This window comes from Janthinobacterium sp. 344 (genome assembly GCF_900112025.1).
Classification (GTDB): domain Bacteria; phylum Pseudomonadota; class Gammaproteobacteria; order Burkholderiales; family Burkholderiaceae_D; genus Janthinobacterium.
In genome coordinates this window covers 170,313-226,537 of record NZ_FOKL01000003.1, presented here as the reverse complement: position 1 = coordinate 226,537, position 56,225 = coordinate 170,313, and the positions used below count along the sequence as shown (strand labels likewise).

Genomic DNA, 56,225 nt, shown 5'->3' with positions numbered 1-56,225 from the left:
GCTAGAGCGAAATTGCTGCCAGCGCGAGGGCGGGAGGGGAGCTTGCGTCATAAATATCCTCTTGGTTGTATCGTGTTTTTGAAACTTTCCTGGCGCGGCGGGACGCACGGGTCCCGGCCCCGCCTGTCGCCAGGGGGCATTGCCTGTCAAATGTGCTGTGCGGCTACTTCAGGGTGATGCGCGGGTCGATCCAGGAATACACGAGATCGGTCAGCATGTTGACGGCGAGAATGGCCAGCGAGACGAACAGGGCGATGCCCATGATCAGCGGATAGTCGCGGCTCTCGATGGCGTCGAGGAACAGCATGCCCATGCCGGGCCAGGAAAACACCGTCTCGACAAACACGGCGCCGCCGATCAGGCCGCCAAAGCTGGCGCCGATGACGGTGACGATGGGCACCAAGGTATTGGGCAGCGCATGGCGCAGCATCACGCGGTTCGGGCCGACGCCCTTGGCGATGGCCGTGCGGATGTAATCCTGGTTCAGGGTGTCGAGCAGGCCGGCCCGCGTGTAGCGCATGGTGATGGCGATGAACTGCACCGACAGCACGGCGGCGGGCAGGGCCAGGTGGTATGCAATATCGCCCATGCTCTCGTTGCCCGGCGTACTGTAGCCGCCGCTGGGAAACCAGCCCAGTTGCAGCGAAAACACATACATGCCGACGATGCCGACTAAAAAGGCGGGGCTGCTGATGGCGACATAGGCGAACAGCGACAGCACGTGGTCCAGCTTGCCATTCGCGCGGCGCGCCGAGACCACGCCCAGCACGATGCCCAGCACCGAGCCGAGCGCCAGCCCGGACAGGGCCAGCAGCAGGGTGGGCGCCACCCGGCTGGCGATTTCATCGATCACGCGGGCGCCGTCCTTGTAGCGGTAGCCCAGGTCGCCGCTGGCTGTCTGCTTGAGCCACAGCACGAAGCGCACGGGCACGGAACGGTCCAGGCCCAGGCTATGGCGCAGTTGTTCCTTCTGCACGTCCGTCAAGGCCTGGCTGGGCGGCACGAAGGCGTCGACGGGGTCGCCCGGCGCCATGTTGACCAGCACGAAGACGGTGGCCAGAATGGCCAGCAGGGTGGGGATGTTGACCAGCAGGCGATTCACGAGGTACTTGAACATGTTTCTTCCAGGCGGCATGGCCCCCTGCCTTCTCAGCTATGCAAAAACCGGCGGGCCGTGGCCCGCCAACGGGATGACGTGTGACGGTGAGGGTGGGCTGGCGCCTAGCGCAGCTGCCACTGCTCCGGCTTGTCCTGGTAGCGTCCGCCTGCGGGAGCCGGGGTCCAGATCATGTTCTCGACATTCTTGCCGAAGCCGCCGAAGCGGTTGGCGCTCCACAGGGGTATCCAGGGCAGTTGCGCATTCGTGATGCCGCAGGCGTCGCGGTACAGGGCCGTGCGCTTGGCATCGTCCGTTTCCAGCTGGCCCGCGTCGAGCAGGGCGTCGAGCTGCGGCAGCTTGACGCGCATGCGGTTCACGCCCTTCGGCGGCGCATACGACGAGTGCAGCATCGGCGTCAGGGCGCTGGGGTCGGGGCCCACGCCGCCGCCGGCAAAGACCATGCTGAAGCGGTTGGCATCGACCAGCTGGCCGTAAGTGGGGCTGTCGACGAAGCGCGGCTTGAGGTTGACGCCCACCTGCGCCAGCATCGACTGCAGGCTGGCGATGACGTCCTTCGACACCTGGTCGTTGTAATAGGTCAGCAATTCGACGGGCTGGCCCTTGCTCAGCTGTTCCCAGTTGGCGGCCGCCAGCAGGGTCTTCGCCTTGGCGACATTGGTTTCATACTTGTCCAGCTTGGCGGGCTGGAATTTCGGCAGGGTCAGCGCGCAGTTGGCGAGGGTGGCGCTGTTGTTGTAGATGCTCTTGACGATGGCGGGACGGTCGATCGCGTACAGGATGGCCTGGCGCACGCGCACGTCCTGGAAGCGCGGGTCCGTGTGGTTCACGCCCAGGTAGTTGAGCACGTGCGACGGGCCGGAGATCACATTGAAGGCCTTGCTGGCCTGGTTTTCCTTGACCTGGTCCATCGTCAGGTAGGTGAACTGGATTTCATTCGAGGCCAGGGCCAGGGCGGCCGCGCTGGCATCCTTGAAGTAGCGGTTGATCAGTTTGTCCAGTTTCGGCTTGCCGCGGTAATAGTCCGGGTTGGCGACCAGTTCCACGTACTGGTCGGGCAGGTATTTGCTCCATTTGAACGGCCCCGTGCCCACGGGCGTCTTCCACCAGGGCGCGTTGCGCAATTCCGTGACGGGCACGCTCATCAGCAGATGCCGGGGCACGATCATGATGCTGGTGAAGGCGTCGGGCAGGGTCACGTCGGGGCGCGCCAGTTCGATGACGACGGTGTGCGCGTCCGGCGTCTTGACGGCGCTGACGTCGGCCAGGCGCGGCGCAAACACGCTGGCCAGCTCGGGGCTGCGGATCAGTTCCAGGGTGAACTTGACGTCGGCCGCCGTGAACGGCTTGCCGTCGTGCCATTTGACGTCCTTGCGCAGCTTCAAGGTGAGCGTCTTGCCATCCTTGGCATAGGTCCAGCCCTCGGCCAGGTCGCCCGAGATCTTTTGCAGGCTGACGTCGTACAGGGTGAGAGTCGAGAAATACTTGTTGTAGAAACTGAAGCCTGCGGCCGCCGTCAGCGGATTGAATTTCTGCGCATTGCCGGACGGACCCACGTCGAAGGCGCCGACGAAGACCTGGTCGGCCGCCTGGACGGCGCCCGACAGGCAGGTGAAGGCGGCGAAGGCCGCGGGGAGCAGAAACTTGACGCAGGGACGGGACGCAAACATGGATTTCTAACCTCTATGTGATGAACAAAAAAAGGTGACGCCGCGTGTTGCAGACTAGGCGGTGTCTTTCGGATAACGCTTGAAGATGGAATCGAAATGCTCGGTGTATGCCCGCATCAGGCCGGCCTCATCCTTGTTTTCCAGCATTTCCACGATGGCGATATGGTCGCGCGCCGTCGCTTCCATGGCCCATGGGTCGAGCTGGGCGGCGGTGGAGGCCTTGTGCATGTTATTGAAGACGTTCCAGAACAGGTCGATCAAGGCCAGCAGGAAACGGTTGTTCAGGCACGAGTACATTTCCGCATGGAAGGCGCGGTCTTCGGCGGGGAAGGTTTCCTGCCGCAGCGCCTTTTCCAGCATGCTGTCGGCCAGCTCGCGCAGCACGGCGATGTTCTTCGGCGTGATGTTCTTCACCACCGAGGGAATCGCGCCGATTTCCAGGTAGGTGCGCACGTACAGCAAGTCCGTGATCTGGTCGTCGTTGGCGACCATGGAATAGGGCAGGTTGTCGAGGATGGAATCGAAGGAAAACGCCTTGACGAAGATGCCCTCGCCATGGCGCGATTCGATCACGCCCAGCGATTCGAGCGCCTTGACGGCTTCGCGCAGGCTGGGGCGGCTCATGTTGAGCTCCTCGGCCATGCGCGCCTCGGGCGGCAGGGCGTCGTTCGCCTTCAGGTTGTTCTGCTCGATGAATTCCTTGATTTTCACTTGCGCGTGGCGGTAAGCCGGTATCTTTGTGACCATTGTTTTCTCACTAATTAAGCAGGGTACGACACGGTATCACGGCCGGGGCCGTTCGATAACGTTATTGCCAAGGTTTCCAGGATGGCAGCACCGGCATCCGTATCGCCGCCCACCAGCAGCAGGCTGTTGCCCACCTGGAAGGACAGGCCATGCGCGCGCGGCGCCGGCAGCAGGCCCAGGCCGCGCCACTGGCGGCCGTCAAAGCCGTATAGTTCGCGGCGCCAGGTCTTGGCCAGGCCCGCATGGGCGTGCCATTGTTCTTGCGCATAATTGGCGCTGGCGCCGATGAAATGCGTGCCGCCGGCGATCACGGGAATGCCGCCGCACCGGCCGCCAAACGCGGCCGCCACGCCTTCCTGCGGCACGCCGGCTGCGGTGTCCGGCAAGGCGTGCCGGTCCCAGCCGCTGCCATCGCGGCGCGCATGCCAGGCCAGCGGCGTGCGCAGGCCCGGCTTGATTTCGCCGCTGGCAAGGATGGCCGCGCCGTTGGCGTCGATGGCGACGGCGCCGCAGGTGCCGGCAAACGGCAGCGCGCCTTCATCGTGCAGGGTGCCCTGGCGCGGGTCGAAGCGCCACTGGTGGCGGTTCCATTCGAACGCGGCGACGGGGCGGGCCATGTAGGCGCGCAGCAACTGTGGCCGTTCGGCCTCGCTGGCGGCCGCATGGGCCTGGCAAAAGTCGTCGAACTGGGCGCGGTGGTAGCCGCCGAACAGCACGATGCTGCCGTCCGCTTGCGCCAGGGCCGAGGCGCCGAGCAGCCCCAGCGGCAATGGCAGGTCCAGCTGCCGCCAGCTGTTGGCCACGCTGTCGTAGCGCCAGACGGCGCCGGACTGGCAGGCCCCGTGGCCGGCGGGCGTGATGGCGCCGCCAAAGAGAAAGAGGTATGGGCCGCTGGCGGCGCAAGCCGCGCCAGCGGGCGCCGTGCCGGGAAAGTCCGCCATGCGCTGCCAGCCGGCGGCACGGTGCGCCGTATCGAGGCGGTACCAGGCCGTTCCGGCGCTGCCCAGGCCCGCATACAGCTGGCCGCCGAGCGCGGCGCCGGCCGCCTCGCGCAGGGGCACGGGGAAGGCGGGCCAGCTGGTGTCGAACTGCGCGGTCATCGTTGTGGCGTCTGGCGGTAGCATCGTGAATGTTCTCGGCTGGGCTGTTGCGGTTCCGAATGACTGAACCGATGAAGCAAGTATTGCAGAGTAAGATATCAGATGTCAAACAACTTGTTTGGCTAAATGAAAAAAGTGGCGAAAAAGTTGCAGCGAGGTGAAAACGGCGCGGGTGGCAGCGGGGAAAAGGTGCAGGAACAGCGCGAGGCAAGGCGGATGGCGGAGCGGAAAAACGCCGGCCAGGGCGCGGGGCGCCTGGCCGGAGCGGCACGTCTTAGCGGTAGAACGCTTCGACCTTGCCTTTCAATTTGATTTGCAAGGGACGGCCGCGGCGGTCCAGCGACTTGGTGGAAGCGACCTTGATCCAGCGTTCGCTGATGCAATATTCTTCCACGTCAAGGCGTTCCTTGTCGTTGAAGCGGATGCCGACGTCGTTTTCGAACACGGCTGCAACGTGGTAAGGGCTGCTCGGGTCGATCGACAGGCGATCGGGCAATGGGGGTAAGGTGGTGGTATCGTTCATGGGCGGTATTATCGCCCAGAATGCCGATCCGATCAACGGGACAGTGGCCGCCTGGCGGGCGGGCCGCGAAACGGCCCCTTCGGCAGGGGCGCCGCGTCGTGCGCAGGCGCGCCATGCGCCGTGCCAGCGGGGTCGGCCAGCTGGAGTACGTTGCCGTGCTGCCAGGCATCGGCGCCAGGAAGAATGGCGGGCGCGCGGATGTCTGCCCGCTGGCGGCGCTTGTCGGCGGAATCGATGTGAAACCGGCGGTCGCGCGCCGCGAGCATGGCGGCATCGGCCTGGCCGTCGGCCGTAAAACCCATCATCAGCTGCGGCACGCCCAGGGGCAAGGTCTTGTGCAGGTCCGTATGCCAGGTATGCCAAGTCTTGCCATAGGTGGCGATGAGTTGTTGCATCAGCGCCTTTTCCGCCACGGCGGGGAGGCCGGGCGCGATCAGCTGGCCCGATGTGACTTCATGCACGTGACTGTGCCACAGGGCCTTTTCCGCCGCCGGCAAGCCTTGGTACAGCCTGGCGCTGACGATGTATTCCACCCCCATCAGCTTGGCATCCTGGACATTGCCGTCGTAGATCACGCACTGGATCAGTTCCTCATTGAGGATGGCGCAATAGTGGTGCGCTTCCATCTGGCCACGCATGTTGCCATTGTAGAAATGAAAGCCATCCAGATAGGCGTTCAGCGCCCCGATGGGCGGCCTGGCTTGCCATGCCTGCGCGCCCGCTTCCAGCGCGCGCGTGGACGTCCCGGCCGGTGTGCCGGGAGCGTCCACGTTCGATGCCGTGTTGTTGGCGCCGCAGGCGGCAAGAAGCAAACACGGCAGGATGGCCAGCATGGTCATGGCGGCCATGTCGCTGTCACGGGCGTGGCGGGCTGGCGCTGTCAGGATTTGTCGTCGTTCTTGTGGCTTTGGCGACCCGCTTCCACGTGCTGCTCATGCGTGCCGCCGCGCGAACCGGAGCCGGCGCCCGATTGTTCGCTGCCGCCGCGGCCCTGACCCGATTGCTGGCCGGACTGCTGCGAACCCGATTGGCCCGATTGTTGCGAGCCAGACTGCTTGTCGGCGTCATTCTTGTGGCTTTGGCGGCCCGCTTCCACATGCTGCTCATGCGTGCCGCCCTGCGTGCCGCCCGACGATTGGCGGCTGCCCGACTGCTTGTCCGACTGCTGGCTGCCCGATTGCTGCGACTGCTTTTTGTCCGACTGGCTGCCGCTTCGGTCGTTGCTGTTCGAAGTCATGGTCATTTCCCCTATGGTTGATGAATGATCATCCGCATGCCGTATGGCGTGGCGGATGCTCCTGCTGTCATCCGGCGCCGTGTTGCGCCGTTGAGGTCATTCTCGCTGCGTGCGGCCGGCCTAGCCATAGGGACACCACTTGCCTCCGTGTAGGAAAACTCCGTGGTGATTGACAACCATTTCTCAATGACATTGCAGATGGTTTACAGATAGCGCGTCTCGCGCGGCGGCGCCTCCCACGCGTCGTGCAAGCCATCGACAAAGACGAGGGGCACCTGCGCCAGTTCGGCGATGGAGGCATCGTCGAGGCAATTGACGCTGATGCCGACAAACGGGCCGCTGCGCGGGGAGTCGCCGCGGCCGAACGGGCGCACGCCGCAGTGGCGGCAAAAATAATGGGTTTCGCGGCGCGCGCCGAAGCGGTACTGGCTCAAGTCCGCCTCGCCGGCCAGCAGGCGGAACGCGCCGGGCGGCACCTGGCTGGCCCAGCAGCGCACCTTCAGGCAGAACGAGCAGTTGCAGCGCACGCTGGGCGCGGCCAGGTCGATGTCGGCAGCGAAGCGCACGGCGCCGCAGTGGCAGCTGCCCTGGTAGGTTTTTTTCATGGCGCCACTTTACAGCGTGGCCGTATTGTCATGCAACTGCTGGAATTGCGACAGCTGCTGTTGCATCAGCCGCGCATACTGGCCGCCCGCGCGCAGCAGCTCGGCATGCGTGCCTTGCTGGCCGATCCTGCCATCCTCCATGACGATGATGCGGTCCGCCTTGACGATGGTGGAAAAACGGTGGGCGATGATGATGGTGGTGCGCCCTTGCATCAGGGTATCGAGGGCTTGCTGCACCAGCTGTTCGCTGGCGGCGTCCAGCGCGCTGGTGGCTTCGTCGAGGATCAGGATCTTCGGCGCGCGCAGGATGGCGCGGGCGATGGCGATGCGCTGCTTCTGCCCGCCCGACAATTGCACGCCCCGTTCGCCCACCAGGGTCTCGTAGCCGTCCGGAAAGGCCGTGATGAAATCGTGCGCATGCGCCAGGCGCGCCGCCGCCTGCATTTCCGCGCGCGTCACGGCGCGGTCCGGCACGGCAAAGGCGATATTGTCCGCGATGCTGCAGGAAAACAGGGCCGGTTCCTGCTCCACCACGGCCATCTGCCGGCGCAATTGCGCCACGCCGAAGGTGCGCGCGTCGATGCCGTCGAACAGCAGGCTGCCCGCGCCGGGCTGATAATGGCCCAGCACCAGGCTGGCGATGGTGGATTTTCCCGCGCCGGACGCGCCCACGAGGGCGATTTTCTCGCCCGCGCGGATGGCCAGGCTGACGCCGTCGAGCGCCGTCGCCTGCGTCCGTTCAGGGTAGGAAAAGCGCACCTCGCGCAGCGCGATATGGCCGGCCAGCGGCGGCTGCGGCGCCGCCGCGGGCACGGGGCGGTGGCTGCGCAGGATGTCGAAGATGCGGTCGGTCGAGCCCATGGTGCGCATCCAGGTGTTCCAGAACTCGCTGATGGAACCGGCCGTGTCCGTCACCATGCTGGCATAGATGACGAAAGCCGTCAGCTCGCCAACCGTCAGGCTGCCCTGGCCGATCAGGTGGGCGCCGAAGCACAGGGTGGTCAGCAGGGCAACGAAGGCCAGCATGCCCTGCGCGCCCTGGAACACGGCCAGCAGCCGCGTGCCGGCCAGCGACACGCCCAGCAGCTGCTGCATGGCTTGCGCGTAGCGGGCCATGGCGCCGCCCTGCTGGTTGAACGCCTGCACCAGGCGCGCATGGGCGAAATACTCCTGCGCCACCTTGCCGCTGGCGGCCAGGCTGGTGGAAATGGCGCGCGCGCGCTGGCGGTAATTACTGCCGGTTAATTTGCCGAAGTACAGGCTGATGGGAATGAACAGGGCCAGGGGCAGGCTCAGCATGGGCGACAGGTGCAGCAGCATGGCGATGCCGCCGATAAACACGGCGACCGAGCGCAAGGCATTGGCCGCGCCGATGGTCAGGCTTTCATGCAGGGCCGAGACGTCCGACGTCAGGCGGCTATTGAGCTCGCCGCCATGGTGCTTGTCGAAGAAGGCGATGGGCTGGTTGATCACCACGTCGAACAGGCGCCGTCGCACGCCCATCACGATCATGTGGCCGCCCGACTGCAGCAGATAGAAGCGGGCCGCCGACGCCAGCGCGTACAGCAGGCTGAAGGCCAGCATGGCGGCGACCATGCCGGGCGTGACGCCGCGCTGCGTGAGGACGGCCACGTTGTCGACGAAATACGCGATGCCCTGCGGGAAAGCCAGCTGTGCGGCCACCGTCAGGCCCATGCACAGCAAGCCGGCGGCGATGCGCCAGCGCACGGGGTACAGCAGGCGAAGGCGCTCCAGGTGGGGGGCGAAGCTGTTCATGCGGCACGCTCCTCGGCGCGATCGCCATGCAATTGTTCGACCAGGGCCAGCCAGTCCGCATCACCGATCAGGCCGGCCGCTTCCACGCTGCCCAGGTGGTTGACGAAGACGTAGGAGGGCGAACTCATCGTGGGATTGAGTTGCCGGTAGTCGCGCAGGGCAAGGCGCGCCGTCGCCGCCCGCAAGGTGTTGCCGGGCAAGAAGGCGCGCAGGCGGCGGGCCGGTTCTTCGCTGAGCAGCCACAGCGCCAGTCCCGCGCCGCTTGCCAGCGGCAGCAACTGTTCGATGCCGGCCAGCTTTTCCTGGCACTTGGGGCAGCGGCTGGCCAGGAACAGCAGCACGGCAGGCTGGCCCGGGGCGCCCGGCTGGCAGCGCGCGCCTCCCAGCAGGGGGCGGGCCTGGACGGCGGGCAAGGATGCGCCCGGCTCCAGCGCCAGCGCCGGCACGCGCTCGCGGCGGCTGGCGCGCAGCACGGCCAGGCTCAGCCACACGTTGCCCGCGATGGCAAACGCCAGCGCCGCCAGCACCAGTTGTAAAGTCGTGGAATCCATCAGTGCGCCTTTGCCAAGGTGGCGATGTCGTGCAGGGAAATGGCGGCCACGCAGACGATGGAGGCCAGGCCGGCGGCCAGCCAGGCCGTCGACGCAGGCAAGGCCGCATCCGGCGCCAGCGCAAAATAGGCGCCGTTGATGGCGACCACCAGCACGTTGCGCAGCAGGTCGTAGTGCGACACGGGCCGCGCCGCTTCGCCAAAGCAGCTGCAGCGCACCACGTTTTGCGTGAAGTAGCGGTAGGCCAGCACGGCCGTGAGCGTGCCCAGCAGCAGGAGCGCCAGCAGCATGGGCAGGCGCGCGCCAGCGCCTGGCAGCGGCCCGGCCAGCAGCCAGGCGGCCAGCAGCAGTTCGGCCGCCACCAGGGCCGGCGCGGCCAGGGCGGCGGTGGCTGGCGGCAGGCCGAACGAGGTGGCCAGGTTGCCGCGAAATGCGCCGTAGCTGCGCAGCTTGCCCACGCCGGCCGCCAGCAGCAGCAAGGCGATGACATAGCGCGCCACCTGGGACAGCAGCGCGGCCAGCGACGGGGCGAGGAACGGGGCGAGCAAGGGCGTCAGCATGGCGGCTGCCCAGCCGTCGACCACAGGGGCGCGAAGCCGCCCGGGCGCTGGCACCGCAGCTGCACGCCATCGCGCGAGGCGAGCAGGGCGTCGTTCCACGGTTGATCGGGCGCGCTGCGCAACGCGCCGCCTATGCTTGCCTGCAACTGCGTCGAGATGAGCCATCCCAGGCGCTCGGCCTGCGCATCGCGCGCCATGGTCAGGCCCAGGCCGGCCAGCTCTTCGCGCGTCAGCGCATAGTTGTGCGAGTGGTAGCCGTTGACCAGCTGCTCGACGATGGCGCGCCGCGCCTCTTGCGTGGCGTCGGGCAATTGCCAGGCCAATAATTCCTCGCCGATCTGCGCCAGTTCCAGGGTGGTGCGGTAAAAGGCCGTCAGCGAGGGCGGGAAGATGCTGCCGCACAGCAGCGCGAGCGACTGCTGGCGCGCCTCGCTGGCATCGACGCCGAACCACTGCCGGGCCATGTCGCCGAAGCGCTTGATGTCCAGGCTGGACAGCGCGCCGCCTTCGGCGCCGTCGAGCTGCGGGTCGATGGGCGAAAACAGGGCCAGGTCGCCGGCGATGATCTCGTCCGCGCCCAGGGTCAGCAGGGTGGCGGCCGACTCGCAATGGAAGGGCACGATAAAGCTCAGGTGGCGCGCATGCTGGCGCAGCACCAGGGCGATGCGGCGCGCCGCGTTGACGATGCCGCCGCGTCCGTGCAGCACCACGTCGAGGCGGGGCACGCGCCCGATCCCCTGGCACAGTTCATACAGGGCGGGCAGCAATTCCATGTCCAGGTGCGATGCGGCCAGGACGATGGCGCGGCTGTCGCGCGCCAGCTCCAGCGCGCGCAGGTGGACGGGGAGCTGGCTCAGGTCCGGCTGTGGCATAGCGCTCCTTCGATCAGGGTATCGGCCACGCTTTCCAGCAGGGGCAGGGCGGGAACCAGTTGCTGGACATACAGGAACTGGCCTACCGGATTGTTTTCCAGGAAAACATACTCGCCGTCTGGCGTGACGATCAGGTCCAGCGCGCCGTATTCCAGGCCATAGCTGTGGACGAAATCGAGGCAGCGCTGGCGTATGTCGTCGGGCAAGGTGCAGGCCTCGTAGCGGATGGGGGCCGACATGTCGCGCGAATCGACGGCCGTGCGGGCATCGTCCTGCGAATACAGGCGCGCGGCAAACAGGCGCTTGCCGATGACGGTGATGCGCAGCTCGTATTGCTTGGCGATGTATTCCTGGAACTGGCAACTCAGTTCGCTGACGGCATCGAGGCTGTCCAGCATGGCATCGTCGACGATGGTGGTGCCGATGCCGCGGCTGACCCGTTCGGCGCCCTCCACGGCTTCGGCGGCCAGGCTGGGCGTGGACATGGCCTTGAAAATGATGGGACCGTCAACGGCGGCGCGCAGGGCACGCACATCGTCGGCCACGTTGGTGATCACGCTGGCGGGCACGCGGAAGCCCATGCGTGCGGCGCGCGCCAGCTGCTCGCCTTTCCACTGCGCGCCGCGCAGGGCCAGCGGATGGCTGAGCCAGTAGCAATCGAGCGCGTACAGCACGCTGAAGATGGCTTGCCGGGTTTCCAGCTTGGCGTAGGCGCGTTCCTGCGCCGTCAGGTCGGCGCTGGCATAGGCGTACTCGGCAGGCTTGCGCAGCCACACGGCGCCCACTTGCCGCAGGTCCAGCCAGTCGCCGTCGGGCAGCAGGCGCACGCGCGCGCCAGCCTGGCCATGTTGCACCGTCTGGCTCAGCTGGTAATCGCGGGGAAAGGCGTCGAGGTTGATGCGGAAGGGCGCATGGCCCCGTTGCGCCAGGATGGCAGTGACCAGGTCGGCATGCAAGTCGCCGCTATGGCTGATAATCAAAATCTTTTTGTGCATTCAGGACCCTGCAGCGAAAGAAAAGAAAAAAGCCCTGCCAGGGCAAGGCTTTCAGCGGGCGCCAATATCAGCAGAAATCGCCGCCGTCACTCGCACCGATACGCGAATAGCGGTATTGCTCCTCGCTGTCGACAGCCGTGCAGCCGGCCACGGCGACACCGTCGCGCACCTTCCAGGGCGCCGGCATGGCAGGCTTGTCCTGTTCCTTTTGCTCCGCCAGTTTGAATGCGAACAATTTTGTCTGATTCTGATTCTGTTTCTGCATGGTTTCTGTCTTCCTGTGATGGTTGGCATCCCGCCTATTCCTGAAGCGCGCACGGCTAACGCCGTGCCGCGCTTGGCGTCAGTGCATAGACGGGAGGGTGGGAAACCCCGCGCCGGGCGGGGGTGGCGACGCGGCGATGATCAGCAGTACTGGCCCCCGTCGATGGGCTTGAGGCGGGGGGAGTCGCGGTATTGATCGTGGACGCCGACCAGCGTGCAGCCAGCCACGGCAACACCGTCCCGCACTTTCCAGGCGGTGGCAGCCGCCGCTGGTTTTTGAGCCTGTTTTTCGGCCAGTTTGAATGCGAATAACTTGGTTTGGTTTTGCATCGTACTCTCCTCTTGTGATGGTGAAGTAGCGCTTGTTTTGAATGCCAGTGGATTTGGCTGGCAAATGTTAATTTTTAAAAAACGCCGCGTCAATCAGTAAATCAGGAAGTTTTTAAAATAAGGTTTCGCTGATAATAATTGCGCGCGCAGGGAGAAACTGCGCCGTAATTGGCGCAAGCATGCTGGCATCGGGAATTAAATGAGATTCCCGCTATCAATTGAATGGAAGCTGGTAAGGCGGTCAGCAGAACTGGCCGGTATCGCGGGAATTGACGGTGGAACTGTAGCGGTACTGGAAGCGTTCGACCTCGCTGCAACCGGCGAGGGCGACGCCGTCGCGTGCTTTCCATTCGGCGGGTGGCGCAGGCGGGGTTGAAACCTGTTTCTCAGCGAGCTTGAAAGCGAACAATTTTGGTTGGTTTTGCATGTGTACTATCCTCTTGTGATGGTTAAGTACTGCTTGCGCTGTATGCCATGGTGTATGGCCAGTCGATATTAGCGCTGGAATAAATAGGCGTCAACTTGAATATGAAACGTGCGCGGGGATATATTTTTGAAGAAACTCACCAAATATCACGCGTGGCTTTCATGTTATTGGCATTTGATAAATTAAAATTGCATGATTTAAATATCTGGCCGGCGGTATATTATTGCGCTGCACTATTGCGGTGCATGCGGCGCGATTATTCGGGCAAATGAATGGCAGGAAAGCGTGGCGACGCACTATAATGGCGCCCGGTGAAACATTGGAAGGCGATGCATGGAAAAGGCAGTGAGCGACGCCCGGCGGCGGCAGGCACATGCGCTGGCCACGGCGTTCGTGGAGACGCTGGACCGGCGCGATCCTGTTGCGCTGCAGCGCGACCGGGCCATGTCGCCCGCGCTGGCTGAGGAACTGGTCGAAATGCTCGACAGTTATGTGGCGGCGGGCCAGGCCCTGTCGCTGGCGCCGCTGGCGACGGCTTTCGCGCCCGGCAAGGGCGCAAGGCCGCCCGTCGATGTGTACGCCACGCAGGGCGGCACGCTGGGCCTCGAATGCCTGCTGCTGGCCGACGGCCGGCCGGCCGAGGCGATCCTGCACCTGGAAATGTCCGGCCCCGACGACGCGCCGCGGCTGCAGTACAACTATATGGGGTCCTGAGAAAACGATGAACGATTTGGTGAGCGAAAAACAGCAGCGCATCTGCGACAAGTACAACTTGCCGTCGCAGCCGCCGGAAGCCATGGTGGCCGTGGCCATCGGCAGCCTGGCGCAGTCCCCCATCTACGGCACGCGCATCGAACTGCCGGAAAACGGCACCATCAGCTGGTTCATCCATTGCGGCGAACATAGCGGCGCACTGGATTTCTATCAGGCCCTGCATGCCGCGCATTTGCAGGACATGCTGCCGCAAGTGCTCGACTACCTGGCCCTGCCCAGCGGCGCCAGGTTCATTCTCGACCGTGAAGGCTACGAGGATGTGTGGCTGGCAGAATAGTTTTCTAACCGGCAAGGTTGTCGTTGACCTTGAGACGCAGGCATGGGATGCTAGCCATCCATTTCGACTGCCGAAAGCGCCATCTTGACTATACGTGTCTCTTCCGCCCTGTTCGCCGTGGCGCTTGCCGCCGCCGTTCCACCTGGCGTCCTGGCCGCCACTGCCGCGCCCACCGGCGCGGCACAGCGATTGGCTGTGGAACAGGACATCGTTGCTTTCCTCACCAGCGAAATGCAGGAACGCCAGATTCCGGGCCTGCAGGTGGCGGTGATTCATCATGGCAAGGTTGTGCTGTCGCGCAATCTTGGCCTGGCCAGCCTGCAGTACCGGGTGCCGGTGACGGATGCCAGCCTGTTTTCCATCAATTCGGCCACCAAGGCGTTTACGGGCGTGGCCGTGATGCAGCTGGTACAGCAGGGCAAGGCCGACCTGGCCGCGCCGATCGGCCAGTATCTGCGCGGCTTGCCGCCTGCCTGGCAAGCCGTGACGGTGACGCAGCTGCTCAGCCATACCTCGGGCTTGCCCGACGTGCTGGACCAGGCTACGGGCAAGCTGGTCGGGCCGCAGCCGGACGACGCCGAGGCGGCCTGGAAAGCCGTGCAGGCGCTGCCGGTGGAGGCCGCGCCTGGCCAGCGCTACCGCTACAACCAGACCAATTATGTCTTGCTGGCGCAATTGATCGAGCAACAGGCCGGCATGCCCTACGTCGCCTTCATCCAGCGGGGCCAGTTCGACGTGGCGCGCATGGCGCACAGCGGCTTTGGCGATGCGAAGGATGTGGTCGTCAACAAGGCCAGTTCATATGTGCTGGGCAATGGCGGCAAGGGCTACCGCAACGTGCTCGAGGATTTCCCTGTCTTCATGCGCGCCGGCGCCGGCATCAACAGCAACGTGGGCGAGCTGGCCAACTGGCTCATCGCGCTGCAAACGGGGCGCTTGCTGTCGCCCGCCAGCGTGCAGCGCCTGTGGCAGCCAAGCAGCCTGAGCGATGGCAAGCGGGCGCCGTGGGCGCTGGGCTGGCCTGCCATCGGCCGCGATGCACACCGCGCCGTGGCGGGCATCGGCGGCGGGCGTTCCGCCTTCTATGTGTATCCGGACGACGACCTGGCCATCATTATCCTGAGCAACCTGGCCGGCGGCCAGCCCGAACAGCTGATCGATACCGTGGCCAGCTTCTATCTTCCCGCCTTGCGCCAGCAGGGCGGCGGCGCGCGTGCCACGCAATTGCTGCGCCAAAGCACCAGCCAGGCCGGCTTCGACGGCTTGCCAGCACGGCTGGAGGCCATCCGCCGCCAGCAAGCGCTGCCCGATCCCGGCGAAAACGACTTGAATGCCTGGGGCTACCGGCTGCTGGCGCGCCAGCAGCCGAAGCAGGCCATTGCCGTGCTCCGGCTGGCGGTGCAGCTGTATCCGGCCAGCGCGAACGGCCACGACAGCCTGGCCGAAGCGTATGAAGCGGACGGCGCCACGGCGCTGGCCATCGCGCATTACCGCCGTTCAGCCGAACTGGACCCGGGCAACACGCATGCCGTCGCGCGGCTGCGCAGCCTGGCTGCCGGCTAGGCTCGCGGGGCCGGCACGGCGTCGATCAGCGCGCGTGCCTTGCCGGGATCGTCCGGCGGCACGCTATCGGCTTGCAGCAGGAGCGGCGTCGCGGCTCAGGCGGCCGAACGCGCGCCGCCGGCACGCCCGGCCTGGCCGTGCTCGGCGCCATGCATGGCCAGGTAGCCGGCCAGGTTCTCGTCGGCGATGCCCAGCGTGCGCAGGACTTCGGCCGTGAAGGTGACGGGCGCCGTGCCGGGCGCCGTGATGACGCGCTGGTCGGCCACGGCCCAGGGCACGTCCTGGTACAGGGCGGCGCCCGCATAGCCCGTGTCCGCCAGGTTCGCGGCGCAATTCGAGGTGTGGCGCACATTGTCGAGCACGCCTGCCTGCGCCAGCACGCGCGTGCCGTCGCAGATGCCGGCCAGCACCACGCCCTTGGCCCGCGCGGCGCGCAAGAGGGGCGCCAGGTCGGGCGCCTTGCCGCTTTGCCAGCTGCTGCCGCCGCACACCATCAGCAAATCCACGTCATCGAGCGAGATCTCTTCCAGCGCCAGTTGCGGCGTCACCAGCATGCCGCCCGACGACGTCACGGGCAGGCCGCCCGGCGTGGCGAATTGCGTATAGAAGCCGTAGTACAAACGGGCCGTGGAGTTGAGCAGGGCGGTTTCCCAATCGGCAAAGTTTTCGGTGAGGATGGTGATGGCGCGTGTCATGGCAATGTCCTGTAGTTTCCCGTTGTTATCGGATGGTAGGTGGCGCGCAGCTGCTGCTGTGCAATGACGACAGCATAATGAGGGGAGCTGACAGTTTCTGTCAGGAGCGCGTTGCCTCTCTTGCATCATGTCGTGTCGAAATGATGATATCCATTGCAATGGACTGCGCTACAATCGCTGGCCCGTCAACACGGGCCACGCCACGCAGTTCCATTCAACGCTGATTCTGACTGTTTATTGTATTCATGCTGATCCTGTTTTGCCGCGTCCTCCCAAGCATGGCCGGCCTGCTCCTGTTCTTCCTCTTCGATCAGCTAAGCGCGAATGAAAGCCTCAAACTGAGCGTCTTGCTGGCGGCGTTCCTGCTGGGGTTTGGTGGCGTGCTGCACGCGTGGCGTTTGCCGGCCAGCAGTATCAGCGTGCTGATGCGTATCGTGGTGCCGCTGTTTTACCTCGATGCCGCCGTCAAGGGCTTCTTGCGTGGCTATTTTGGCATGCGGCCCAATCCCAGCGCGGTTTTGCAATCGATGTTTGCGACAGATCAAGCGGAAACGGCCGAGTTTTTCGCGCACAATGGCATGGCCCTGGCGCAGGCGGCCGCCTGGTTCGTGCTGGTGACGGCGGCCGTGCTGCTGGCCGACCGCTATCTGCAAGGCCGGCTGGCGGCCCGCGCCAGCGCCGTGCCCGGGCGGGCGCAGAAGGGCGTTGCCGTGTTCCTCGCGCTCTTCCTCGTGCTGCTGCACGTGAATACCACCATGCGGCGCGAAAATCCGGTCCTGTTCTGGCCGCTGCGCTATCACCAGTACGTGCAGCAGCTCGACGCCATGCAGGCGATGCAGCGGGCGCTGACGGCGGCGATGGCCGCGCCGCGCGAGTGGAACGTGCGCTATGCGGGAGAGGATGACCGTACCGTCATCCTGGTGATCGGCGAAAGCACCAACCGCGCCTCGATGTCGCTGTACGGCTATGCCCGCGCGACCACGCCCCGGCTCGACGCCATGCGGGCAAATCTGCTGGTCTTCAATGACGTGATCTCGCCCGCGTCGAGCACGGTCGAATCGATGATGTCCATGCTTACGCCAGCCGACCTGGCCAGCCCGGATGCGTGGATGGCCAAGCCGAACCTGCTGATGCTGGCCGAGGCGGCCGGCTACAAGACCTTCTGGGTGTCGAACCAGACGCGCAACGATGGCTGGATCGGCATGCTGGCGGGCGAAGCCGATGAGAGCGACTTCATCAACTACGGTACGGGGCGCGGCGAAAACAATTTTGACGCCAACCTGTTCCAGCCGTTTGGCCAGGCGCTGGCCGACGCGGCGCCCAAAAAGCTGATCGTCGTGCACTTGCTGGGCGCGCATCCCAGCTACGACATGCGCTACCCCAGCCGTTTTTCGCATTTCGACAACAAGGACGATGTGGTCAGCGCGCAGATGGCCAGCCAGGGGCGCTCGACGTGGATACGCAACCAGCGCGACGAGTACGACAACGCCATCCGCTACGGCGATTACGTGCTGGGCAGCCTGATCGGCATGGCGGAGCAGGCCAAGTCCGGCCGCGCCGCCTCGCTGCTGTTCGTTTCCGACCACGGGCAGGAAGTGGGCTACAGCCGCAATCACGCGGGCCATTCCGCGTCGGACAAGAGCGGCTATGAGATTCCCATGCTGCTATGGAGCAAGCAGCACCTGCCGCCATCGCCGGCCGCGCGCGCCGCGCTGGAAAACCGGCCCTACCAGACTGACAAGCTCGACGCCACCGTGCTGGGCCTGCTGAAGATCGAGACGCGCTACTATGCGGCGCAGGACGACATTCTCAGCAGCGCTTTTACGCCCGTGCAGCGCTACATGAATGGCGTGCACTACCAGCGCGGGGCGCCGCTGGCCCGCTGAGCGGCACGCTGACATGTCAAAAAGCCCGGCGCCGCCGCGGAAAGCGGCGGGGCCGGGCCCCTGGATTGACGACAGATTACTTTTCGGCGAACGCGCGCTCGACCACGAAATCGCCAGGCGTCGACGTGTTGCCTTCCTTGAAGCCACGCGCTTCCAGCATGTCTTTCAAGTCGCGCAGCATCTCCGAGCTGCCGCAGATCATCACGCGGTCTTCGGCCGGGTTCAGTTCCGGCAAGCCCAGGTCTTCGGCCAGCTTGCCGTTCTCGATCAGCTGCGTGATGCGGCCCATGTTGCGGAAGTCTTCGCGCGTCACGGTCGGGTAGTAGCGCAGCTTGTCGCTGACCATTTCACCGAGGAATTCGTGCTGCGGCAGGTGCTCTTCCAGCAGTTCGCGGTAGGCCAGCTCGTCGACCTGGCGCACGCCGTGCACGAGGATCAGCTGGTCGAAGCGCTCGTAGATGTCGGGATCGCGCACGATGCTGAGGAAGGGCGCCAGGCCCGTGCCCGTCGACAGCATGTACAGGCGCTTGCCCGGCAGCAGGTAGTCGGACACCAGGGTGCCCGTCGGCTTGCGGCCGACGATGACGGTGTCGCCCACTTGCAAGTGCTGCAGGCGCGACGTCAATGGGCCGCCCGGTACCTTGATGCTGAAAAATTCCAGGTGGTCTTCGTAATTGGCGCTGGCGATACTGTAGGCGCGCAGCAATGGCTTGCCGTCGACGCGCAGGCCGATCATGGTGAAGTGGCCATTCGAGAAACGCAGCGACGGGTCGCGCGTGGTGGTAAAGGAGAACAGGGTATCCGTCCAGTGGTGCACGCTTAATACGCGCTCTTCATTCATCGAACTCATAGTGTTTGTAGGCTGGTCAAAAAAAATGGTTAGTTGCTGGCAACTGCTGGCAAAAGTGAAACCCTGTGTAGGCCCAGACGCTATTGTACTGGCCTCCAGGCGAAATTGTTACCGTCTATCGCCGCCATTGTTGCCGCACGCGGTGCCGACATTATAGTGCGACTGGCAAGTTTGGGCTGAAATGGGCCGTGAAACCCGCGTCCGTGACGGGGTCTCTTGACCTGGCTCACTTTTGCATGGCGCCGCGGGCGAGCAGTTCCGCGGCCAGCAGCGCTTGCATCTGCCGCAACAGCGCGGCCAGCTTGGCGAGGCTGGGCGCGTCGCCGGCGAAGTGCCGGTCCAGGGTGGCGCCGAGCGCTTGCAGGCTGGCGAGCGCGTCATCGAGGCGGGCCTGCCGCGCCAGCAGACAGTCGCTCGACGTGCCGCGCAGCGCCGTCCCGTATTCCGCCGTATCCGGGCCTTCCCGTTCCTCCGCGTGCGCTTTCAACTGCTCTTTTATCTGATCGTTGCGCTGCGCCCGTTCCCAGTCGGCCCAGCTGAAATCGCCGTCGCGCCAGCCCTGCGTCAGGGGGAGCATGCGTACCGTCGGCAGCAGCTTTTCATTGATCCAGTGGAAGATATTCGCGCGGGCATCGAGGTCGCCATGCAGCACGGCCGGATGCAGCTGGTCCCAGTAGCGCTGGCACAGGCCGTCGATCAGGTCCAGGCCGGGGGCGAGCGCGTCCAGTCCCGTGCGCTGCAGCTGCGCCTGCAGCAGCCAGGCGGCCACCTGCAAATCCTTGCTGTGGCGGGCCAGCACTTGCACGGCCATGTCGCCCACCCGCTGCCAGTCCGTGTGCCCGAGCGCATGTTCCCAGGAACCCAGCGGCAGATTGCTGTCTTCACGCTGGCGCGCATGCCGGATGGCGTTGTAGATGGGAGCGCCGCGCAGGGAGGGGCCGGCTGGCGCGTCGGCATCGATGGGAGCGATGAGCTGGTCGAAGGAAATGCCGCATTGCGCCTGGAAATAGGCATCGGCACGGACGGTGTGGGCTGGAATCATGGTGTAGAAAAAAAGTGGCAAAAGTATAGTGTGCCACTATAGCAAGCTGGAGCGCTACGCTTTTGTGCCGCAGCGCTGGCACAGGCAGGCCTGGCCGCGCAACGCCGGCGGTACGCGGGCGCGCGCCCCGGCATCGATTGCCGCCGTCTGGCACCAGCAAGCCGTGGCGAAACTGCCCGAGCGGGCCGGCGCGCAGCCGTTCGGGCCGCCGCACAGGGGGCAGCGGTGGGCGGGGAGGGGCAGAGCGTCGCGTCGTGCCGCCATGGTTGCTTGTGCGCCGGCTGGCGTCGTCTCGGCAGCGCGCCGGAAGCGCCGGCGGAGGGCGGCGTTCGCCGGCCCGGAGACGCAGCGCGCCACCAGCGCCGCCGCCAGGGCCGTCGCGGCAAGGAACAGCACCAGCCACGGCAGGCGTTCGGCGTAAGCGAGGCCCGCCTTGTCGACCACGTTGCGCATGCCGGCCAGCACGATGATATGGAACAGATACAGCTCGTAGCTGTGGCGGCCCAGCCATTGCAGCGCACCGGTCCTGCGCGGCTTGCCCGCTTCGCCAGTCACGCTGCCAACGAGAAAGGCGGCGCTGGCCACGGCGATCCATGTGAAACCGAAGACTTCGTGGCCGCCGATGCCGCGCACGTAAAGCAGCGCCAGGGCCAGGCCCGACAGCAGACGCAGGCACCGCCCGCCGCGCTCGCCCAGGCGCATGTCGCGCGTCAGCAGCGCCGTCAGGCAACCGATGGCGATGGCGTCGAAGCAGGCGAGGTAGCCGTACATGAAGTAAATCTCATTGTCCGCGTGCAAGCTGCGATAGACGGGGCCGGCCACGATGGCGGCGCCGCACAGCAGCATGATCGCCTGTCGCCGGCGCAGGAGGCGGCACGACAGGGGCAGCAGCAGATAAAACATTTCCTCGACGGACAGGGACCAGTAGACGTTCAGGCAGTAATTGAAATAGCCGGCGCCTTGCATCAGCACGTTGTGCCAGAAGGTCAGCACGGAGGCGATGGCGATGATGAAGTAGCTGGCGGGCAAATCCTTGCCGCCGTCCGTATTGGCGAAGAAGGGCACGTCGAGCACGCCCAGCAGCACGATGATGGCCAGGGCCAGCAGCAGCGCGGGCAGCAGGCGGGCGAGGCGGTAGACATAGAACGCCGCCAGGTCGATGCGCGCCAGGTCGCCCCAGCGGTGCAGCGAGGTGGCGGTGATCAGGTAGCCGGAAATGACGAAAAATATGGTCACGCCGTAATTGCCCTGGTAGGCGGCGTTCAAGAGCCAGGTCGGCAGAACGCCGAGCGGGCTGTTTTTCAGGCCATAGGCGAGGGCGAAATGCAGCACCAGCACGCACAGGATGGCGGCGCCGCGCAGGGCATCGATATGGCTGTTTCTCGTATTCAATATGGACCCGGCTGGTTGGCGACTGAAAGGGCAATTATGTGACACATGTCGCTTGCCGGTCAACAAATTTGAAGATAGTCGGGGCGGGGCGCCGTAACGGAGCGGGGGCGGGGAAGTCTTGCGTGTATGATATTGCCGAACAGAATTGTTGGGCATCTGGCATCTTTGAAGGCGCTTTTTGTCCCCTGCGTCCGCCCAAGATTCTGCACGCACGAAGTCGCTTGCCACCATGCCCGGCCCACAGTGAAAGGTAATATGATGTATAAAACAGTGCGCGACATGTTCCTGCATTTCAAGGAAGCCGTTCCCTTCCGGCTCGTGCCGGCCCTGATTTGCACGGTGCTGCTGGTCAGCATGCTCCTGCTGCCCGCGCCGGAAGGCTTGACGCCCAAGGCCTGGGGCCTGGTGGCGATCTTCCTCACCACCATCCTGGCGATCATCCTGAAAGTCATGCCCATCGGCGTGATGGCCATGATGGCCATCGTCATCGTCTCGCTGTCGCAGGTCACGTCGACCTCATCCAAGGGCGCCATCACCGATGCGCTCAGCAGTTTCTCGAATCCCCTGATCTGGCTGATCGTCGTGGCGATCCTGATTTCGCGCGGCCTGAAGAAGACGGGGCTGGGCAGCCGCGTCGGCCTGCTGTTCATCTCGCTGCTGGGCAAGCGCACCATGGGCATCGGCTATGGCCTGGCGATCTGCGAACTGGTGCTGGCACCGTTTACGCCCAGTAATACGGCGCGCGGCGGCGGCATCGTCCATCCGATCATGAAGTCGATCGCCAACGCCTTCGATTCTGACCCGGCCAAGGGCACGGAAAAGAAGGTCGGCACCTATCTGGCCCTCGTCAACTACCACGCCAACCCCATCACCTCGGCCATGTTCTTGACGGCCACGGCGCCCAATCCGCTGGTGGTCGACTTCGTGGCCAAGGCCAGCGGACAGAGCTTTCACCTGAGCTGGACCACCTGGGCCCTGTGCATGCTGCTGCCCGGCCTCGTGTGCCTGCTGGTGATGCCAGTGATCATCTACTGGCTGTCGCCGCCGGAACTGAAGGCCACGCCGGACGCCGTCACCTACGCCAAGGCGGAACTGAACAGCATGGGCCCGCTGTCGCCCGCGGAAAAAGTCATGCTGGGCACCTTCGGCTTGCTGCTTGTGTTGTGGGCCAACGTGCCCGCCATGCTGTTCGGCCCCGCGTTTTCGCTCGATGCGACGGTGGTGGCCTTTGTCGGCCTGTTCATCCTGATCATCACCGGCACCATCGACTGGGATGACGTGCTGTCGGAAAAGAGCGCCTGGGATACCCTCGTGTGGTTCGGCGCGCTGGTGATGATGGCCGAGCAGCTCAACAAGACGGGCGTCATCGCCTGGTTCTCGGCCGGCATGAAGGCGGCCATCGTCGCCAGCGGCATGGACTGGCTGCCGATCGCCGGCGTCCTGGTGCTGGTGTTCGTCTTCTCGCACTACTTCTTTGCCAGCACCACGGCCCACATCAGCGCCATGCTGCTGGCCTTCCTGACGGTGGGCCTGCACCTGATTCCCGCCGACTACCACGTGCCGTTCATGCTGATGATGACGGCCGGCTCGGCCATCATGATGACCCTGACGCATTACGCCACCGGCACCTCGCCCATCATCTTCGGCAGCGGTTTCGTCACCATGGGCAACTGGTGGCGGGTCGGCTTCGTCATGTGCGTGGTGGAATTGCTGATCTTTGCCGTCGTCGGCACCACGTGGTGGAAAGTGCTCGGCTACTGGTGACGGGCTGGACCGGCTCCCTGCGAGCGGGGAGCCGGGCGCCGCGCGATAGCCGCTGCGGCCGATTTATCCCTGCATGCGCGGCAGCCACATGCCCATGCTGGCCACGGCGATGCCTGCGCTCATCGCCAGGCTCGCCAGCGCCAGCAGCGCCGCCACCGTCCAGCGGGCCGCCGCGCCGCCGCCATCACGGCAGCGCAGATACGCTTCCAGCACGGCCAGCGGCAGCAGATACTGGGCAAACGCCAGGAAGCTCAGGGCGGGCCCCGTGAAGGTGTCGGGATCGAAGCCGGCCGGGCCGCCATTCACGGCCAGCCAGAACATCAATCCCACGCGGAAGAACCATACGCCACTGACCGCCAGGAACAGGCGCAGCGCCCAGCGCCGGTGCGCGGCGATGTCGCCCCGCAATACGTTCTTCAGGGCCAGCCCGGCAAACACCAGCACCAGCACGGCGTTCAGGCTGATGCCCAGGTGCTGCGCCGTGTCGCCGACGGCGCCGCGTCACCACAGCATGTACAGGCCGGAGAGGGCCGCCAGCACGGCGCCGGCCAGATAGACTCTTCCATTCCAGCGGTGCAGGCGGGGCGCGCGATGGCGCACCTGCGGCACCAGCTGCAGCGCGCCGCCCAGCATGAGGATGGCCGCCAGCAGCACATGCACGCCCGTGGCCACGTTGCCCGCGCCATCGCCGGGCACATGACCATGCGACATGACGGCGTTCCAGGCGTCGAAATCGCCGCGCGCGGCGGCGCCGCCATACAGGGCGACGATATACGCGGCAAACATCAGCTGGCCGATGACGGTGGCAATAAACCAGAAACGGGCGGCCGCGGCCAGCGCCGCGGCGGACCATGGCGTCGGGGTGGTCCGGCGCGGCGCCCGGCCCGGTGTGGCCGCTGAAGTGGCGGATGGCATGGGTGTCTCCTGACAGTATCGAGCAGACGTCAAGATAGCCGGCGCCGGCCGGCCAGCGGCGGCAAAGCGGGCGCGCATGCGACGAACGGCGGTTTTCAGGGCTTGAACGGCGGGCGCATCGCGGGTATCGTGGCGCCATGCCATCCACGCCCGCCACCGTCCGCCGCCGCAGCCTGCTCTTGCCCACCGCGCGGCAGGCGCTTGTCGTGACGGTGTTTTGCTTGCTGCTGTCCTGGCTGCTGCATCTGCTCAGTGGCACCGCCTATCCGGGTGTCTTTGGCCGCATCGGTTTCATCGGCGCCGCCTTGCTGCTGGCGTATTCGGCGGCGCCGGCACTGCGGCCGCGCTGGCTGCCCCTGGCGGCGGCGCGCGTGGGCGCGGTGGTATTGATGGCGCCCGTGGCCGCCCTGGTCACGGCGCTGGTAACGCAGCGGGGCCAGTTTTTTGCCTATCTGGCGCAGACGCAGACGCTCGTCGGCCATGCCCTGATGGTCTTCCTGGCGATCGTCTTCGGCCTGCTGTTTTCCCTGCTGGCCCTGCGCAGCGAGCGGCGCGAGCGCGAACGGGCCGACCGCCTGCAGACGGAACTGACGAAAAATACGCTGGAACGCGAATTGCTGGACGCCCGCCTGCGCCTGTTGCAGGCGCAGATCGAGCCGCATTTCCTGTTCAATACCCTGGCCAATGTCGAGGCGCTGGTGGCTTCCGGCTCGCCCAATGCGGGCCCCGTGCTGCGCCAGCTGATCGCCTACCTGCGCGCCGCCATGCCGCGCCTGAACGATGCGGCCGCCACCCTGGAGCAGGAATTGCAGCTGGTGCGCGCCTACCTGGAACTGATGCACATGCGCATGCCCGACCGCCTGCGCTTCGACGTCGCGAACGTGCCGCAGGCAGGCATGGTGCGCTTTCCGCCCATGGCGCTGCTGACGCTGGTGGAAAATGCCGTGCGCCATGGCATCGATCCCGGCGTGGCAGGCGGGCGCATCGACGTCGATGCCGTCATCGACGCGGCCCGCCGCACGATGTGCGTGCGGGTCAGCGATACGGGCGTGGGCATGGCGCAGACGGCGCAGCCGGGCACGGGCTTGCAAAACGTGCGCAGCCGCCTGCTGGCCCTATATGGCGCCGGCGCCCGCCTGGAACTGCACGAGATGGCGCCGCATGGCGTGCGCGCCGAATTGCACATCCCCCTATCCGGAGAGACCGCTTGAAACTCGCTACCGCCCTGATCGCCGACGACGAACCGCTGCTGCGCGAGCGCCTGCGCAGCCACCTGGCCGCCTTGTGGCCCGAGCTGCACGTCATCGGCGACGCGCGCAACGGCGCCGAGGCGCTGGAACTGTTTGAGCTGCACGGGCCCGACATCGTGTTTCTCGACATCCGCATGCCAGGACGCGATGGCATCGCGACGGCGCGCGGGCTGGCCCGCCGCGCGCACCTGGTCTTCGTCACGGCGTACGACCAGTATGCGCTGCAGGCGTTCGAGCAGGGCGCCATCGATTACCTGGTGAAACCCGTCGATCCGGTCCGCCTGGCCGACACGGTGCGGCGCCTGCGGCGCCAGCTGGCCGGGCCGCTGCAGCATGGCCAGGAACTCGATGCCGTGCTGGATCAGCTGGCCAGCCGGCTGGGCCAGCGCACGGCGCCGCCCGCCTGGCTGCAATGGATCAAGGCTTCCGTGGGCGGCAGCGTGCGCCTGATTCCCGTCGAGCAGGTACGCTATCTGCGGGCCGAAGAAAAATACACGCTGGTGGCGTGGGAAGAGGGCGAGGCGCTGATACGCAAGAGCATCAAGGAACTCATTGATGAACTGGACCCCGCCCGTTTCGTGCAGACGCACCGCTCCGTCATCGTCAACCTCGCCTATGTCAGCAGCGTGACGCGCGGCCTCAACGAGACGGCGGTGCTGCACTTGCGCGGCCACGGCGAAACCTTGCCTGTCAGCCGCAGCTATCTGTACCATTTCCGGCAGATGTGAAGGCGCTGTGTCTCCTTTGCTGCACGGCGCGGCAGGAGTAACCTGACGCCATGCAGGCGGCCAAGCGAGCTTGCGCCCGCCTGGACCTCGATCGCCAGCCGCCGCGCGGCGCCAGTTTTATGGCGTTCATGCCAACACTGGCCACGGCCAGCGACGCCGTCGCCGCTTGAGCCGGCTTATGGGATCTTCACGCCGACGATCACGCTCGACGCCTTGAAAATGGCGCTGGCGCGCTGTCCCGCCACCAGGCCCAGCTTGCTGACGCTTTCATTCGTGACGATGGCCGCCAGCACCTGTCCAGCATCAAGCTTGAGCTGCACTTCCGCATTCACGGCGCCCGTCACGACCTTGTCCACGGTGCCCGGCAACTGATTGCGGGCCGACAGGCGCACGCCCGACGCATCGGTGACGAGCACGATCCACGAGGCCTTGATCAGGGCAAACGCGGGCACGCCGGCCGCCAGGCCCAGCGACTCGGTACTGCCGTGGGTCAGCACGGCAACGATTTTCTCGCCGCCGGGCAGTGTGATGTCTACTTCATCATTGACTGCACCGCGCTGCACTGCGGTGACTATGCCATCGAGTTGATTCCGTGCGCTGGTCAGCATGCTACCTCCGGGTGAGCTGGTTTGCCTGAGTGGCAAGCTGCATGGTAAGGACGGCGCAGCGTTCTGGCAAGCGGGGCGCGGCCGGCCACCCCCGCAAGCCCCGGCCCGCGACTCAGCGGCTTTTTGCAATCACGCCCAGCATGTATTGATTCAAATCGCGAAAATCATTCACCCGCCACGCGTATGGCGCGATCTTGACGCCATTCTTTTTCAGAGTGGCTGGAATCAGGTCGCCATTCGGACGCAGGATCACCGATGACACGATCACGCCCGGATAATCCTTCAGCCGTTTCTTGAACGCGGCGGTGGTCAGGTCAGGTGTCGGAGGCGTGCTCTTGTTCGCCAAGGGTCCGGTTCCCCGGATGTCGGCGCCGTGGCACACGGCGCATCGCTGCACATACAGATTTTTCCCGTTGAGCGTGTCCGCGAAGGACAGCGGGGATTGTGCTAAAGATAAGATTGCCAATGCGGCGATGGAGACGATTTTCATGTAATGTAAATGGCGTGATGGTGTGTATCAGAGGTGAAGCGAGGGCCGGGCCAGCGCTGCCATTGCAGCGTCCGCTGTTCCTCAGCGGGTGCCGCCATCCTGCGCCGGCTCAATGGCCGGCTCATCGGCCAGCTCATCGACCAGCTCATCGGCCAGCAGAGCCAGCTGCGCCTGGGCCGTGGCCAGGGCCGCTGCTTCCATGGCGCGGTAGCGGGCCAGCACGCGGGCGCCGGCCGCCGTCAGCTGCGCGCCGCCGCCGCGGCTGCCGCCCACGGCGCTGCGCACCAGCGGTTCGCGAAAGTTGCGGTTCATCACATCCACCAGGGTCCATGCGCGGCGATAGGACATGTCCATGCTGCGCGCGGCGCCACTGATGGAACCCGTCTGGTGGATGGCTGCCAGCAAGTCGGCCTTGCCCGGTCCCATGGCCACGTCGTCGCCACGGTACAGGCGCAGTTTCAAGGCGATCCTTGCTGTCATTGCATCTCTTTCACTGAAAGAAACATTATATCGCCCGCACCGCCTGGCACGGGGCGCGCGCGGCGTGCATCCATTATAATTTCGTCAGCGCCATGCTGTCCGTGATATGGCGCGTGACATCGTGCAGACAAACCAGGACAGGAGCGGCAGATGACGACACCCGCAGCGACGCAGCAGCTGTTTTCCTATGGCACCTTGCAGCAGGCCGAGGTGCAGCTGGCCACGTTCGGCCGGCTGCTCGATGGGCAGCCCGACACCTTGCCCGGCTACCGCCTGGCGCAGCTGGCCATCGACGATGCGCACGTGGTGGCGACCAGCGGCAAGACGCATCATCCCATCGTCTCGCGCAGCGGCGACCCGGCCAGCAGCGTGGCGGGCGCCGTGCTGGCCCTCACGGCCGAGGAGTTGCGGCAGGCGGACCGCTATGAAGTGGCCGCCTACCGGCGCGCGCGCGTCACCCTGGCGTCGGGCACGCAGGCGTGGGCCTATGTGGATGCCCGCGATGCCTTGCCATGACGCGTCTGCGTTGTGGGGGGATGCGGCCGGCCCAGACTGCGGCGCCTAGTGGGTGTCGTGTTCCAGAAGCGGCAGCTGGGCGCGGCGGTAGCGCTTGGGCGTGACGCCGATAATTTCGCGGAACGCCGTGGCGAAGTTGCCGCCGCTGTTGTAGCCGATTGCCATGGCGATATCCTGGATGCCCATGGCCGTGTTTTGCAACAGTTCGCACGCCCATTCGATACGGCTGCGGCGGATGAATTCGCACATCGTCATGCCCGTCTGTTCGCGGAACAGCGGCGACAGCTTTTCGCGGTAGCTGCCGACGCGGCGCGCGATTTCCTGTAATGGCGGCGGCTCGGCCAGGTACTCCAGGATGTAGCGTTTGGCTGCCGTCACGGTCACGTCTTCGTGGCCGGTGTGGCAGGCGGCAGGGAAACGCGCCGGCGGCGTGGACGCACAGCCGGGCCGGGGCTGGCGTGCCGCCAGCATCAGGTGGATATCGATGCGCGCCAGCAGCTCTTCCGGCGAGAACGGCTTGCTGACGTAGTCCACCGCGCCCACGGTCAGGCCTGCCGTGCGGTCCTTGGCATCGCACGCCCCGCTGAGGAAGATGACGGGGATATCGCGCGTCGCCTCGTTCGCCTTGAGCAGGCGGCAGACGGCGAGTCCATCCATGTCCGGCATGCGCACGTCAAGCAGGATCAGGTTGGGTATTTTCCATAAAGCCATTTCATAGCCCTGCGCGCCATTGCGGGCGGCGCTGAAGGTAAATTTCTTGCGCCCAAGCATATCCATCAGCAGCGATTGTTCAAAGCTTGAATCATCGATCAGCAAAAGTCTCGGACGTTGTCTGTTCACTGCAGTGTGCATGCTGGGACCCATCGTGCGTCGAAAAATTGATGAAAGCATTGCATAGAATTTCATGTCATAGAGTAATTATTTTGGTTTTTTAAAAATTCTCTTTATGCAAAAGATTTTTCACTATTCAAAGAGGTTTGCTGTCCAGTCAGCACCTATAATCGGCAACAATTTCTCTTGCGGGCGGCCTGTTCCGGGTGGCGCGGGAGGGGGCGGGGAGAGACACCCAGGTGCCGGGACTGGCGACACCGCCTGCTGCGCGCAGCAGGCATTTGCCGGCACGGCTTACGTAACGATTGCTTCGAAGTAGCGAGAGGGTGCACATGGCAGCTCAAACGCAATACCAGACACCAGGCGTGTATGTGGTGGAGGAAGATGGCTTCTCCAGTTCGGTCGTGCAGGTGCCGACAGCGATTCCCGTCTTCGTCGGTTACACCGAGATCGCCAAAAATGGCAATCAGGACCTGACCAACGTGGGCATGCCGATCGCTTCCATGGCCGATTTCCTGACCTACTTTGGCAGCAGCGCCAGCGGTTTCAACAACGGTGCGCCGAAACCCGTCTACAGCTACGCCAAGGCGTCCACGGCGACGCCGCCATACCAGACCGATCCGGCCGGGCCGCGTTTCAACCTGTTCTACAGCCTGATGATGTTTTTTAATAATGGCGGCGGCAACTGCTACATCCTGTCGATCGGCACCTACCAGCAAAAGATCGCGGCGCCTGCCAGCATCGATGACTACAGCGCGGCCTGGACGGCATTGGAGCGCTACAGCGAGCCCACCATGGTCATCCTGCCGGACGCCATGCTGCTGCCCCAGGCGGACTGGATCACCGTGTCGCAGCAAGCGCTGACGCATTGCGCGCTGATGCAAAGCCGCGTGGCGATCTTTGACATCTGGGGCGGCTACGTGGCGGCCAACGGCACGCCGAGCGATCCGATTGCCGGCAGCGGTGACGGCACGGGATTTTATCCGATCGGCAGCCTGGGCGAAGCCTTCAACAAATATGGCATCGCTTACTTCCCCTGGGTAAATACCAACATCGTCGCGACGAACAATATCGACTACACATGGTTCAGCGCCGACACGCTGGCGGCCCTCGTGACGGACCTGGGAAACGAGGCGCCCGGCCTGTTCCCGACCACCCCGAGCGGTATCATCAAGCTGCAAGCCTATCAGCAGCAGCTGAAACTGATGGTCTTGCCCGTGGTGCAGAATCCGCCCAGCGATCCCACCGGCCTGGTGGGCGTCAACAATGTGCATCGCACCGTGTATACCGTCTCGCCGCTGTACCGGCAGGTGATCGCCGATATCGGCATCAGTGTCAACCTGCTGCCGCCGAGCGGCGGCATGGCGGGCGTCTACACGCGCAACGACAATACCTTCGGCGTGTCGCAGGCGCCGGCCAACACGACGATCATTTCGGCCATCTCGCCCGCGGTGGATATCTCGGACGCGGACCAGGAAAACCTGAACATGCCCCTCAACGGCATGGCCGTCAACGCCATCCGTTCCTTTCCCAACGCGGGCCTGCTGATCTGGGGCGCGCGCACCATGGCTGGCAACAGCGATGACTGGCGCTACATCAATGTGCGCCGCACCATGATCATGCTGGAACAGTCGATCAAGGCGGCCATGCAGGCCTACGTGTTCCAGCCGAACGAGAACCTGACCTGGGTGGCCATCAACAGCACCATCAGCAATTTCCTCAATGCCCAATGGAAGGCCGGCGCGCTGGTGGGCGCCAAGCCGTCCGACGCGTATTCCGTGGCGGTGGGCCTGGGCAGCACCATGACAGGCGAAGACATCCTGCAGGGCTATCTGCGGGTCCAGGTGGAAGTGGCGGTGGTGCGCCCGGCTGAATTCATCGTGCTGACCTTCCAGCAGCAGATGCAGACATCCTGATTGATTTTTCCCCGACAACCGCGCTGTAAGGAGAGAACGACATGGCTGGTGGAACCCAAGATCCGACAATTTGGCCGTTGCCGAAGTTTCAGTTTTCCGTGAACATGAATGGACAGACCGTGTCGTTCCAGGAGGTGAGCGGACTCGATATCGAAGCGCAGATCATCGAGTACCGCGCCGGCGATTCGCCAGCCTGGTCAACCGTCAAGATGCCGGGCTTGCGCAAATTCGGCAACGTCACCTTCAAGAAGGGCGTCTTCGTGCACGACAACCGCTTCTGGGCCTGGTTCGACACCATACTGATGAATACCGTGCCGCGCACGCCGCTGACGATTTCACTGCTGGACCAGACGGGCAAGGCGACGATGATCTGGACGCTGGCCAATGCCTGGCCCACCAAGATCACGGGCACCGACCTCAAGTCGGATGGCAACGAGGTGGCGGTGGAGACCATCGAAGTGGCCCACGAGGGCCTCACCATCGCCAACGCCTGAGGCGCCGCATGAGCGCCGGCGCCGTCCATGCCGGTTATCCGCCGGCGAGCTTCTATTTCACGGTCGATATCGTGGACCAGGGCACCAGCGGCGATACCAGCTTCCAGGAAGTGCAGGGCTTGCAGGCCGAACGCGACATGCTCGAAATCAAGGAAGGTGGCGAGAACCGCTACAGCCACCGTCTTCCCGAGCGGGCCAAGTATGGCAACCTGGTCCTCAAGCGCGGCGTGCTGCTGCCCACGTCCGGCTTCGGCAGCTGGTGCAAGGGCGTGATGGAGTCGAACTTCGATACCGTCATCACGCCGACCACGGTGCTGCTGTCACTGCTCGATGCGCAGGCCAATCCGTTGTTGTCGTGGAATTTTGTCGGCGCCTGGCCAGTCAAGTGGAGCGTGGCCGACTTGGGCGCGGAAAAAAACGAGCTGGCGATCGAGACCATGGAACTGGCGTATCGCTATTTCGTCAAGGTGCCAGGCAAGCCAGCCGTGGTGCCGGCCGCTTAAGGGAACACATGGGAATGCAAGGGAGTGCATAGCGATGCCGATTGAAATCCGCGAACTGGTCATCAAGGCCAGCGTCAAGCCCGCACAGGAGCAGGTGGCGCTGCCGGCGGCCGCACTGGCCCAGCTGCGCCAGCAATTGATACGGGAATGCGTCGAGCGCGTGCTGGAGCAGCTGGCCGACGCCGACCGGCGCTAGCGGGACAACGGCATGACGCTCAAGAAGCTCACCATCATCGCCTATGCGGATCCCGGCTTTTCGGACCAGCTGGGAGAGTATGCCTTGCAGATCAACCCGGAATCGTACCGGCAGACCCACAGTACCCAGTACACGGATAACGATTCGACCGATACCGCCGGCGTGACGACCAAGTTCTACGTTTCCGACCCGCAGAAGGTGTCCTTCGACTTCTACCTGGACGCCACGGGCGTGATGGAAACGGCGATCGCCAGCGTGGCGGCGGAAATCAGCAAGCTCAAGGGGATCGCCTACGACTACAACGGCCAGATCCACGCACCGAATTATCTTGAACTGGTGTGGGGCAATGGCGTCACCTTCAATTGCCGCCTGACCAGCCTGGACATCGATTACACGCTGTTCCAGACCGATGGCACGCCCGTGCGCGCCAAGCTCAGCGCCGGCTTCGAAGAGTATCTGTCGCCCCAGGAAATCGCCCAGCGTGCCAACAAGAGTTCGCCGGACATGACGCATGCGCGCGTGGTGCACAGCGGTGACACGCTGCCGGCCATGTGCAACGACATTTATGGCAGCAGCCGATACTACCTGGGCGTGGCGCAGTACAACCGGCTGTCGAATTTTCGCCAGCTGGTGCCTGGCAGCACCCTGTATTTTCCGCCGCTGGCCAGCACATGAGCCCCGTCTCGCCCATCGCCGCAAATACCGACCTCGTCACCATGACGGTGCTGGCCAACGGCAGCGCCTTGCCCGACACATTCGAAGTGCAGCAGATCCGGACCCAGCGGCAGGTCAACCGTATCCCCAGCGCCAGGATCGTGCTGTATGACGGCGATGCGTCGGGCGAGGCGTTCGCCATCAGCTCCTCGTCCACCTTGCTGCCCGGTACCACCATCGTGATCAAGGCCGGCTACCACAACGGCACTGAAAGCACGCTGTTTTCGGGCATCGTCGTGCGCCATGCGATCCAGGTGCGCAGCAACCACAAGTCCTACCTGGTGCTGACCTGCTTCGACAAGGCGCTGGGCCTGACCATCGGCCGCAAGAGCGCCTACGTGGGGACCACGGACAGCGCGATCTTCAGCCAGATCATCGGCGCCGCCGGCCTGACGGCGCAGGTGAGCGCCACGCCGGCCGCCAGCATGAACATGGTGCGTTATTACGCGACGGACTGGGATTTCCTCGTCGCCCGCGCCGAAGTCAACGGCATGCTCGTGCTCGTTGCCGATGGCTGCGTGAATATCGCGCCGCCCAAGGTCGACGGGACGCCCACCTTGCTGATCGAGTATGGCAACGCGCTCAATGAAGTGACGGCCGAGATCGACGCCAGCCTGCAACTGAGCTCGGTCACGGCCACGTCGTGGGACTGCGCCTCGCAAGCGACGGTGGCCGGCCAGTCGAGCGAGCCGGCCGTCAACGCGCAGGGCAACCTGAGCGGCGCGACGCTGGCCGCCGTGCTCGGCCTGCCGGCATTCGAGCTGCAGTCGAATGCGCCGGCCACCGCCGACGAGCTGAGTAACTGGGCCAGCGCGCAATTGCTCAAGTCGCGCCTGTCCAGGGTGCGCGGCAAGGTGACGTTCCGCGGCAATGGCGGCATCATTCCTGGTGGCATGATTCAACTGGCGGGCGTCGGCGACCGCTTCAACGGCGCGGCCTACGCCAGCAGCGTGGTGCATACCATCGAGAACGGCAACTGGATGACGGAGGTGGGCTTTGGCCTGTCGCCGCAATGGTTCGCCAGCGAGGCGGCCGACGTCGAGGCGGCGCCGGCCTCGGGCCTGGTGCCGGCAGCCGGCGGCTTGCTGATCGGCACGGTCAAGCAGACCGACAGCGATCCCGCCGGGCAAAACCGCGTGCTGGTCGAGGTGCCGATGATCGCCAGCAGCGGCGAAGGCATCTGGGCGCGCCTGGGCAGTCCGTATGCGGGCAGCGGCGCCGGCATCCTGTTCATGCCGGAAGCCGGCGACGAGGTCATCCTCAGTTTTATCAACAACGATCCCCGTTCGCCCGTCATATTGGGCAGCTTGTACAGCAGCGCGCGGGCGCCGGCATATGCCCCCGATGCGCCGAATACCTACAAGGTGATCGTCACCAAGAGCCAGCTCAAGCTGACCATGGACGATGTCAAGAAGATCATTGTCGTCAGCACGCCGGGCGGCCATACGCTGACCATGAGCGACGACGCCGCCAGTGTCACGCTGGTCGATTCCAACGGCAACAAGCTGGCCATGGGCAGCGGCGGCATGACGCTGAGCAGCTGCGCCGACATGACGCTGAACGCCAACGGCAATATCTCCCTGAATGCCAATGCGGGCGCGGTCCAGCTGACGGGCAGCACCGAGGTGACGTCCAGCGCACCGAATATCAGTGCCAGCGCTTCGGCCGCCCTGTCGCTGCAGGGCAATCTGAGCGGCAAGCTCGCTTCGAGCGGCGAATTGACCGTGCAGGGCCTGATGGTCATGATTAATTAACCAGGAGACAAGCATGCCCTTCGCCGCCCGCTTGACCGATATGCATCAGTGTCCGCTGGCCACCGGTCCGGTGCCGCATGTCGGCGGCCCGGTCATCGGCGTGTGCGTGCCGACGGTGCTGATCGGCAAGCTGCCTGCGGCGGCGGTGGGCGACATGCTGGTCTGCGTGGGGCCGCCGGACGCCATCGCCAAGGGATCGAGCACGGTGCAGATCGGCGGCCGGCCGGCGGCGCGCATGGGCGACAGCACCGTCCATGGCGGCAGTATCGTGCTCGGCTGCATGACCGTCATGATCGGCGGCTGAGATGGCGAACAGCGTGCTCAAGCAGGGATTCCTGGGACGCGGCTGGAGCTTCCCGCCCGCCTTCAACCTGGCGACGGGCTGCGTCGAGCTGGTCGCCGGCGACACGGACATCCAGCAAAGCCTGCGGGTGCTGTTTACCACCGCGCAGAACGAACGCAGCATGCTGCCCGCCTACGGCTGCAACCTGCGGCAGTATCAGTTCGACAGCGCCGAACCGGCCCTGTTTGCCCGTATCCGCAAACAGATGGGCAACGCCATCCTGTATTTCGAGCCGCGCATCACGCTGCTCGAAATCGACGTGGCACTGAGCTCGCCGCTGACGGGTTTGCTGACGATCACGCTGACGTACGTGATTCGCCAAACCAATACCCGCAGCAATATGGTCTTTCCGTTCTACCTGCAGGGGGAGGGCACCAATGTGCGCCAGATCGGCTAGCATGCCAGGACATGCGGGCGACATGGACAATGGCTTGAGCCGGGGCAGCCGGTCCTTGCCTGCGCTGGCGCCGTCGACGGCGCCGATCGATGCGCGCACGCCGGCACAGCTCATGCAGCAGGCGCTCGCCTATGCGCGCCTGCTGAACTATTTTGACGCGCACGGCGTCGCGCCAACCGACTGGCAGGCCTTCTGGGACAGCGATGTCACCTTTCGCCTGGCGCAGGCGGCCTGCTGGCCGGACCAGCCGCTGCCACCACGGGCGGAGCCTGCCGACAAGCTGCTGGCCATCCATGCCATGCTGGGGCGTCTGCGTGACTGGTACGAGGGGGCGCGGCTTGCCGATGCGCGTTTCCTGGTACAGAGCGGCAATCCTTTGCTGGGAACGGCGGCGGCCATGCTCGATACGCATCAGGCCAGGCTGAACGCCGTGCTGCAGGCCGACGCCCAGGCTGCGGCGCCGGACGGCGACAGCCTGGGGGCGCTTGCCGCCAGCCTGAACGATGCGGGCCGGCGTTTGCGCGCGCAGGCCATGCTGGCGCTGGAACGCGCCTGCCAGCGCGACGACCATCCCGCGCACACGGCGCTGTACCTGGCTTTCCTGCGCCTGTACGCCGGCGTGCAGAGCGACCTGAACGCATTCACGGGACGCCATCTGGACTATTATTACGACACGGTCCTGCGCTTGAAGCCTGCGGCCGGCGTGGCCGATGAACTGACCCTGATCGTGTCGCTGGCAGCGAACTGCAGCGACCATGTGCTGCCGGCGCGCGCCATCGCCAGTCCCGGCCAGGATAGCCAGGGCCAGCCGGTGCTGTATGCAACCGACTGCGCCGTGGCGCTGAACCAGATCAGCATCGGCGACATCCGTACCGTGCTGTACCAGCGCGATGCCGGCAATGGCAGCATCGCCGCCGTGTATGCCGCGCCGGTGGCCAACTCGCAGGATGGACTGGGCCAGCCGCTGGCCGAGGCGGCGGCGGGCTGGCCCACCTTTGGCGCCGTCCCGCCGCCGGACGCCAGGGAGGCGCTGACGGCCGGGATCGGCATGCTGCTGACCGCGCCCAGCCTGCAGCTGGCCGAGGGCGTGCGCGCGCTCACGCTGCGCCTGTCCTTCGCCATCGGCGCGGAGGCCATCGAACAGGCATTCTGTCCGCCGCCGCCCAGCGTCGGCACCGGCGCGCCAGCGGCGCAGGTTTTGCCTGCCGAGACGTTCTTGCTGAGCATGAGCAGCGCCTCGGGCTGGCTGGCGGTGCCGGCGTTTACCTTGACGCGGCTGCTGCCCGGCACCGATTGGGAGCTGGCTTTCACGCTCGGCGCAGACTGCCCTGCGCTGGCGGCCAACCGCGCGCTGGCGCCAGGCGTGGCGACCGACTGGCCCATGCTCAAGCTGATGCTCAACCCGCACGCCGCCAGCTACGGCTACAGCGGACTGGAAAAACTGCGCCTGACGGGCATCGACGTCGCGGTGCAGGTAACGGGCCTGGCGACACTCCAGATGAGTACGCCGACAGGCGTGGTGGCACCGGGCAAACCGTTCGCGCCGTTCGGCAACGCGCCCTTGCCAGGGGCAAACTGGACGCTGTACCATCCCGAACTGGGGTGCAAGCAGCTGGACTGGGTCAATATCAACATTGACTGGCTGAACTTGCCGTTGCTGAATACCGTGCCGCAGCCGCCTGGCGCGCCCAACGGCTTTCCCCAGTATTACGACGGCTACCAGCCGTACACCTTCGACAATGCCGGTTTTCAGGTGGCGCTGGCGACGTTCCGCGACGGCGCCTGGCAAGCGCCGCTGGTCGGCGACGGTGCGCCGGCCGCGTGGGCGATGTTTTCCTGTACTGATGGCAATGTGCTGCCGGCCAGCGTGTGGAGCATGCACCTGGGCGGACGGGGCGCGCAGGCCGCGGCGGCGCCAGCCGGCACGCCCCTGAACGCCGCCGTGGCGGGGCCGGTGGCGGCCCCGCCAGGCAGCGTGCAAGTGAGCTTTGCCGCGCCGCACTATGGTTTTGGCCAGGCGCTGTACCCGCAGATGTTCGCGGCGTGTGCGATCCAGAACATGCTGCTGGTCGAACGGCAGGCGCGGCAGGACAATCTGTGGCGGCGCATCAAGGCCTGCTGGGCCGCGCTATGGCACAGGATAGGCATCTGGCTCCAGCGCGCCGGTGCCCTCGTCAAGGCAGTGATCGCCTGGCTGCTGCACCTGTTCGGCAAGGGTGCCGCCATGCCGCAGGGCACGCCGCCTGCCCCGGCGGCAGGGCCCACGCCCGCACCGGCGTTGCCGCTGATGTTGCTGAATATGCCATTCGTGCCGACCATCAAGAACGTCAGTCTCAGTTATCACGCGAGGGAAACGCTGACACTCGATGGCGCCCAGCCGCAGTTCTATCATGTCCACCCGTTCGGCCTGGCCGCGCCGCGCGAGACGAGCCTGTTCCCACTCGCCCTCGATGACGGCAACTGCTATATCGGCCTGCTCAACGCGGCGCCGGGGCAGGCGCTCAGCATGCATGTCGAAATGCGCGCGCCGGCGGCAAGCTGCGTCAGCCTGGGGGGCGCGGCGCCGGCCAGGCCGGGCCTGACGTGGCGCTACCTGGCGGACGACGCCTGGCGCGAATTCGAGGCCGACAGCGTCAGCTCGCCCGACTATGACGCGGGCGTTTCCGGCATCGTGCGCCTGTCGCTGCCACCGTTGCTGGGCGGCGGGGCCCGCCTGATGGGAGCATCGAGCAAGCCGCCGCTGGCCTGGATCGCCGTGGGCACCAGCGATAGCCCGGCTGACTGGGCGGCGACGGTGGCCATCCTGCCGCAAGCCGTGCGGGCACGCCGCGTGACGCCGCAGGGGACCGACGGCGCCGTGCTGGCCGCTGGCAGCATCAAGGCGCTGTCCCCAGCCGTCGCACAGGTCAGGGCGGTCAGCCAGCCGTATGCATCGACCGGCGGCCAGGCGCCCGAGCAGCGTGAGGCCTTCCGCCTGCGCGCCAGCGAACGCCTGCGCCACAAGCAGCGCGCCAGCGTGCCGCGCGATTATGAGCAGCTGGTGCTCGATGCGTTTCCCGGCGTCTGGCAAGTCAAGTGCATCGGGCCCAACAACAGCTTCGGCAGCGGGCGCCTGGGCAGCGGCGAACTGGCGCTGGTACTGGTGCCGCCGATCCAGGCCCGCCCGGAGCAGGCTGCGCCGTTTGCGGCGACGCAGCTGTCGCGCATCGGCCTGTACGTGCAATCGCTCGCTTCGGCATGCGTGCGAAAAATCGACGTGCGCAACGTCTGCTACGAGGTGCTGGAAGTGACGGCCGCCATCGATTTCGCCAGCGATGCCGATGTGCGGCAATGCATCGCGCAGTTGACCCAGGCGCTGCAGGAATTCCTCTCGCCATGGCAGCGCGAGCACGCGCCGCACCTTGCCATCGGCTGCGGCACGGTGCCCGTGAGCGGCATCGCGGCGCTGCTGCTCGGCCAGGCCGGGGTCCGCGCGATCCGCAGCTTGAGCGTGGCGCAGCGCATGCCGGGGCCGCAATCGATGGCGCTGGTCCTGCACGCGCAGGACAGTGCGCGGCCGCGCCTTCCCTGGTCCGTGCTGGTGCCCGCCGCCACGCATGTGATCACGCAGGCGACAGCGGAGGCCGCATGCTGCTAGACCACCAGGGCCACGTGCTGGGCGTGCCGGCACAGGAAGCGACGCTCGATTTCGCCGCCTTGCTGGGCGCCGGGATACGCCATTGCCAGGCGCTCGGCGGCGCGCTGTGGACCGACTACAATGCGCATGACCCGGGCGTCACTACCTTGGAACAGCTGTGCTATGCCTTGACGGACCTGGCCTACCGCTGCCGTTTCCCCATGCCCGACCTGCTGGCCGAGCAGCCGCTGCCGACCGCCGCCGATCCCTTGCTGACGGGCGACCGGATACTGCCGGCGGGGCCGCTGACCGCCGCCGACTACAGCCGCCTGCTGTATCTGCAGTTGCCGGCGAATGGCAAGACTGTGTGGATGGAAGCGCTGCCGAAGGCCGGCCGCGACGCCATCGACGGCCTGTACACGATGTATGTGGAGGCGTATGTCTGCCTGCCGGGCGACGTTTCCTTGCGCCGGCACTGCCATGCCATATACGCGGCCAACCGCAACGTCGGGGAAGACTTGCACCAGGTGGTCTTGCTGCAGCCCTGTTCCATCGAGGTCAGCGCCCGCGTCGACATCGCGCCGGACCTGGTGGCCGAGGAGGTGCTGGCCGACCTGCTTTACCAGTTGCAGGACCTGCTGGTGCCATTTGTCGCCACCAGCAGCGTGGAACGGCAGCTGGCGGCCGGCGTGCCCCCCGAACAGATCTATTGCGGCCCGGTCTACGGCGGCATGCTGGTCGACGGCGCGCAATGGCCGGCGCGCCGGCGCGGCCTGGAGCACGCCGAAGTGGCCAGCGCCATGCGCGCCGTGCCTGGCGTGCTGGCGCTTGCCGCGCTGTCCATCGAGGTCGATGGCGTCCTTGCCACGCCCGGCGCGCGCATCCTGTTTGACGATGCGCAGGTGCCGCGCCTGGCGCCATCGATCTTCGAGCCGCCTGTCGGCTTGCCTGGCATCGTGCTGACGCGGCAGGGCCAGGCCATCGACATCGATGGCGATGCGCTGGACACGGCGCTGCGGCGGCGCCTGGACCGCTTGCGCCACGGCGACGGCGCGGCCGGCAGCCCCCTGGCGCACGACTATGCCACCTTGCCGGCTGGCCAGCGGCGCGATGTCGCCCGCTATGTGTCGATCCAGCGTCACTTTCCGCAGACCTACGGCATCGGCGAAGGCGGCGTCCAGGTGGGCCTGGCCCAATCGATGCTGTCGCATCAGCAAGCCGACGAGCGCATCGCCCAGTCGCGCCAGTTGAAGGCCTACCTGCTGTTTTTCGAGCAGCTGCTGGCCGACTGTGGCGCGCAGCTGGCCCATGCCTGTCGCCTGCTGTCGTTCGATCCCTCGCTGGAACAGGGCTATTTCTGGCAATCGCTGCTGGACGTGCCCGAAGGGCCGCCGGACATGCTGGAACTGCTGCGCGTGACGTCGCCCGCCGGCGCTGGCGACGATGGCAGCCGCTATAGCGTGCATCTGGCCACGCCGCCAGGTGGCGACGCGCTGCTGCGCAGCGTGGAATTTACGAGCATGGCCGCCGCCACGGATGCCGCCGCACGCATGCTGGAGCGGGGCGGCGACCCGGCCGCCTACAGCCTGCGCAGTCTGCCAAACGGCGAAATCCAGCTGCTGCTGGGCACAGTGCGCTCGCCGCTGGCTTTTTTCAGCCGCCGGCTGGCCAGCACCGCGGCCGCGCAGGAGGAGGCCAGCCGCCTTGCGGCATACCTGACGCGCCTGGCGCAGGACGATGCGGCGCGCGGACAGGCGCTGGCGATCGTCCGCTACGGCACGGCCAGCGTCATGCTGCTCGACGCCGACCTGGCGCCGCTGCTGGAAGCGGGCGGCCTCACGCCGGCCGAGCAGATGGCCTGGCTGCCCAAGCTGCTCCGCTTTGGCGTGCATGCCGGCGCCTACGATGTGGCGCACGGCGGCGACGGCAGCTTCTACCTGACCCTGGCCGATGCGCAGGGCATTTTTGCGCAAGGCGTCCCCCGCTATCGGACGCGGGAACTGGCTGCCGGCGGTGCCGTCAAGGCCGCCGATGTCGTCAGGAGCCTGTGCGACAACCCGGCGCTGCAGGCGCAGCGGCTCGTGATGCAGCCGCCGCCACCGCCGCCCGCGCAAGACCCCCGCATCCGTTCCTACCAGGAGGGCATGCAGGGCATCGTCATGGCCGAGCCGGCATGGCTGCGGCGGCGCGGCGCCATGCTCGACCATCTGCTGGCGCGCTTCAATGAACGGTTTGACGACGAGGCCCTGCGCCATACCGCGCCACCCGGCGCGCCGGATAGCGCCGATGCGGGGTTTGAGCGGCAACTCATCGAGTGCAAACTGGTCTTCCTGCGCCACCTGGCCAGCGCGCGCGGCAGGCATGACCTGGGTGGCCAGGCGCCGCCTTGTGTCACCAGCAAGCAGCTGGCGGACCTGAACCTGCGCTTGCGCCTGCTTCTTGGCATACCCGATCTGCACGGCCCGGAAGCAACGGTGCTGGCTGCCCAACCCATGCTGATCGACCATGTCCTGCTGCGCAACGATTTGTCCGGAGGTCCCGATGCGAGCTTTTATTCGGCCCGGCTGAGCATGCTTTTTCCGGCGGGCGTCCCGCGTTTTCAGCTGCCGGCGTTTCGCGCGCTGGCGCCGGGGATCGTGATGCGGAACTGCCCGGCGCATCTGGCGGTGGAACTGATCTGGCCTTGCCAGCAGCAAATGACGGCCATTCAGGATCTGCACGCCGCATGGACGCATGCGCTCACGGCGGGCAATGGCGTTCCCGCCGCCGCGCTGGCGCTCGCCAATTCACTGTACCGCATGACGGACGCGCCATGAACAGTACGCCTTGCCACATCGGCCAGATCCGCTTCGAGCTTGACGTCGAGGCCATGACGCAGGGCAGGGCGGTGCTGGAGCGCGTCAGCGTCTTCGGCCGCCAGCGCTTGTCCTCGCTGCTGGCGCGCCTGCTGCAGGAGCACGCGCAGGGCGAAGCGCTGCTGGTGCTCGAACGGGTCGAACTGGATCTCGGTGAATTGCCGGAAGCGCTGCTGGAACGCCTGCTGGAGCAGGGGATCGAGCGCTGCCTGCGCGCGCAGCTGGCACACCTGCTGCCATGCGCGGCGCCGCTGCCGCCGCCTCGGCTGCCGCCGGGCGAGGCGCATGGCGCAGCCTGGCAGGCATTTTGCCAATTCATCGCCGGCGCGCCGCTGCCGGACGCGCACCTGGTGCTGGCGCAGTTGCGCGGCGCCTGGCCGGGGCAGCTGGCCCGGCTGCTGCGCAGCGAAGGCAAGCGCCAGAGCGTGCGCCAGCGTCTGGCGCAGCAACTGGCGCCACGCCTGCTTGAAACCGTGCTGATGGTGCTGGAGCCGGGCGAGGCGCCCCTGATCGCCGCCTACGTGGCCGATATCTGCGCACTGCACCAGGAAAAACCGCTGGTACCGGAAAATCGCCGTGGCTTCGCCGCCATCGTGTGGGAATTCGTGCTTGCCTATCTGCTCCTGGAGCGCGGCTCCTACTTCAATACCCGGGCGCTGGTCGGGCACACGGTGCGGCAGATCGCGCGCCGCTACCGGGTCGACTACGCCACGCTGCTGGCGCAAATGACGGCATGCCTCGCTTACCAGCAACTGCCGCTGCTGCAGCGCGATGGTCTGCAGGCCATGCTGCTCGACCTGGCATCGGCCCAGGGCGCCGCCACGCCGCCGCCCGCGCCCGCGCATGCGCTGCCGCCGCACCAGCGCCGGCTCGACTGCATCGCCAGCCTGCTGCAATACGGCGCCATGCCCGTGCGGCTGGGGCCAGGCGCCGCGCAGGGACTCGATGCGCTGATGCAGCAGGCGCTGGAGCAGGACCAGGACCAGCTGCTGGCATTGCTGCGCCGGCTCGGCGCGCAGCACGCCGTGCGCCGCCGCCTGGCTTGCCAGCTTGGCGAGCTGCAGCGGCATGCGCTGGTGCAGGCGCTCGAACCCGTGCACGGCGCCTGGATCGGCCGTACCGTGCAGGGCATCGTCGATGTCCAGCAGCAGCGCCACGTGGTCGACGACGGCTTGCAGCACTTTGGCCAGCGCCTGTGGGAGTTTGTCTTTGCCGCGCTGCTGCAGGAACGCGGCTCCTGGTTCAACACGCGCAGCTTCGTGCGCAGCCTGCTGGTGCAGCTGGCGGCCCACTATAACCACAGCTATCAAGTCTTGCTGGCAACGCTGATCGGCGCGGGCCTGGCGCCGCACATGCGGCTGGCGCGCAAGCATGGCTTGCCTGCCATCCTGCTGTCGCTGCAGCAGGAACTGGCGCCGGCAGGCGCGCGGCAGGCGCCGCCGCAGCCGGCGGCGCTCGACAGGACGCTGCGCAACGCCTTGCTGCGCCACATGCTCGCTGCGCGCAAGGGGACGGCAGGGCTGCGCCGGCTGCTCGCCGAAGCGCTGCAGGAACGGGCCCGGCGTGGCCACGACACGGCCGGCCTTGTCGCCGCGCTCAGTGCGCAGGGCGAAGGTATCGAGCAGATGCTGCTGCAGCGCGATGCGCTGGCCGGCATCCTGGTGGACCTTGGCGATGAACTGCGGCGTGACAGTGCCGCCTTGCCCGTCCGTGCGCAAGAGACGCGGCCGCCCGCATTCCGGCGCGCGGCACGCGAATTCGTGCTGCGCAGTTTCCAGCTGGCGCGCGGCTCCTATTTCAATAACCGCAGCTATATCAAGCAACTGCTGCACCAGCTTGCCGCGCGTCATGGCATCGCCTATGCCAGCCTGTTGAGGGGCCTGGTCGCCGAGGCGGGCGGCGCCGCCGTGCCGGCGCAAACCAGCTTGCCAGCCATCCTGCTGGCGCTGAAAGGCGAAGCGGCCCCGCGCGCCGCGCCGCAGGCGCTGGCGTCGGCGGGCGCTGGTGCCGCCGGCGATGCCTGCTGGCAATTCCTGCGCCACGGCCAAGTCCTGCCAGGCGCCGCGCCGCGCGCCGGCGGCCGCGACGTGCTGAACGACGGCCTCGAGCGAATCGATGGCGCGGAACTGGCGAGCGCCTTGCGTGCCAGCCCACAGGCGGCCGCCATGCTCGAACGCCTGATCCGCTATGTGTCCGCCGCTCGCCTGACCCAGCTGGCCGAAGCGCTGGCGCCCGGCATCGCGGGCCTGGCGGCGAGCTGGCGCCTGTGCGTGCTGGGTTTGTCCGGCGCGCTGCGCCTGTCGTCCCGCCAGCAAACCGGCCTGCCCGCGCTGGCGTGGCGCGCGCTGTTGCAGGTGTTGCTGCGCCAGCGCGGAGCATTGTCCGCCGCCCAGTTCATCGCCGCCGCCGGCGCGCAGCTGGCGCCGCGCCTGGGCCTGGCGCGCGCCACGCTCGATGCGCACCTGCTGGCGATCGCCGCATCCAGGGTGGCCATGCATGGGCGCTATGCGGTCTTGCTGGACTTGCTGGCGGCGGCGGGCGCGCGCCTCGATGCCTTGCCGGCCAGCCCACGGCTGGCGCCACCTTCCGGCATGTCGGCGGACCTGGCCTTGCTGGCGGCCTGGCTGCAATACGGCAGCAATGGCGTGCTGGCGCTGCACGCGGGCGTGCTTGAGAGCCAGCTGTGGCAAGCCATCGACCGGGCGTTGGCGACCGAGGCCGGCGCAGCGCGCGCCATGCTGCTGGCGGCGAGCGGGCGCCAGCTGGAACGGCAGCGCCTGGCCCGCTGCCTGCCCGCCGCCCTGCGTGCCCGGATGCTGCAATTGCTGCTTGGCCGTGCCGCGCCGCATTGCGCCTGGTGGCTCGCGGCGCTGGCGCGCGCGGCCGGCACGGTGGCCGGCGAGGGCGACTGGGAGGCGCGTTTTGTTGTCATCCTGCTGTCGCTCTGCCATCGGCACGGGCCGGCCGGCCCGACGCCGCAACACTTTGTCGCCAGTGTGCTCGCTGCCGTCCAGACCGACCGCAGCCTGTCGCAGGGCATGATCGCGGCGCTGCGCCGGCAGCTGGCGCCAGGCGAGCCGGCGCTGCTGCTGCTCGCGCGGGCGCGCCGCGAGCAGGCGCGGCGGCGGCGCCAGGCCGAACGCACGCCTGCGGCGCATGTCGCGCCGCAGGCCCCGCCGGCACTCGCCACTGCCGCCTTGCCCGAGGGGGAACGCTACCACGTTGACAATGCAGGACTGGTACTCCTGTGGCCCTTCTTCGACCATTACTTCAGCTTGCTGGGCCTGCAGCGGGAAGGGGCTTTCGTCCACCAGGCGGCGCGGCTGCGCGCGGCCGAACTCCTGCACTACCTGTGCCATGGCCAGCTGCCGGCCGACGAACCCGCATTGTTGCTGAATAAATTACTGTGCGGCATAGAGCCGGGCGCGCCCGTCGACAGCGGCGGCCCGCTGACCGAGGCCGAGCGCGCCGCCTCGGTGCAACTCTTTGGCGCCTTGTCGCAAGCCTGGCGCGCACTTGCCAATACCGATGCCGATGGCGTGCGCTCGACCTTCCTGTGCCGCGGCGGCAGCCTGGAGCAGGGTGAGCAGCAATGGAGCCTGACCGTGCCGCGCGCATCGTTCGACGTGCTGATGTCCAGCCTGCCATGGGCGCTGGGGACGATACGCCTGTCGTGGATGAACACGCTTTTGACGGTGCACTGGCGATGAATGCGCCGCAGAGCCAGTTTTTTCACCATGCGGCCACGCTCGAACGCGAACTGGCCTGGACGGCAGCCGTGATCGAGGCCAGCATCAAGCTGTATTTCGGCCAGGACGAGGGTCTGGGGGACGTGCGCGCGCTGACGCCGCCCGACCTCGCCGGCGCCGACGGTCCATATGCGGCGGTGCTGCGCGAACATGCTTTCGGCTTCGAGGAGCGCATCATCCTGATGCTGGCCCTGGCGCCGCACCTGCGGCCCCAGCTGCTCGATCATTTCCTGATGAAAAATGTGCACTACGAGCGCGGCTTCACGGAATTCGGCGGCCTGGCCGCCAGCCACGGCGGCTTCATGCCCACCATCGAAACGGCCGCCTTCGTGCTGTGCGGCGACAACCTGGCGCGGCGCCTGGATCTGGTGGACCTGTTCCAGCCAGCCCATGCGCTGCGCAAGGAGCAGCTGCTCGACCTCGATACGGGGGCCAGCCAGCAGGGATTGTTTGCCAGCGCACTGGCCATCCATCCGCAACAGCTGGGCCGGCTCACGCGCGGCAGCGACTACCGCCCCGATTTTTCGGCCAGTTTCCCCGCCCGGCCACTGGCAACGGTGCTGGAGTGGCAAGACCTGGTGCTCAGCGATCCGGTGATGGAGGAAGTCGAGGAAATCAAGGCCTGGATCGCCCACCGCGACACGCTGCTGCATGGCTGGCAGCTGGGCCGCCATGTCCGGCCCGGCTTTCGCAGCCTGTTCTACGGCCCGCCCGGCACGGGCAAGACCCTGACGGCGACACTGCTGGGCAAGGAATGCGGACTCGATGTCTACCGCATCGACCTGTCGCTGGTGGTCTCCAAGTACATCGGCGAGACGGAGAAGAACCTGGCCGGGGTCTTTGACCAGGCCGAGCGCCGCAACTGGATACTGTTCTTTGACGAGGCCGATGCGCTGTTCGGCAAGCGCACGCAGACCAGCAGCGCCAATGACCGCTATGCGAATCAGGAAGTGGCGTTCCTGCTGCAACGGCTGGAGGAATTCCCCGGCGTGGTGATACTGGCCAGCAACTTGAAGGGCAATATCGACGATGCGTTCGCGCGCCGCTTCCAGTCGATGATCTATTTCCCCATGCCGGACGTCGAAGAGCGTTTCAGCCTGTGGAGCAAGGCTTTCGTGCAGGCGGGACGGCTGGGGCCGGGAATCGATTTGCAACTGCTGGCCGCCGAGTATGAAATCAGCGGCGCGGCCGTCAGCAACGTGGTGCGCTATGCCGCGCTGATGGCCTTGCGCGGCGGCGCCAGCTGCGTCAGCCTGGCCGACCTGCGCCAGGGCATCCGCCGCGAGCTACGCAAGGAGGGCAAGATGATGTAGGCAGCAATCGCAGTACTGGCAGCAGGCAGGAGCAAGTCGCAGTCCAGCGTCGCTGGACCCAACCATGTATGCCTTCGGGCAAGGAGAACGATTATGGCAACAGCAGTGCAAAACAGGGCCGCCCCGGCAACGGGCCAGGATGCCGCAAGCGCAGCCGCACCGGCTTTCCAGATCACCGGCACCTACCAGGGGCTGAAGGCGCCGGCCGTGAATGGCGTCGTCGCGCTGTGGAATAACAAGATCCTGTGCTATTCGCCTGTCACCACTATCGCGGTGCAGTCGCCTGGGCCGTCGCTCGATGCCCCCCTGGTGACGCTGTGTGGCGACATGACCAACGGTATCGCCGTGTACGCCGGCTCGCGGGTGGCGTACCTGAACGGCGTGGGCATTGCCGGCGCGAGCTGGTATGCGCTGCCCGCGCCGAAATGGGCGGCGCCCGCGGCCGCCAGCGGTGCGGCGGAGACCGCCGCCACGCGGGGCGGCCAGAAAGCGCCCACCATAAAAGGCATGTGCGGCGATCTGGCGAACGGCCTGATCATCACTGATGGCAGCAACCTGTACAGTATTATCTTCAACGGCCAGCCACTCGAATGGGCGCTGCTGCCGGCGCCGCCCGCCGGCACCATCATCAGTATCGCGGGCGATCCGACGAATGGCATCCTGCTGGTGGTGGCGGCCCAGGGTGGCCCGTCGAGCCTGTACTTTTCCGGTTCAGGCTGCTCTTGCGGATGGGTACCGCTGACGGCGACCGGCACCAGCTTGCCGACCGCCAAGATCAAGGTCAGCCTGGCCACCGGCAACACGGCCAACGGCTTCGTGGTGTTTGGTGAAAACCAGTTCTATACCTACACGGTGAAATATACGGCCGGCGCCGGCGCCACGCCGGCCACGGCCGTGGCTACGCCGAACAAGCTGACGGCTACGCCACCGTTCGCCATCACCGACCTGACGGGGGACGCCACCAATGGCTGCACCGCCGTCGCCGCCGCCTCCGGCCTGATCGCCACCAGCGGCCCCACCTTGGCCACCTGGACGGTCGTCAATGCGGCGCCACCGTTGCCCGCGACGGCGACGGCGACGGCGGACCCGGTGGCCGGCCAGCCGGACGGCGATGAGCAGGGTGACGATCTCCAGCAAGCCGCCTGATGCATCTGGGAACGCGTGCGGCCAGTGCCGCGCTCGCTTCCCGGTGCCGCCCCCCGCAACGAGGAACAGGACAGCCACGCGATGATAGACAAGGCCCTCGAGTTCATACTCGGTGAATTGAACAACTATCTGGGCGCCAGTTACCATGGCCCGGAAAAAGCCGCCGTACTGGCAAGCTTGTCCAGCCCGGACAATAGCGTGCCGCTGGCGATCGACAACAAACTGGTATTGTCGCTGGTCAATATCGAACGCGAAACGGCGATCGGCTCGACCGGCTTTGTCGCGCGCCAGGGGGCGAACGGCTATGGGCGGACCAATCCGTCGCTCTACCTGAACCTGTATGTGCTGCTGGCGGCCTCGTATGCCGGCAATTACTCCGGCGCGCTCAGGATGCTGTCGCAGGCGATGGCATTTTTCCAGGCCAAGTGGGGCTTCGATCCACAAAATTCCGCCGGTTTTCCCGCGGGGATGACGCAACTGAGCGTGGAAGTGGTCAGTCTCAGCATGGCCGAACTGAGCACCCTGTGGGCCGTGCTGGGCGCCAATTACCTGCCGTCGGTGGTCTACAAGCTGCGCATGGTCACGCTGCAGGAAGACTGGCTGATCGCGCCGATTCCCGCCGTCAGCAGCGGCATCGCCGACGTGCAGGGGAGCTAGCCCATGGCCCCGCTGCCCGGCGTCTTCAGCATCAGCTGCCAGCACCCGTATTTCACTGGCGGCGTGTGCCTGGCGCTGAGGCTGGCGCCCACTGCCGCTTGCCGGGCGCTGATGCGGCAATATGGCTTGCGTTTCTTGCCAGCGGCGGGGGGTGGCAGCATGTATTACACGGACGCGGCCAGGCTGGCCGCGTTTGCGGCCCCATTGCCGCTCGACTTTATCGTGAGCAGCAGCGACCCGGACCTGATCAATTACAGCGCCATCGACCAGTCCAGCGTGCACGCCAGGACACTGTTTTATGCCGACAACCTGCAGCACGCGGCGGCGCAACTGCGGCCCGATTTTGCGGGCAGTGCGCTGGCGACCCGGCCATCGGGCTTTTCCATTTCCCTGCCGCAGCCGCTGGCCGCCGCCAGCCTGGTGCTGCTTGATGCCCTGGGACAGGTGGCTTGGGAGGGCACGTCGCCGACGCTGCCGCAGGCACATCTCGACATCGTTCTCAGCGGCGTGCCGTCCGGCCGCTATGCCTTGCTGGCCAATGCCGTGCCGCTGCTGGACTTTTACCTGCAGGCGCAGCCCGGTCCGCGTCCATTCGGCGTGCTGGCCATCTATCCGGGCGGGCCACGGCAGGCGCCGTGGATGCCTGGCGCCTGCCCGGCCATCGGCGCCGATGGCCGGGCGCTCAATCCGCAATACACCTTCGCGCTGGCGCCGCGCGCGCCGCGCTGGCGCTATCACATACATAGCCAGCACCTGAACCTGGGCAACTGGCAGTTGCAGGCCTGTGCGCCAGCCGGCGGCACGCCGCCGTCCGGGGCGCCCGTGTTTACCTGCACCAATCCGCAGGCGCAGCAGCCGCCATGGACCTTTGAATCCCGGCAGGGACTGGCGCTGGCGCAAGCCCCGGCCACGTGGCATTTCATGCTGACGCGGCCGCCATCGGCAGGACGCGGCACGCGCAGCGGCGGCCCGAAGATCCGCCTGCCCTATGCCAGTGGCGCAGCGCTGGTGCAGGTGGACGACGACCCGCTCGGCGGCCTCAGCGACATTTTTGTCTATCTGTGAACGGGGCAGGCATGGCGACCTTGCGACACCCAACCTTGCCCCATCCGCCTGCCGCCGCGGCCGGGCGCGCCGGCGCGGCGCGGCAGGCATCCGGGCACGCATCGGGGCACGCATCGGGCCAGCAGACGGCGCTGGCCCGGCTGGCCGCGCGCAGCCAGCGCGCCGCGGCGCACGGTGGTCTGCTGCAGATGGTCAACGCCAGCGCCCGGCTTCAGGCGCAGGGGCGCATGTGCGCGCTGGTGACGCAGGGGCGGCGCCTGAGCGCACGGCGCGACGCGGCACCCGTGGCGGCGGGCGGTTTGCCCGATGCATTGCGGCAGGGTATCCATCAATTGTCCGGCATCGACCTGGGCGGTGTGCGCGTGCACCGCAATTCGCCGGCGCCGGCGCGCATCGGGGCGCACGCTTATGCACAGGGCAGCCAGATCCATCTCGGACCTGGCCAGGAGCGCCACTTGCCGCACGAAGCCTGGCATGTGGTACAGCAGAAGCAGGGACGGGTGAGGGCAAGCCTGCAGGCCAAGGGCATGCCGGTCAACGACGACGCCGCGCTGGAGCAGGAAGCCGACCGCATGGGCGAGCGCGCCGCCACCCTGGGGCACGGCGGCAGCGGCGGCAAGCTGCCGGCGGCCACGCAGGCCGCGCAGGCCACGCCAGCCGGGCGGCCTGTGCTGCAGGGTTTCTGGCTGCGCCGGCACGGCCAGCCCGAATGGATCAACAATGCGCGCAAGGTCGAGGCAATTCTCGCGCCCGAGCCGGCCGAGTCGTCCAAGCCGGCGCACGGGCAGGAACATGGCGCCGCGGGCGGCACCGTCTACCGGCTGGCGCCGGACATCGAATTGCCGTGGGAAGCGCTCGGGCGCCTGATCACGGCACTGGGCGCGGCCAAGGTGCAGGCCATTGAAGTGCGCCGCTATCCGCTGTGGGGCAGCGCCGAGGGACTGGCCGCCATCGAGCGGCAGTTGCCGAACCTGGCGGGGCTGGACTTGCATGTGCTGCAGACGCTGTTCGCCCAGCCGGCCAGCGGCGTGTCGCAGCTGCTGACCAGTGCCAGTCCGGCCGACTTCGCGCGCCTGTTCGGCGGCAAGCGCGAGCAGCAGGTGGCGTGGATACAGCAGGGCGGCTACCGGCGGCTGCAGCTGCCTCTGCCGGCAGCGTCGCCCGTGGCGGCCAGCGCCGCCGCCGATACCGGGCCTGCGGAGCGGACGGGCGCGGCATCGCCGCAGCAGGCTGGCGGCGCGCCCGATGCGCTGGCCGCGCCAGCCGGACCGGTGGCGCGCCGCGCGGCGGTGCAGGCGGCCGTCGCCGAGCGCATCGGCACCGGCGGCGCCTTTCCCGGCCGGGGCGGTCCGGCCCAGTACCTCACCGGCCTGGCGCAGCAATGGGCAGCGGCCAGGATCGCCGACTGCATCGGCCTGGCGGACGCCGACAACGCCAGGGGAAGCAGCGTGGCGCGGCTGGAATCGATGGCGTTGCCAGGAGCGCCGGACGGCGGCATCTTCGCGGGCGTGCGCGCGCTGGTGCGCCTGGCCATCGGCGCCGGCCCCTACCAGAGCGCCGACGTGATGCTCGACCGGCGCCCAGGCACCGGCCTGCTGAGCGGCGACTACACCGACCAGCAGGGCCACAAACACGCGGGCGCCGTACAGGGCGCCTTTGCCGGCCAGCTGAGCGGCCTTGCCGAAGGGACACAGCCACAGCCCGTCGCACACATGATGGCCAGTGGGCACGGCCGGGCAAGCGCGCGCCTGCAGGCGAAAACGCTGTTGCCCGACCGCCTGGCCGGGCAGATGGACGGCAGCATCGCCATGCCCGACGCTTTCCTCACGCTCGAGACGCACAGCGCCCGCTTCGAAGGCCGTGGCGCATTGCACGCGCCCATGGACGGCAAGCTGCATGGGCCCGACACCCACTGGCGCAGCGTGGCCGGACCCGGCGGCACGCCGCTGCTGCGGGCCAACACCGGCCGCCAGCTGCTCACCGATGGCGCCGGCAACCGTGCCGTACTGCCGGCGGCAGCGCTGCCCGACACGCCGCTGCGAGCCGGTGCCGGCCAGGCGCTGACGGGCCACTTGTGGGGCGGCAGCGCGGGCTGGCAGCACCCGGTGCGCGACGGCCAGCGCTACAGCGGGCTGGCGGTGCGGCTGGTGGCCACCCAGGCTCGCCAGGCGGGCCTATTTCATCCGGATACGCTGCGGCAGATCGTCCGCCACGCCGGCAGCGCCGGGCTGGCGCGCGACTACGTGCGCGCCGACGGGCCGGCGCGCGGCGGCCCGGACACCCTGCATGGCGCCTTGCTGGCAAGCCAGTTGACGCTGCGCGGCGATGTCGCGCAACTGGTCGCGGCCCGCCAGTTGAGCACGGCGCAAGCCCAGCTGGCCAGCATGCGGCTGGCCGCCAGCACTCCTGTGCTCAAGCCCGCCAGCACGGCGCCCGACCTGCGCTATGCCAGCACGCTGCAGCCAGGCGCCAGCTATGCGCTGGTCTACGCCGGCAAGAAGTACGAATTCAAGCTCGACACGCTGACATTGCCCGCCAGCTGGAGCGATGGCAGCTTCGCGCTGCGTTTCCGGCTGGCCCACCAGGGGCTGGCGCATTACCTGCCGGTCAACTGAGGAGATATCGTGAAACAGCCTTTGCAAGCAATCCCGCTACCTGCGCCGAAGGAAACGGCCCAGCGGCGCACGCGCAGCGTCCGGCCGCCTGCGCTGGCGCAGCTGGTGGCTGACAGTGCGCGCATGGCGCTGCAGCGCAAGCTGGGCGAGGCGGCGAACCGCGCCGGCGCGCCCAAATCCGCCCCCCATGGCCCGGGCGGCAATGCGCACCAGCAACTGGTGCTGCTCAATGCCGCGCTGGCCGCGGAAGAAGAGGAGAAAAAATCGCGCTGACGCCGGCCGGCGGACGCAAACGAGGCCACTCCATCCCGCAACATCATGACCATCCCAGCAAAGGAAGCACGACATGAGCAACGACACCACCACCTGGACCACCACGCTCACGGCCGGCCCCACGCCGTCGGCCAGCCTGCAGCTCGCCGTCAATGGCGGGGCCCGGACCACCACGCGGCTCAAGGGCGTGTGTTATTCGCCGCAGCCCATCAACGGTTCGAGCAGTCTCTCGCCATCGCTGGGCGACCTGTTCTGGGACAGTTTCGCGGGCGAGGGCTACGCGATCGACAGCTGGAGCGCGCTGTGGGAACGCGACCTGCCCAACCTGAAGGCACTGGGCGTGAATACGCTGCGCGTCTACAACATGATGTCGCGCCAGCAAAATGGCGACGGCACACTGCCGTCGCCATGGAACAGCGGCCACAAATTCACGCACCGCGCTTTTCTTGACCTGTGCTGGAAACACCGGTTGTTCGTGCTGGTCGGCATTGCGCTGCCCCAGCAGATGTTTTGGCAGTCACAATACAGCGCCAGCAGCCCGGTGACGACGTTCTGGACCAATGTGCTGTCCGAAACCGTGGCCGAACTGGCCAGCCATCCCGCCGTCATCGGCTTTGTCATCGCCAACGAGGTCGATGCGGCCAACGTCAGTTACTGCAGCAGTGTCGCCGCGCCAGCGCCAGACTGCGCCGGCAGCGCCCAGTTCTGGTGGTCGCAAGCCAATGCCTTCGCCGGCGTGGTGAAGCGGCTGGCGCCGGGCAAGCTGGCGGGGATCGCCAATCACGACGACCCGTTCATTTGTGCGCAGGCGGCCACTTTCATGGCCCGTTGCGACAATATCGATTTCTGGGGCGTGAATACCTATCAGCCGGCATCGTTCGACAGCGTGTTCCGCGCCAGCGGCCCCCCATCGCAGCAGCGCCCCGGCTATGCGGGATTGACGGGCGCGGCGCTCAAGCCCGTGCTGATCACCGAGTACGGCTTCCCCGTCAGCGGCCGGCCCAGCCCGTGCGAGCCGGAAGGCATCACGGTCGACGCCGCATCGATCCAGAACGTGGCCAGCGTGCTGCAAGCCATGCTGCCGCGCGCCTTCGCCGAGCCGCTCAACCTGGGCACGTATTATTTCGAATACTGCGACGAGCTGTGGAACCAGTCAGCCTACGTGATTGAGGACTGCGGCACGCAGCTGTTCACGCCGCCGAATATCTACACGCCTTACGGCGGCCCGCCAGCCGCCAGCTTTCCCAACAAGTACTGGGACCAGGATGGCTTCGGCCTGTATGGCGTGGCGCGCGGCGGCGCGCTGGCGCCCGGTGCGCCCATCTGGGACCCGTCCGGCTATCCGCAGGGGCCATGCCTGCCGATCGACACGCTGACGCCGCGCGCCGCCACGGTCGCGGCATTACAAGCGGCGTATGCGGCTGTACCGGGCTGAGGCTGCAGGCCGCTGCGCCTGGGAAGAGGGGACGTCATGACGAGCACACCGATGCCACGGCTGGACAGCGCCCCGGGCGCGGAGCGGCGCCCGGCCGCCGCCAGGGGGGCGGCGCAAGCGCAGGCGCGCGCGGCCACGGCGGGCGGCACGCTGGCGGACCAGCGCAGGGCCGCTGTCGCCCAGCGCGCGCTGGCGGCCACGGCCAACCAGGGGCCGGGCATGGGCGGCCGGCGCCACTTGGCCGAGGCAGTCAGGCTCAGTCCGCGCATGCTGGCGCAAGGCGCGCGGGGCCAGGCCAGAGCGGGGCCAACCCTGCAGGCGCATGCCGGCGTGCCTGTCAACGATGATGCCGGCCTGGAGGCGGAAGCCGATGCAATGGGGCGCAGGGCGCTGGCGCGCGCGGCCGCCGCGCCTGGCGCCGCGCCGCGCCATGCGCCCATCCAGGCCTTCATGACGGTACAGCGGGCACCCGTGGCATTGGCCCATTTCGTCACCGGAGCCGCCCGATACACGGGCTACCTGTCGTGGCTCGATAGCTGGGGCAAACTGGAAAATGCCATCGGGCGGTACGCCGCGTTGTCCGAAGACAATCATGAGGGCCGCGCGGCGCTGCTCGCCAGCATGACGGCCCTGAGCATGACGTGGACCGATGGCTATACGCACAGGCGGAACACGGGCAAGGCGGAAGCCGGGGATGCTGTCCGCAAAGCGCTTGTCGACCGACTCGATACTCTGCTGACGCAGGAGGAAGGGGAACTCAACGCTTCCGCAGGGGCCTTGCGCACCGGCCCGCTGCCTGTCTCGCCGGAGCCGCGCCTGAGCAAGGAAAAGCAGGCCGATGCCAACGACAAGTCGGCCCCTGGCGGCGGCATGTTCCGGGTCGATACGGCGATCCACGATCAGGACCTGAAGGTTGTCGGCACCGGTCATCAGGGCCGCGTTTGCAGGATACTGCATGGCTGGCAGGCGGCAGTGGCCAACGTGGCGCTCGCCGCGAGCAAGTCCGACTACTACAAGGTGGAAGCGGAAGAGGAAGAGCTCGCAGGCAAGAATTTCGAGGCCATTCATACGGGGTTTGCCGTCAAGGCCAATCTGATCGAAGTCAATCGCCTGCGCGCGGCGCCGGGCCTGAAGTACCTGCACAGGCATAGTGCGCTGGCACATCCGCTCTTTCCGCACCCGCCAGTGATAGGCGATATCGTCCAGGTGGGCTTGGGCGACTGCTATCTGCTGGCCGCCATGATCAGCGTGGTGCATGCCGATCCGGCCCACTTCGTCAATCACATGCGCGATAACAAGGATGGCACCGTGAGCGTCAAATTGTATGGCGACGCCGGCCAGCCGGTGCTGGTCAGGGTGCACAAATCCGTGGTGGTGCATGACCGGAAAGCCGAAAAAGACCAGACCGACGCCTTCGCCTCGGGCGCCATGTGGGTGAAGATCTACGAAAAAGCCTACGTTGCCGCAGGTTTCCATGGCGGGGGGGCGGAAACGCTGCCGTCCGCAGAACAATCCTATGGCATGACGGAGGGCGGCCACGGGCATATCGCGCAGGCGCATATCACCGGTGCCGCGGCTGCCGATCACCGCATCCAGACGGGGCGTGAACAGATACCAGGGGAGCTCAACAAGCATCTCAAGATGCCTGAGCTCACGGCAAGGCTGCAGATCGCCGACCATCCCCAGCGCTTGGAAGACATGACGCAATTTGGCTATCTGAACCAGATTCCCGGCAAACTGGAGGACTTGCTGCAGAAAACCTTTGTCACGACGGCGGACGTGCGGGCCATGCTGAGCAAGGAGGGCGTGAAGGCGGCCTATGTGGACACGATCATCGCCGCCGTGCAGGAAGAGAAACTGCTCACCGGCCCGCTGGGTGCCGGTCAATACAGCAAGGGCGAACTCGACCTGTTCGAGTCCGTCAAAGGCTTGCTCGATGCGGGCAAAAAAATGACGATAGGGACGCGCAAGGATATTTTTGACAGTCCCGAGGAGGTCACGGGCAAAGGGGGCAGTGCCGGCGAGTCGATGGTGAAAGGCCTGGTGGGCCCGCATGCGTATGCGATACTCGATTACGCGCCGAAGGGGCATGTGGCTGGCCAGGCGCTGTCGCTCAAGCTGAGAAATCCCTGGTCCAGCTATGGCAGGAAATACAAGCATGCGCATGCGGCCGGCCCCGTGCGCAACGACCTGGGCACGACGTTTGAAGGGGCCGAACGCATCGAGGACAAGGGCGCGAGCGGGGCGGAATCCTGGTTCGACCTGGCCGATATCGGTGCCTATTTCACGTCATACTCGTCCATGTGAGCGAGCTTCCGGAGGAAAATTCTGCACATGCATGCCGACAAA

At 66.4% G+C, this 56,225-nt stretch carries 54 protein-coding genes and 1 pseudogene (2 of these 55 cut by a window edge); 28 read left to right on the top strand and 27 right to left on the bottom strand.

Translation table 11 applies throughout. The annotated features are described in order from the left end of the window. From BM193_RS10605 to BM193_RS10530, 17 genes are all read right to left on the bottom strand, one after another. Window positions 1-51 carry the 5' portion of an ABC transporter permease gene (locus BM193_RS10605; protein WP_092797697.1) on the bottom strand. It extends 807 nt beyond the left edge of the window, so 51 of the gene's 858 nt are visible here — the first part of the coding sequence; it begins with the start codon at window positions 49-51; its stop codon lies beyond the left edge, outside the window. A 112-nt stretch (window positions 52-163) separates the two neighbouring features. After that, window positions 164-1,117 (bottom strand): ABC transporter permease, encoded by a 954-nt coding sequence (locus tag BM193_RS10600; protein ID WP_092797696.1) that lies wholly within the window; start codon window positions 1,115-1,117, stop codon window positions 164-166. A gap of 104 nt (window positions 1,118-1,221) precedes the next feature. Further along, the gene (locus tag BM193_RS10595) at window positions 1,222-2,787 is read right to left on the bottom strand and encodes an ABC transporter substrate-binding protein (RefSeq protein WP_092797695.1); all 1,566 of its coding nucleotides are present in this window, start codon (window positions 2,785-2,787) and stop codon (window positions 1,222-1,224) included. Between the two features lie 54 nt (window positions 2,788-2,841). Continuing rightward, window positions 2,842-3,534, bottom strand: coding sequence for a FadR/GntR family transcriptional regulator (locus BM193_RS10590; RefSeq protein WP_092797694.1), 693 nt, complete (start codon window positions 3,532-3,534; stop codon window positions 2,842-2,844). A 14-nt stretch (window positions 3,535-3,548) separates the two neighbouring features. After that, window positions 3,549-4,634, bottom strand: coding sequence for a YjhT family mutarotase (locus BM193_RS10585; RefSeq protein WP_175540812.1), 1,086 nt, complete (start codon window positions 4,632-4,634; stop codon window positions 3,549-3,551). Window positions 4,635-4,908: 274 nt separating this feature from the next. Further along, a complete protein-coding gene (locus BM193_RS10580; protein WP_010398340.1) occupies window positions 4,909-5,157 on the bottom strand; it encodes a DUF3297 family protein in 249 nt (82 codons plus the stop codon). A gap of 32 nt (window positions 5,158-5,189) precedes the next feature. After that, entirely contained in the window at window positions 5,190-6,005 is an 816-nt protein-coding gene (locus BM193_RS10575; protein ID WP_092797692.1) for an OBAP family protein, read from the bottom strand. A 32-nt stretch (window positions 6,006-6,037) separates the two neighbouring features. Then, window positions 6,038-6,394, bottom strand: coding sequence for a hypothetical protein (locus BM193_RS29090; protein WP_175533233.1), 357 nt, complete (start codon window positions 6,392-6,394; stop codon window positions 6,038-6,040). A 203-nt stretch (window positions 6,395-6,597) separates the two neighbouring features. Continuing rightward, a complete protein-coding gene (locus BM193_RS10565; RefSeq protein WP_092797690.1) occupies window positions 6,598-6,999 on the bottom strand; it encodes a GFA family protein in 402 nt (133 codons plus the stop codon). 9 nt (window positions 7,000-7,008) lie between these two features. Then, window positions 7,009-8,775 (bottom strand): ABC transporter ATP-binding protein, encoded by a 1,767-nt coding sequence (locus BM193_RS10560; protein ID WP_092797689.1) that lies wholly within the window; start codon window positions 8,773-8,775, stop codon window positions 7,009-7,011. Next, a complete protein-coding gene (locus BM193_RS10555) occupies window positions 8,772-9,326 on the bottom strand; it encodes a hypothetical protein (RefSeq protein ID WP_092797688.1) in 555 nt (184 codons plus the stop codon). Before BM193_RS10555 ends, BM193_RS10560 begins: the two co-directional genes overlap by 4 nt. Further along, a complete protein-coding gene (locus tag BM193_RS10550; protein WP_139176116.1) occupies window positions 9,326-9,886 on the bottom strand; it encodes a MauE/DoxX family redox-associated membrane protein in 561 nt (186 codons plus the stop codon). The genes BM193_RS10555 and BM193_RS10550 overlap by 1 nt, the downstream gene beginning before the upstream one ends. After that, window positions 9,880-10,758 carry an SDH family Clp fold serine proteinase gene (locus BM193_RS10545; RefSeq protein WP_092797686.1) on the bottom strand — a complete coding sequence of 293 codons (879 nt, stop codon included), beginning with the start codon at window positions 10,756-10,758 and terminating at the stop codon, window positions 9,880-9,882. The genes BM193_RS10550 and BM193_RS10545 overlap by 7 nt, the downstream gene beginning before the upstream one ends. Further along, window positions 10,740-11,753: an ATP-grasp domain-containing protein gene (locus BM193_RS10540; RefSeq protein WP_092797685.1), complete on the bottom strand. Its 1,014-nt coding sequence runs from the start codon at window positions 11,751-11,753 to the stop codon at window positions 10,740-10,742. The genes BM193_RS10545 and BM193_RS10540 overlap by 19 nt, the downstream gene beginning before the upstream one ends. Window positions 11,754-11,820: 67 nt before the next feature. Continuing rightward, window positions 11,821-11,988 (bottom strand): hypothetical protein, encoded by a 168-nt coding sequence (locus BM193_RS10535; protein ID WP_254786043.1) that lies wholly within the window; start codon window positions 11,986-11,988, stop codon window positions 11,821-11,823. A 170-nt stretch (window positions 11,989-12,158) separates the two neighbouring features. Then, window positions 12,159-12,347 (bottom strand): hypothetical protein, encoded by a 189-nt coding sequence (locus BM193_RS28305; RefSeq protein ID WP_139176115.1) that lies wholly within the window; start codon window positions 12,345-12,347, stop codon window positions 12,159-12,161. 241 nt (window positions 12,348-12,588) lie between these two features. Next, on the bottom strand, window positions 12,589-12,774 hold the full coding sequence (locus tag BM193_RS10530) for a hypothetical protein (protein ID WP_092832317.1): 186 nt from the start codon (window positions 12,772-12,774) through the stop codon (window positions 12,589-12,591). A 333-nt stretch (window positions 12,775-13,107) separates the two neighbouring features. On the opposite strand from BM193_RS10530, the gene BM193_RS10525 reads away from it, so the two are divergent. The 3 genes from BM193_RS10525 to BM193_RS10515 all read left to right on the top strand — a co-directional run bounded on the left by BM193_RS10525 (window position 13,108) and on the right by BM193_RS10515 (window position 15,388). Next, window positions 13,108-13,488: a hypothetical protein gene (locus BM193_RS10525; RefSeq protein WP_092797683.1), complete on the top strand. Its 381-nt coding sequence runs from the start codon at window positions 13,108-13,110 to the stop codon at window positions 13,486-13,488. Between the two features lie 7 nt (window positions 13,489-13,495). Then, a complete protein-coding gene (locus tag BM193_RS10520) occupies window positions 13,496-13,825 on the top strand; it encodes an immunity protein Imm33 domain-containing protein (protein WP_092797682.1) in 330 nt (109 codons plus the stop codon). Between the two features lie 84 nt (window positions 13,826-13,909). After that, complete coding sequence (locus BM193_RS10515; protein ID WP_217638453.1) at window positions 13,910-15,388, top strand: serine hydrolase domain-containing protein; 1,479 nt, start codon at window positions 13,910-13,912, stop codon at window positions 15,386-15,388. Window positions 15,389-15,483: 95 nt separating this feature from the next. Here BM193_RS10515 and BM193_RS10510 read toward each other — a convergent pair whose 3' ends face one another. Further along, entirely contained in the window at window positions 15,484-16,083 is a 600-nt protein-coding gene (locus BM193_RS10510) for a type 1 glutamine amidotransferase family protein (protein ID WP_092797681.1), read from the bottom strand. A gap of 278 nt (window positions 16,084-16,361) precedes the next feature. Between BM193_RS10510 and BM193_RS10505 the strand changes: the two genes are divergently transcribed. Next, complete coding sequence (locus BM193_RS10505; RefSeq protein ID WP_139176114.1) at window positions 16,362-17,969, top strand: phosphoethanolamine transferase; 1,608 nt, start codon at window positions 16,362-16,364, stop codon at window positions 17,967-17,969. Window positions 17,970-18,045: 76 nt separating this feature from the next. On the opposite strand, the gene BM193_RS10500 is transcribed toward BM193_RS10505, so the two are convergent. The 3 genes from BM193_RS10500 to BM193_RS10490 form a co-directional block, all read right to left on the bottom strand. After that, window positions 18,046-18,819: a ferredoxin--NADP reductase gene (locus BM193_RS10500; protein WP_092797679.1), complete on the bottom strand. Its 774-nt coding sequence runs from the start codon at window positions 18,817-18,819 to the stop codon at window positions 18,046-18,048. A gap of 226 nt (window positions 18,820-19,045) precedes the next feature. After that, on the bottom strand, window positions 19,046-19,861 hold the full coding sequence (gene tssA / locus BM193_RS10495; protein ID WP_092832315.1) for a type VI secretion system protein TssA: 816 nt from the start codon (window positions 19,859-19,861) through the stop codon (window positions 19,046-19,048). Window positions 19,862-19,915: 54 nt separating this feature from the next. Next, window positions 19,916-21,253, bottom strand: a complete 1,338-nt coding sequence (locus BM193_RS10490) for a cysteine-rich CWC family protein (RefSeq protein ID WP_254786041.1) — start codon at window positions 21,251-21,253, stop codon at window positions 19,916-19,918. 258 nt (window positions 21,254-21,511) lie between these two features. Between BM193_RS10490 and BM193_RS10485 the strand changes: the two genes are divergently transcribed. Next, complete coding sequence (locus BM193_RS10485) at window positions 21,512-23,017, top strand: anion permease (RefSeq protein ID WP_092798049.1); 1,506 nt, start codon at window positions 21,512-21,514, stop codon at window positions 23,015-23,017. Between the two features lie 63 nt (window positions 23,018-23,080). Here the strand turns inward: BM193_RS10485 and BM193_RS28975 are convergent, their stop codons facing one another. Both BM193_RS28975 and BM193_RS28970 read right to left on the bottom strand, forming a co-directional pair. Next, window positions 23,081-23,467, bottom strand: coding sequence for a hypothetical protein (locus tag BM193_RS28975; RefSeq protein WP_217638452.1), 387 nt, complete (start codon window positions 23,465-23,467; stop codon window positions 23,081-23,083). A 51-nt stretch (window positions 23,468-23,518) separates the two neighbouring features. Further along, the gene (locus BM193_RS28970) at window positions 23,519-23,932 is read right to left on the bottom strand and encodes a DUF2306 domain-containing protein (protein WP_217638451.1); all 414 of its coding nucleotides are present in this window, start codon (window positions 23,930-23,932) and stop codon (window positions 23,519-23,521) included. 137 nt (window positions 23,933-24,069) lie between these two features. Between BM193_RS28970 and BM193_RS10475 the strand changes: the two genes are divergently transcribed. Both BM193_RS10475 and BM193_RS10470 read left to right on the top strand, forming a co-directional pair. Then, the gene (locus tag BM193_RS10475; protein ID WP_217638450.1) at window positions 24,070-25,143 is read left to right on the top strand and encodes a sensor histidine kinase; all 1,074 of its coding nucleotides are present in this window, start codon (window positions 24,070-24,072) and stop codon (window positions 25,141-25,143) included. After that, window positions 25,140-25,910, top strand: a complete 771-nt coding sequence (locus BM193_RS10470) for a LytR/AlgR family response regulator transcription factor (RefSeq protein WP_092797676.1) — start codon at window positions 25,140-25,142, stop codon at window positions 25,908-25,910. Before BM193_RS10475 ends, BM193_RS10470 begins: the two co-directional genes overlap by 4 nt. Window positions 25,911-26,086: 176 nt before the next feature. Here BM193_RS10470 and BM193_RS10465 read toward each other — a convergent pair. The 3 genes and pseudogenes from BM193_RS10465 to BM193_RS10455 form a co-directional block, all read right to left on the bottom strand. Further along, window positions 26,087-26,512: pseudogene (locus tag BM193_RS10465) on the bottom strand (molybdopterin-binding protein); the annotation flags it as partial. 118 nt (window positions 26,513-26,630) lie between these two features. Next, window positions 26,631-27,008: a c-type cytochrome gene (locus tag BM193_RS10460; protein WP_092797674.1), complete on the bottom strand. Its 378-nt coding sequence runs from the start codon at window positions 27,006-27,008 to the stop codon at window positions 26,631-26,633. Between the two features lie 81 nt (window positions 27,009-27,089). Continuing rightward, window positions 27,090-27,488 (bottom strand): winged helix-turn-helix domain-containing protein, encoded by a 399-nt coding sequence (locus BM193_RS10455; RefSeq protein WP_092797673.1) that lies wholly within the window; start codon window positions 27,486-27,488, stop codon window positions 27,090-27,092. 150 nt (window positions 27,489-27,638) lie between these two features. Here BM193_RS10455 and BM193_RS10450 point away from each other — a divergent pair, with 150 nt between their 5' ends. Further along, complete coding sequence (locus BM193_RS10450) at window positions 27,639-28,004, top strand: gamma-glutamylcyclotransferase family protein (protein WP_092797672.1); 366 nt, start codon at window positions 27,639-27,641, stop codon at window positions 28,002-28,004. Window positions 28,005-28,049: 45 nt separating this feature from the next. On the opposite strand, the gene BM193_RS10445 is transcribed toward BM193_RS10450, so the two are convergent. Then, window positions 28,050-28,820: a response regulator transcription factor gene (locus BM193_RS10445; protein ID WP_254786039.1), complete on the bottom strand. Its 771-nt coding sequence runs from the start codon at window positions 28,818-28,820 to the stop codon at window positions 28,050-28,052. A 347-nt stretch (window positions 28,821-29,167) separates the two neighbouring features. Between BM193_RS10445 and BM193_RS10440 the strand changes: the two genes are divergently transcribed. The 20 genes from BM193_RS10440 to BM193_RS10350 form a co-directional block, all read left to right on the top strand. Next, complete coding sequence (locus BM193_RS10440; protein WP_092797671.1) at window positions 29,168-30,751, top strand: phage tail sheath family protein; 1,584 nt, start codon at window positions 29,168-29,170, stop codon at window positions 30,749-30,751. A 41-nt stretch (window positions 30,752-30,792) separates the two neighbouring features. Next, the gene (locus tag BM193_RS10435) at window positions 30,793-31,245 is read left to right on the top strand and encodes a phage tail protein (RefSeq protein ID WP_092797670.1); all 453 of its coding nucleotides are present in this window, start codon (window positions 30,793-30,795) and stop codon (window positions 31,243-31,245) included. An 8-nt stretch (window positions 31,246-31,253) separates the two neighbouring features. Continuing rightward, on the top strand, window positions 31,254-31,748 hold the full coding sequence (locus BM193_RS10430) for a phage tail protein (RefSeq protein WP_092797669.1): 495 nt from the start codon (window positions 31,254-31,256) through the stop codon (window positions 31,746-31,748). 34 nt (window positions 31,749-31,782) lie between these two features. After that, a complete protein-coding gene (locus BM193_RS28745; RefSeq protein WP_175533232.1) occupies window positions 31,783-31,944 on the top strand; it encodes a DUF5908 family protein in 162 nt (53 codons plus the stop codon). Window positions 31,945-31,956: 12 nt separating this feature from the next. Then, complete coding sequence (locus tag BM193_RS10425) at window positions 31,957-32,619, top strand: CIS tube protein (RefSeq protein WP_092797668.1); 663 nt, start codon at window positions 31,957-31,959, stop codon at window positions 32,617-32,619. Beyond that, on the top strand, window positions 32,616-34,412 hold the full coding sequence (gene vgrG / locus BM193_RS10420) for a type VI secretion system tip protein VgrG (RefSeq protein WP_092797667.1): 1,797 nt from the start codon (window positions 32,616-32,618) through the stop codon (window positions 34,410-34,412). Before BM193_RS10425 ends, vgrG begins: the two co-directional genes overlap by 4 nt. A gap of 40 nt (window positions 34,413-34,452) precedes the next feature. After that, a complete protein-coding gene (locus BM193_RS10415) occupies window positions 34,453-34,716 on the top strand; it encodes a PAAR domain-containing protein (RefSeq protein ID WP_254786092.1) in 264 nt (87 codons plus the stop codon). A gap of 1 nt (window position 34,717) precedes the next feature. Further along, a complete protein-coding gene (locus BM193_RS10410) occupies window positions 34,718-35,152 on the top strand; it encodes a GPW/gp25 family protein (protein ID WP_092797665.1) in 435 nt (144 codons plus the stop codon). 1 nt (window position 35,153) lies between these two features. Beyond that, window positions 35,154-38,789, top strand: coding sequence for a baseplate J/gp47 family protein (locus BM193_RS10405; protein WP_139176113.1), 3,636 nt, complete (start codon window positions 35,154-35,156; stop codon window positions 38,787-38,789). After that, window positions 38,780-41,584 carry a hypothetical protein gene (locus BM193_RS10400; protein WP_092797663.1) on the top strand — a complete coding sequence of 935 codons (2,805 nt, stop codon included), beginning with the start codon at window positions 38,780-38,782 and terminating at the stop codon, window positions 41,582-41,584. Before BM193_RS10405 ends, BM193_RS10400 begins: the two co-directional genes overlap by 10 nt. After that, window positions 41,581-45,333 (top strand): contractile injection system tape measure protein, encoded by a 3,753-nt coding sequence (locus tag BM193_RS10395; protein ID WP_092797662.1) that lies wholly within the window; start codon window positions 41,581-41,583, stop codon window positions 45,331-45,333. Before BM193_RS10400 ends, BM193_RS10395 begins: the two co-directional genes overlap by 4 nt. Then, on the top strand, window positions 45,297-46,685 hold the full coding sequence (locus BM193_RS10390) for an ATP-binding protein (protein WP_254786036.1): 1,389 nt from the start codon (window positions 45,297-45,299) through the stop codon (window positions 46,683-46,685). The genes BM193_RS10395 and BM193_RS10390 overlap by 37 nt, the downstream gene beginning before the upstream one ends. Window positions 46,686-46,778: 93 nt before the next feature. Beyond that, window positions 46,779-47,831, top strand: coding sequence for a hypothetical protein (locus BM193_RS10385; protein ID WP_139176112.1), 1,053 nt, complete (start codon window positions 46,779-46,781; stop codon window positions 47,829-47,831). Between the two features lie 81 nt (window positions 47,832-47,912). Next, window positions 47,913-48,488: a Pvc16 family protein gene (locus BM193_RS10380; protein ID WP_092797659.1), complete on the top strand. Its 576-nt coding sequence runs from the start codon at window positions 47,913-47,915 to the stop codon at window positions 48,486-48,488. A gap of 3 nt (window positions 48,489-48,491) precedes the next feature. After that, window positions 48,492-49,553 carry a hypothetical protein gene (locus tag BM193_RS10375; RefSeq protein WP_092797658.1) on the top strand — a complete coding sequence of 354 codons (1,062 nt, stop codon included), beginning with the start codon at window positions 48,492-48,494 and terminating at the stop codon, window positions 49,551-49,553. An 11-nt stretch (window positions 49,554-49,564) separates the two neighbouring features. After that, window positions 49,565-52,168, top strand: a complete 2,604-nt coding sequence (locus tag BM193_RS29085) for an eCIS core domain-containing protein (protein ID WP_254786034.1) — start codon at window positions 49,565-49,567, stop codon at window positions 52,166-52,168. A 9-nt stretch (window positions 52,169-52,177) separates the two neighbouring features. Continuing rightward, entirely contained in the window at window positions 52,178-52,441 is a 264-nt protein-coding gene (locus BM193_RS10365; protein WP_092797657.1) for a hypothetical protein, read from the top strand. Between the two features lie 73 nt (window positions 52,442-52,514). Further along, window positions 52,515-53,876, top strand: coding sequence for a glycoside hydrolase 5 family protein (locus BM193_RS10360; RefSeq protein ID WP_092797656.1), 1,362 nt, complete (start codon window positions 52,515-52,517; stop codon window positions 53,874-53,876). Between the two features lie 36 nt (window positions 53,877-53,912). Next, window positions 53,913-56,183, top strand: coding sequence for a calpain family cysteine peptidase (locus BM193_RS10355; protein WP_139176111.1), 2,271 nt, complete (start codon window positions 53,913-53,915; stop codon window positions 56,181-56,183). A gap of 27 nt (window positions 56,184-56,210) precedes the next feature. Beyond that, window positions 56,211-56,225, top strand: the 5' end (the start) of a protein-coding gene (locus BM193_RS10350; protein WP_092832312.1) for an eCIS core domain-containing protein. The gene runs 1,686 nt beyond the window's last position; 15 of the gene's 1,701 nt are visible here — the first part of the coding sequence; it begins with the start codon at window positions 56,211-56,213; its stop codon lies beyond the right edge, outside the window.

What these genes read in the sequence shown, in the direction of transcription:
- BM193_RS10385 (WP_139176112.1), top strand. Translation starts at nt 46,779, where the DNA reads ATGGCAACAGCAGTGCAAAACAGGGCCGCCCCGGCAACGGGCCAGGAT.
- BM193_RS10550 (WP_139176116.1), bottom strand. Translation starts at nt 9,886, where the DNA reads ATGCTGACGCCCTTGCTCGCCCCGTTCCTCGCCCCGTCGCTGGCCGCG.
- BM193_RS10540 (WP_092797685.1), bottom strand. Translation starts at nt 11,753, where the DNA reads ATGCACAAAAAGATTTTGATTATCAGCCATAGCGGCGACTTGCATGCC.
- BM193_RS10455 (WP_092797673.1), bottom strand. Translation starts at nt 27,488, where the DNA reads ATGACAGCAAGGATCGCCTTGAAACTGCGCCTGTACCGTGGCGACGAC.
- BM193_RS10460 (WP_092797674.1), bottom strand. Translation starts at nt 27,008, where the DNA reads ATGAAAATCGTCTCCATCGCCGCATTGGCAATCTTATCTTTAGCACAA.
- BM193_RS10595 (WP_092797695.1), bottom strand. Translation starts at nt 2,787, where the DNA reads ATGTTTGCGTCCCGTCCCTGCGTCAAGTTTCTGCTCCCCGCGGCCTTC.
- BM193_RS10380 (WP_092797659.1), top strand. Translation starts at nt 47,913, where the DNA reads ATGATAGACAAGGCCCTCGAGTTCATACTCGGTGAATTGAACAACTAT.
- BM193_RS10580 (WP_010398340.1), bottom strand. Translation starts at nt 5,157, where the DNA reads ATGAACGATACCACCACCTTACCCCCATTGCCCGATCGCCTGTCGATC.
- BM193_RS10360 (WP_092797656.1), top strand. Translation starts at nt 52,515, where the DNA reads ATGAGCAACGACACCACCACCTGGACCACCACGCTCACGGCCGGCCCC.
- vgrG (WP_092797667.1), top strand. Translation starts at nt 32,616, where the DNA reads ATGAGCCCCGTCTCGCCCATCGCCGCAAATACCGACCTCGTCACCATG.
- BM193_RS10585 (WP_175540812.1), bottom strand. Translation starts at nt 4,634, where the DNA reads ATGACCGCGCAGTTCGACACCAGCTGGCCCGCCTTCCCCGTGCCCCTG.
- BM193_RS10505 (WP_139176114.1), top strand. Translation starts at nt 16,362, where the DNA reads ATGGCCGGCCTGCTCCTGTTCTTCCTCTTCGATCAGCTAAGCGCGAAT.
- BM193_RS10510 (WP_092797681.1), bottom strand. Translation starts at nt 16,083, where the DNA reads ATGACACGCGCCATCACCATCCTCACCGAAAACTTTGCCGATTGGGAA.
- BM193_RS10485 (WP_092798049.1), top strand. Translation starts at nt 21,512, where the DNA reads ATGTATAAAACAGTGCGCGACATGTTCCTGCATTTCAAGGAAGCCGTT.
- BM193_RS10560 (WP_092797689.1), bottom strand. Translation starts at nt 8,775, where the DNA reads ATGAACAGCTTCGCCCCCCACCTGGAGCGCCTTCGCCTGCTGTACCCC.
- BM193_RS10425 (WP_092797668.1), top strand. Translation starts at nt 31,957, where the DNA reads ATGACGCTCAAGAAGCTCACCATCATCGCCTATGCGGATCCCGGCTTT.
- BM193_RS28745 (WP_175533232.1), top strand. Translation starts at nt 31,783, where the DNA reads ATGCCGATTGAAATCCGCGAACTGGTCATCAAGGCCAGCGTCAAGCCC.
- BM193_RS10525 (WP_092797683.1), top strand. Translation starts at nt 13,108, where the DNA reads ATGGAAAAGGCAGTGAGCGACGCCCGGCGGCGGCAGGCACATGCGCTG.
- BM193_RS28970 (WP_217638451.1), bottom strand. Translation starts at nt 23,932, where the DNA reads ATGCCATCCGCCACTTCAGCGGCCACACCGGGCCGGGCGCCGCGCCGG.
- BM193_RS10530 (WP_092832317.1), bottom strand. Translation starts at nt 12,774, where the DNA reads ATGCAAAACCAACCAAAATTGTTCGCTTTCAAGCTCGCTGAGAAACAG.
- BM193_RS10475 (WP_217638450.1), top strand. Translation starts at nt 24,070, where the DNA reads ATGCCATCCACGCCCGCCACCGTCCGCCGCCGCAGCCTGCTCTTGCCC.
- BM193_RS10520 (WP_092797682.1), top strand. Translation starts at nt 13,496, where the DNA reads ATGAACGATTTGGTGAGCGAAAAACAGCAGCGCATCTGCGACAAGTAC.
- BM193_RS10395 (WP_092797662.1), top strand. Translation starts at nt 41,581, where the DNA reads ATGAACAGTACGCCTTGCCACATCGGCCAGATCCGCTTCGAGCTTGAC.
- BM193_RS10555 (WP_092797688.1), bottom strand. Translation starts at nt 9,326, where the DNA reads ATGGATTCCACGACTTTACAACTGGTGCTGGCGGCGCTGGCGTTTGCC.
- BM193_RS10545 (WP_092797686.1), bottom strand. Translation starts at nt 10,758, where the DNA reads ATGCCACAGCCGGACCTGAGCCAGCTCCCCGTCCACCTGCGCGCGCTG.
- tssA (WP_092832315.1), bottom strand. Translation starts at nt 19,861, where the DNA reads ATGATTCCAGCCCACACCGTCCGTGCCGATGCCTATTTCCAGGCGCAA.
- BM193_RS29085 (WP_254786034.1), top strand. Translation starts at nt 49,565, where the DNA reads ATGGCGACCTTGCGACACCCAACCTTGCCCCATCCGCCTGCCGCCGCG.
- BM193_RS28305 (WP_139176115.1), bottom strand. Translation starts at nt 12,347, where the DNA reads ATGCAAAACCAAACCAAGTTATTCGCATTCAAACTGGCCGAAAAACAG.
- BM193_RS10375 (WP_092797658.1), top strand. Translation starts at nt 48,492, where the DNA reads ATGGCCCCGCTGCCCGGCGTCTTCAGCATCAGCTGCCAGCACCCGTAT.
- BM193_RS10435 (WP_092797670.1), top strand. Translation starts at nt 30,793, where the DNA reads ATGGCTGGTGGAACCCAAGATCCGACAATTTGGCCGTTGCCGAAGTTT.
- BM193_RS10600 (WP_092797696.1), bottom strand. Translation starts at nt 1,117, where the DNA reads ATGTTCAAGTACCTCGTGAATCGCCTGCTGGTCAACATCCCCACCCTG.
- BM193_RS10430 (WP_092797669.1), top strand. Translation starts at nt 31,254, where the DNA reads ATGAGCGCCGGCGCCGTCCATGCCGGTTATCCGCCGGCGAGCTTCTAT.
- BM193_RS10415 (WP_254786092.1), top strand. Translation starts at nt 34,453, where the DNA reads ATGCATCAGTGTCCGCTGGCCACCGGTCCGGTGCCGCATGTCGGCGGC.
- BM193_RS10575 (WP_092797692.1), bottom strand. Translation starts at nt 6,005, where the DNA reads ATGGCCGCCATGACCATGCTGGCCATCCTGCCGTGTTTGCTTCTTGCC.
- BM193_RS10440 (WP_092797671.1), top strand. Translation starts at nt 29,168, where the DNA reads ATGGCAGCTCAAACGCAATACCAGACACCAGGCGTGTATGTGGTGGAG.
- BM193_RS10410 (WP_092797665.1), top strand. Translation starts at nt 34,718, where the DNA reads ATGGCGAACAGCGTGCTCAAGCAGGGATTCCTGGGACGCGGCTGGAGC.
- BM193_RS10590 (WP_092797694.1), bottom strand. Translation starts at nt 3,534, where the DNA reads ATGGTCACAAAGATACCGGCTTACCGCCACGCGCAAGTGAAAATCAAG.
- BM193_RS10355 (WP_139176111.1), top strand. Translation starts at nt 53,913, where the DNA reads ATGACGAGCACACCGATGCCACGGCTGGACAGCGCCCCGGGCGCGGAG.
- BM193_RS29090 (WP_175533233.1), bottom strand. Translation starts at nt 6,394, where the DNA reads ATGACTTCGAACAGCAACGACCGAAGCGGCAGCCAGTCGGACAAAAAG.
- BM193_RS10400 (WP_092797663.1), top strand. Translation starts at nt 38,780, where the DNA reads ATGCTGCTAGACCACCAGGGCCACGTGCTGGGCGTGCCGGCACAGGAA.
- BM193_RS10565 (WP_092797690.1), bottom strand. Translation starts at nt 6,999, where the DNA reads ATGAAAAAAACCTACCAGGGCAGCTGCCACTGCGGCGCCGTGCGCTTC.
- BM193_RS10405 (WP_139176113.1), top strand. Translation starts at nt 35,154, where the DNA reads ATGCCAGGACATGCGGGCGACATGGACAATGGCTTGAGCCGGGGCAGC.
- BM193_RS10450 (WP_092797672.1), top strand. Translation starts at nt 27,639, where the DNA reads ATGACGACACCCGCAGCGACGCAGCAGCTGTTTTCCTATGGCACCTTG.
- BM193_RS10500 (WP_092797679.1), bottom strand. Translation starts at nt 18,819, where the DNA reads ATGAGTTCGATGAATGAAGAGCGCGTATTAAGCGTGCACCACTGGACG.